This window comes from Viridibacillus sp. FSL R5-0888 (assembly GCF_038009105.1).
In the GTDB taxonomy this organism is placed as follows: Bacteria; Bacillota; Bacilli; order Bacillales_A; family Planococcaceae; genus Viridibacillus; species Viridibacillus arenosi.
Genome location: NZ_JBBPAU010000001.1, coordinates 2710562 through 2768232, shown reverse-complemented (window position 1 = coordinate 2768232; position 57671 = coordinate 2710562). Strand labels below are relative to the sequence as shown.

Annotated in this window: 53 protein-coding genes and 4 tRNA genes (1 of these 57 cut by a window edge); 46 read left to right on the top strand and 11 right to left on the bottom strand. The window is 35.6% G+C overall.

The annotated features are described in order from the left end of the window. Window positions 1–47: 47 nt before the first annotated feature. From MKY02_RS13830 to MKY02_RS13815, 4 genes are all read left to right on the top strand, one after another. Window positions 48–122, top strand: a tRNA-Gly gene (locus MKY02_RS13830). Between the two features lie 6 nt (window positions 123–128). Next, window positions 129–221 (top strand) — tRNA-Ser (locus tag MKY02_RS13825). Between the two features lie 32 nt (window positions 222–253). Next, window positions 254–330, top strand: a tRNA-Met gene (locus MKY02_RS13820). 3 nt (window positions 331–333) lie between these two features. After that, window positions 334–406, top strand: a tRNA-Phe gene (locus MKY02_RS13815). 128 nt (window positions 407–534) lie between these two features. On the opposite strand, the gene MKY02_RS13810 is transcribed toward MKY02_RS13815, so the two are convergent. Next, window positions 535–750, bottom strand: coding sequence for a hypothetical protein (locus tag MKY02_RS13810; RefSeq protein WP_143691076.1), 216 nt, complete (start codon window positions 748–750; stop codon window positions 535–537). Here MKY02_RS13810 and MKY02_RS13805 point away from each other — a divergent pair. From MKY02_RS13805 to MKY02_RS13785, 5 genes are all read left to right on the top strand, one after another. Next, the gene (locus MKY02_RS13805) at window positions 686–835 is read left to right on the top strand and encodes a hypothetical protein (protein WP_162148722.1); all 150 of its coding nucleotides are present in this window, start codon (window positions 686–688) and stop codon (window positions 833–835) included. The two genes, MKY02_RS13810 and MKY02_RS13805, sit on opposite strands and share 65 nt — an antisense overlap. Window positions 836–1096: 261 nt before the next feature. Then, window positions 1097–3199 (top strand): DUF2339 domain-containing protein, encoded by a 2103-nt coding sequence (locus MKY02_RS13800; RefSeq protein WP_340711394.1) that lies wholly within the window; start codon window positions 1097–1099, stop codon window positions 3197–3199. 372 nt (window positions 3200–3571) lie between these two features. Beyond that, window positions 3572–5281, top strand: a complete 1710-nt coding sequence (locus tag MKY02_RS13795; RefSeq protein WP_076035085.1) for a methyl-accepting chemotaxis protein — start codon at window positions 3572–3574, stop codon at window positions 5279–5281. A 299-nt stretch (window positions 5282–5580) separates the two neighbouring features. Next, window positions 5581–6375 (top strand): MerR family transcriptional regulator, encoded by a 795-nt coding sequence (locus MKY02_RS13790; RefSeq protein ID WP_038189654.1) that lies wholly within the window; start codon window positions 5581–5583, stop codon window positions 6373–6375. 109 nt (window positions 6376–6484) lie between these two features. Then, window positions 6485–7318 (top strand): CPBP family intramembrane glutamic endopeptidase, encoded by an 834-nt coding sequence (locus MKY02_RS13785; RefSeq protein ID WP_038189651.1) that lies wholly within the window; start codon window positions 6485–6487, stop codon window positions 7316–7318. 185 nt (window positions 7319–7503) lie between these two features. Here the strand turns inward: MKY02_RS13785 and MKY02_RS13780 are convergent, their stop codons facing one another. After that, window positions 7504–8739 carry a YhgE/Pip domain-containing protein gene (locus tag MKY02_RS13780; protein WP_340711393.1) on the bottom strand — a complete coding sequence of 412 codons (1236 nt, stop codon included), beginning with the start codon at window positions 8737–8739 and terminating at the stop codon, window positions 7504–7506. A 213-nt stretch (window positions 8740–8952) separates the two neighbouring features. On the opposite strand from MKY02_RS13780, the gene MKY02_RS13775 reads away from it, so the two are divergent. The 11 genes from MKY02_RS13775 (at window position 8953) to MKY02_RS13725 (ending at window position 20919) form a co-directional block, all read left to right on the top strand. Beyond that, the gene (locus tag MKY02_RS13775; RefSeq protein WP_038189645.1) at window positions 8953–9603 is read left to right on the top strand and encodes a TetR/AcrR family transcriptional regulator; all 651 of its coding nucleotides are present in this window, start codon (window positions 8953–8955) and stop codon (window positions 9601–9603) included. A 300-nt stretch (window positions 9604–9903) separates the two neighbouring features. Next, window positions 9904–11139, top strand: a complete 1236-nt coding sequence (locus MKY02_RS13770; RefSeq protein ID WP_076035087.1) for a M20 family metallopeptidase — start codon at window positions 9904–9906, stop codon at window positions 11137–11139. Next, window positions 11132–12238 (top strand): tartrate dehydrogenase, encoded by a 1107-nt coding sequence (locus MKY02_RS13765; protein WP_340711392.1) that lies wholly within the window; start codon window positions 11132–11134, stop codon window positions 12236–12238. The genes MKY02_RS13770 and MKY02_RS13765 overlap by 8 nt, the downstream gene beginning before the upstream one ends. Then, window positions 12229–12975, top strand: coding sequence for an SDR family NAD(P)-dependent oxidoreductase (locus MKY02_RS13760; protein WP_076035089.1), 747 nt, complete (start codon window positions 12229–12231; stop codon window positions 12973–12975). Before MKY02_RS13765 ends, MKY02_RS13760 begins: the two co-directional genes overlap by 10 nt. Window positions 12976–12996: 21 nt before the next feature. Further along, complete coding sequence (locus tag MKY02_RS13755) at window positions 12997–14442, top strand: aldehyde dehydrogenase family protein (protein WP_340711391.1); 1446 nt, start codon at window positions 12997–12999, stop codon at window positions 14440–14442. A 21-nt stretch (window positions 14443–14463) separates the two neighbouring features. Further along, window positions 14464–15495: an ABC transporter ATP-binding protein gene (locus tag MKY02_RS13750; RefSeq protein WP_051448824.1), complete on the top strand. Its 1032-nt coding sequence runs from the start codon at window positions 14464–14466 to the stop codon at window positions 15493–15495. Continuing rightward, a complete protein-coding gene (locus MKY02_RS13745; protein WP_038189620.1) occupies window positions 15492–16529 on the top strand; it encodes an ABC transporter ATP-binding protein in 1038 nt (345 codons plus the stop codon). The genes MKY02_RS13750 and MKY02_RS13745 overlap by 4 nt, the downstream gene beginning before the upstream one ends. Window positions 16530–16565: 36 nt before the next feature. Then, the gene (locus MKY02_RS13740; protein ID WP_038189618.1) at window positions 16566–17555 is read left to right on the top strand and encodes a P1 family peptidase; all 990 of its coding nucleotides are present in this window, start codon (window positions 16566–16568) and stop codon (window positions 17553–17555) included. A 33-nt stretch (window positions 17556–17588) separates the two neighbouring features. Continuing rightward, window positions 17589–19127, top strand: coding sequence for an ABC transporter substrate-binding protein (locus tag MKY02_RS13735; RefSeq protein ID WP_340711389.1), 1539 nt, complete (start codon window positions 17589–17591; stop codon window positions 19125–19127). A gap of 15 nt (window positions 19128–19142) precedes the next feature. Then, complete coding sequence (locus tag MKY02_RS13730; protein ID WP_038189613.1) at window positions 19143–20084, top strand: ABC transporter permease; 942 nt, start codon at window positions 19143–19145, stop codon at window positions 20082–20084. A 10-nt stretch (window positions 20085–20094) separates the two neighbouring features. After that, window positions 20095–20919 carry an ABC transporter permease gene (locus tag MKY02_RS13725; RefSeq protein WP_076035092.1) on the top strand — a complete coding sequence of 275 codons (825 nt, stop codon included), beginning with the start codon at window positions 20095–20097 and terminating at the stop codon, window positions 20917–20919. 29 nt (window positions 20920–20948) lie between these two features. Here the strand turns inward: MKY02_RS13725 and MKY02_RS13720 are convergent, their stop codons facing one another. After that, on the bottom strand, window positions 20949–22604 hold the full coding sequence (locus MKY02_RS13720; RefSeq protein WP_038189599.1) for a PucR family transcriptional regulator: 1656 nt from the start codon (window positions 22602–22604) through the stop codon (window positions 20949–20951). 147 nt (window positions 22605–22751) lie between these two features. Between MKY02_RS13720 and MKY02_RS13715 the strand changes: the two genes are divergently transcribed. The 3 genes from MKY02_RS13715 (at window position 22752) to MKY02_RS13705 (ending at window position 25794) form a co-directional block, all read left to right on the top strand. Further along, window positions 22752–24218 (top strand): CoA-acylating methylmalonate-semialdehyde dehydrogenase, encoded by a 1467-nt coding sequence (locus tag MKY02_RS13715; protein ID WP_340711387.1) that lies wholly within the window; start codon window positions 22752–22754, stop codon window positions 24216–24218. A 20-nt stretch (window positions 24219–24238) separates the two neighbouring features. Then, window positions 24239–25597, top strand: a complete 1359-nt coding sequence (locus MKY02_RS13710) for an aspartate aminotransferase family protein (protein ID WP_340711386.1) — start codon at window positions 24239–24241, stop codon at window positions 25595–25597. 71 nt (window positions 25598–25668) lie between these two features. Beyond that, entirely contained in the window at window positions 25669–25794 is a 126-nt protein-coding gene (locus tag MKY02_RS13705; protein ID WP_340711384.1) for a hypothetical protein, read from the top strand. A 430-nt stretch (window positions 25795–26224) separates the two neighbouring features. On the opposite strand, the gene MKY02_RS13700 is transcribed toward MKY02_RS13705, so the two are convergent. After that, window positions 26225–27259 (bottom strand): PTS transporter subunit IIC, encoded by a 1035-nt coding sequence (locus MKY02_RS13700; protein WP_340711383.1) that lies wholly within the window; start codon window positions 27257–27259, stop codon window positions 26225–26227. Window positions 27260–27465: 206 nt separating this feature from the next. Between MKY02_RS13700 and MKY02_RS13695 the strand changes: the two genes are divergently transcribed. Then, window positions 27466–27906 (top strand): hypothetical protein, encoded by a 441-nt coding sequence (locus MKY02_RS13695; protein WP_076035097.1) that lies wholly within the window; start codon window positions 27466–27468, stop codon window positions 27904–27906. Window positions 27907–27963: 57 nt separating this feature from the next. Here the strand turns inward: MKY02_RS13695 and MKY02_RS13690 are convergent, their stop codons facing one another. Continuing rightward, window positions 27964–28869 (bottom strand): EamA family transporter, encoded by a 906-nt coding sequence (locus MKY02_RS13690; RefSeq protein WP_076065830.1) that lies wholly within the window; start codon window positions 28867–28869, stop codon window positions 27964–27966. A gap of 230 nt (window positions 28870–29099) precedes the next feature. Here MKY02_RS13690 and MKY02_RS13685 point away from each other — a divergent pair, with 230 nt between their 5' ends. Continuing rightward, the gene (locus tag MKY02_RS13685; RefSeq protein WP_143691075.1) at window positions 29100–29462 is read left to right on the top strand and encodes a hypothetical protein; all 363 of its coding nucleotides are present in this window, start codon (window positions 29100–29102) and stop codon (window positions 29460–29462) included. Between the two features lie 148 nt (window positions 29463–29610). Here the strand turns inward: MKY02_RS13685 and MKY02_RS13680 are convergent, their stop codons facing one another. Further along, window positions 29611–30057, bottom strand: a complete 447-nt coding sequence (locus MKY02_RS13680) for a MarR family winged helix-turn-helix transcriptional regulator (protein ID WP_340711694.1) — start codon at window positions 30055–30057, stop codon at window positions 29611–29613. A 190-nt stretch (window positions 30058–30247) separates the two neighbouring features. Between MKY02_RS13680 and MKY02_RS13675 the strand changes: the two genes are divergently transcribed. Both MKY02_RS13675 and uvrA read left to right on the top strand, forming a co-directional pair. After that, window positions 30248–31771 carry an MDR family MFS transporter gene (locus MKY02_RS13675; protein ID WP_076065831.1) on the top strand — a complete coding sequence of 508 codons (1524 nt, stop codon included), beginning with the start codon at window positions 30248–30250 and terminating at the stop codon, window positions 31769–31771. A gap of 100 nt (window positions 31772–31871) precedes the next feature. Continuing rightward, window positions 31872–34376 (top strand): excinuclease ABC subunit UvrA, encoded by a 2505-nt coding sequence (gene uvrA, locus MKY02_RS13670; RefSeq protein ID WP_340711381.1) that lies wholly within the window; start codon window positions 31872–31874, stop codon window positions 34374–34376. Between the two features lie 84 nt (window positions 34377–34460). On the opposite strand, the gene MKY02_RS13665 is transcribed toward uvrA, so the two are convergent. Both MKY02_RS13665 and MKY02_RS13660 read right to left on the bottom strand, forming a co-directional pair. After that, window positions 34461–34907, bottom strand: coding sequence for a DinB family protein (locus MKY02_RS13665; protein ID WP_076035102.1), 447 nt, complete (start codon window positions 34905–34907; stop codon window positions 34461–34463). Window positions 34908–35010: 103 nt separating this feature from the next. Continuing rightward, window positions 35011–35526 carry a nucleoside 2-deoxyribosyltransferase gene (locus MKY02_RS13660; RefSeq protein WP_076035103.1) on the bottom strand — a complete coding sequence of 172 codons (516 nt, stop codon included), beginning with the start codon at window positions 35524–35526 and terminating at the stop codon, window positions 35011–35013. A gap of 447 nt (window positions 35527–35973) precedes the next feature. On the opposite strand from MKY02_RS13660, the gene MKY02_RS13655 reads away from it, so the two are divergent. The 3 genes from MKY02_RS13655 to MKY02_RS13645 all read left to right on the top strand — a co-directional run bounded on the left by MKY02_RS13655 (window position 35974) and on the right by MKY02_RS13645 (window position 37376). Then, window positions 35974–36129, top strand: coding sequence for a hypothetical protein (locus MKY02_RS13655; RefSeq protein ID WP_340711380.1), 156 nt, complete (start codon window positions 35974–35976; stop codon window positions 36127–36129). Between the two features lie 328 nt (window positions 36130–36457). After that, window positions 36458–36892 carry a hypothetical protein gene (locus MKY02_RS13650; protein ID WP_038189549.1) on the top strand — a complete coding sequence of 145 codons (435 nt, stop codon included), beginning with the start codon at window positions 36458–36460 and terminating at the stop codon, window positions 36890–36892. 112 nt (window positions 36893–37004) lie between these two features. Beyond that, window positions 37005–37376, top strand: a complete 372-nt coding sequence (locus MKY02_RS13645) for an FtsX-like permease family protein (RefSeq protein WP_340711379.1) — start codon at window positions 37005–37007, stop codon at window positions 37374–37376. Window positions 37377–37565: 189 nt separating this feature from the next. Here the strand turns inward: MKY02_RS13645 and MKY02_RS13640 are convergent, their stop codons facing one another. Both MKY02_RS13640 and MKY02_RS13635 read right to left on the bottom strand, forming a co-directional pair. After that, the gene (locus tag MKY02_RS13640) at window positions 37566–38072 is read right to left on the bottom strand and encodes a DUF3916 domain-containing protein (RefSeq protein ID WP_340711378.1); all 507 of its coding nucleotides are present in this window, start codon (window positions 38070–38072) and stop codon (window positions 37566–37568) included. Between the two features lie 58 nt (window positions 38073–38130). Continuing rightward, complete coding sequence (locus tag MKY02_RS13635; RefSeq protein ID WP_340711377.1) at window positions 38131–39162, bottom strand: C40 family peptidase; 1032 nt, start codon at window positions 39160–39162, stop codon at window positions 38131–38133. A 172-nt stretch (window positions 39163–39334) separates the two neighbouring features. Here MKY02_RS13635 and recQ point away from each other — a divergent pair, with 172 nt between their 5' ends. The 12 genes from recQ to MKY02_RS13575 all read left to right on the top strand — a co-directional run bounded on the left by recQ (window position 39335) and on the right by MKY02_RS13575 (window position 52899). Beyond that, window positions 39335–41104 carry a DNA helicase RecQ gene (recQ, locus tag MKY02_RS13630; RefSeq protein ID WP_038189539.1) on the top strand — a complete coding sequence of 590 codons (1770 nt, stop codon included), beginning with the start codon at window positions 39335–39337 and terminating at the stop codon, window positions 41102–41104. 239 nt (window positions 41105–41343) lie between these two features. Then, window positions 41344–41529 carry a hypothetical protein gene (locus MKY02_RS13625; protein WP_083669704.1) on the top strand — a complete coding sequence of 62 codons (186 nt, stop codon included), beginning with the start codon at window positions 41344–41346 and terminating at the stop codon, window positions 41527–41529. A gap of 688 nt (window positions 41530–42217) precedes the next feature. Next, entirely contained in the window at window positions 42218–43804 is a 1587-nt protein-coding gene (locus tag MKY02_RS13620) for a glutathione ABC transporter substrate-binding protein (protein ID WP_340711375.1), read from the top strand. A gap of 121 nt (window positions 43805–43925) precedes the next feature. Beyond that, a complete protein-coding gene (gene nikB, locus MKY02_RS13615; RefSeq protein WP_038189530.1) occupies window positions 43926–44849 on the top strand; it encodes a nickel ABC transporter permease in 924 nt (307 codons plus the stop codon). A 54-nt stretch (window positions 44850–44903) separates the two neighbouring features. Continuing rightward, window positions 44904–45758 carry an ABC transporter permease subunit gene (locus tag MKY02_RS13610; RefSeq protein ID WP_076065862.1) on the top strand — a complete coding sequence of 285 codons (855 nt, stop codon included), beginning with the start codon at window positions 44904–44906 and terminating at the stop codon, window positions 45756–45758. Window positions 45759–45771: 13 nt separating this feature from the next. Then, on the top strand, window positions 45772–46752 hold the full coding sequence (locus tag MKY02_RS13605) for an ABC transporter ATP-binding protein (protein ID WP_340711374.1): 981 nt from the start codon (window positions 45772–45774) through the stop codon (window positions 46750–46752). A gap of 5 nt (window positions 46753–46757) precedes the next feature. Beyond that, on the top strand, window positions 46758–47729 hold the full coding sequence (locus tag MKY02_RS13600; RefSeq protein WP_076065836.1) for an ABC transporter ATP-binding protein: 972 nt from the start codon (window positions 46758–46760) through the stop codon (window positions 47727–47729). A gap of 18 nt (window positions 47730–47747) precedes the next feature. Further along, window positions 47748–48626 (top strand): sugar phosphate isomerase/epimerase family protein, encoded by an 879-nt coding sequence (locus MKY02_RS13595; RefSeq protein WP_340711372.1) that lies wholly within the window; start codon window positions 47748–47750, stop codon window positions 48624–48626. A 31-nt stretch (window positions 48627–48657) separates the two neighbouring features. Next, the gene (locus tag MKY02_RS13590) at window positions 48658–49716 is read left to right on the top strand and encodes a Gfo/Idh/MocA family protein (RefSeq protein ID WP_076065838.1); all 1059 of its coding nucleotides are present in this window, start codon (window positions 48658–48660) and stop codon (window positions 49714–49716) included. Between the two features lies 1 nt (window position 49717). Continuing rightward, a complete protein-coding gene (locus tag MKY02_RS13585) occupies window positions 49718–50611 on the top strand; it encodes a sugar phosphate isomerase/epimerase family protein (protein ID WP_038189505.1) in 894 nt (297 codons plus the stop codon). Between the two features lie 84 nt (window positions 50612–50695). Beyond that, a complete protein-coding gene (locus tag MKY02_RS13580; protein WP_076065840.1) occupies window positions 50696–51847 on the top strand; it encodes an ROK family transcriptional regulator in 1152 nt (383 codons plus the stop codon). 35 nt (window positions 51848–51882) lie between these two features. Then, window positions 51883–52899, top strand: coding sequence for an asparaginase (locus tag MKY02_RS13575; protein ID WP_340711370.1), 1017 nt, complete (start codon window positions 51883–51885; stop codon window positions 52897–52899). Between the two features lie 351 nt (window positions 52900–53250). On the opposite strand, the gene MKY02_RS13570 is transcribed toward MKY02_RS13575, so the two are convergent. After that, complete coding sequence (locus tag MKY02_RS13570; RefSeq protein ID WP_038189486.1) at window positions 53251–53661, bottom strand: GNAT family N-acetyltransferase; 411 nt, start codon at window positions 53659–53661, stop codon at window positions 53251–53253. A gap of 395 nt (window positions 53662–54056) precedes the next feature. Here MKY02_RS13570 and MKY02_RS13565 point away from each other — a divergent pair, with 395 nt between their 5' ends. The 4 genes from MKY02_RS13565 to MKY02_RS13550 form a co-directional block, all read left to right on the top strand. Continuing rightward, window positions 54057–54254 (top strand): DUF6501 family protein, encoded by a 198-nt coding sequence (locus MKY02_RS13565; RefSeq protein WP_038189483.1) that lies wholly within the window; start codon window positions 54057–54059, stop codon window positions 54252–54254. Between the two features lie 87 nt (window positions 54255–54341). After that, on the top strand, window positions 54342–55205 hold the full coding sequence (locus MKY02_RS13560; protein WP_038189480.1) for an ATP-binding protein: 864 nt from the start codon (window positions 54342–54344) through the stop codon (window positions 55203–55205). Between the two features lie 10 nt (window positions 55206–55215). Continuing rightward, window positions 55216–57114 carry a vWA domain-containing protein gene (locus MKY02_RS13555; RefSeq protein WP_076065841.1) on the top strand — a complete coding sequence of 633 codons (1899 nt, stop codon included), beginning with the start codon at window positions 55216–55218 and terminating at the stop codon, window positions 57112–57114. Window positions 57115–57346: 232 nt separating this feature from the next. Next, window positions 57347–57671: the start of an IclR family transcriptional regulator gene (locus tag MKY02_RS13550; protein ID WP_038189474.1), read on the top strand. The gene runs 425 nt beyond the window's last position; the window shows 325 of its 750 coding nt (coding positions 1–325); it begins with the start codon at window positions 57347–57349; its stop codon lies off the right edge, out of view.

The window sequence follows — 57671 nt, the reverse complement described above, 5'->3', positions numbered from 1 at the left end:
GTATTATGTGTTAAATTAATTTATGTACTAAAGAGCACATAACAAATGCGGAAGTAGTTCAGTGGTAGAACACCACCTTGCCAAGGTGGGGGTCGCGAGTTCGAACCTCGTCTTCCGCTCCAAAGTACGGAGGAATACCCAAGTCTGGCTGAAGGGATCGGTCTTGAAAACCGACAGGCGGGTCATACCGCGCGGGGGTTCGAATCCCTCTTCCTCCTCCATTTTATCTAAATAGGGCTTTCAATATTATTATCGCGGGGTGGAGCAGTTCGGTAGCTCGTCGGGCTCATAACCCGAAGGTCACAGGTTCAAATCCTGTCCCCGCAACCAATCGGGTCAGTAGCTCAGTTGGTAGAGCATTAGATTGAAGCTCTAAGTGTCGGCGGTTCGATTCCGTCCTGACCCATACATAATTAAGAGTTATCCTAATAGTCTAATTGACTTGTAGGATAACTCTTTTTTGTTGTCTGATTTTGAATGTGATGTAGAGCTGTACGACAAACACTTAGGAAGTATAACTGCTATTTACTTTCTTCATCCATCTAAGAAAATGCGAATAAATTGATCGCTCTCTTGAACAAGGTCGTAATCTGCTCCGAAGAGCAGCCAGTCGTATAATGTACCACGCATGCATCTACTAATTAGTAGGGATGTTCTTCTAACTTGGATATTATTCGGAAGCTTTATGATTGTTGGGTTACTATTATCACTAATTCTAGCAATTTTCGCACCTGATACGAGGAAGGTCACAAAATATGAGGATCATGTAGAAGATCATGTAGATAGTGATGAAAGAATAATTTTAACTTCTACAAAGCCATTAGAAATTGACTGAAAGAATATCTAAGAGTTAATGTGAATAACTAGATATAGCATCTAATCGAATAAAAATACTATATTACATTTTGAAAAGCTTCCGATATATCGTCGGAATCTTTTTCATATGTTAAGAAGAGGTTTTATTAAGGTTTATTAATAAAAACTATATCATCTCTTTTTAAAAAGTGTAATTTTACATCTTTTTTAACAAAAGTTATTGTTTTGTGTAAAGGTAATGTGTATAATGACGTGTATATTAAGTAGGAGGTGAGTGTGGGTGCATTCAAATGATTTAGAGAAAAGACTAATTGAGTTAGAGCAGGAAGTTTCCATATTAAAGAGGGATATGGCTCAGCTACAAAATCAAATCAATCCACGAACCAAAAGAGTAGAAAAAGCTGAAATCATACATACAGAAATAAAACCTGCTATTAAGAAAGAGCCGCTTAAACAGGAGCCTGTGCAGAAAGTGAAAGTAAATAAAACACCACTTCAAGAACCTAAAAAAGAAATGTCTATAGAAGAGATGCTAGTTTGGTCATTGCCAAAAGTTTTTATGATTATGATAGTATTTGGCGTTTTATGGGGATTAAAGTTAATCAGTGATTATGGCATTCTAGCTAATGGTTTTAAAATTGCATTAGCCTACGTATTCTCACTTGTTTTAGTTGGGTTAGCATACTTTATGGAGTATAAAAAGAAACGTCAAAAAGCACTGTATATTACGCTTTATGGTGGTGCATTTATCATCGGTATTTTGACGACGGCTGCTGGAGCCATTTTGTATGATGTTTTGTCATTACTGATTGCTCTGCTCGTTGCAATGTTATATATTGCATACGGAATTGTTATTAGTTATATGAAAAAGAGTGAAGTACTGACTGTTTTTGTAGCATTCACATCGCTACTTCTGCCATATTTACTTGAGTATATGGCATTTGGTGAGACTATTATATTAGGCTTTATTGTTTTATTATTTGCTTGTTTACAAATTGTTATTTGGAAGCATCAACAAATAATTGCACTGTATGCAGGGTTACTCTTTTCGCAAATGGCAGTATTAATTGTTGGTTTTATGAATAATTATCAAGAGATTGCATTTGGTTGTACATTTTTAATTGTATTAGGAATCTTCATATTCAGTTGGATTCGGTTTTATGAAGTTGAACAAAAAATATCAACATTATATGAGAGTCTATTGTTTGGTATTAGTATGATTAGTTTATTTTTCATTAATCTACTAGCAGTTAATTATAATAGCTTTTTCTTACTAGTTTACATGATTGGTTTCATCGGACTTGGAAGTTATGCTTATTTGAAAAAGCAGAGAAGACTTTTGGATGTTTTCATTACTGTGGCATTAGTTGCTGCGATGAATTTCGTTGTTCAGTTAGAATTGGCAACTAATTTGAAAGAGTTCTTATTACCATTTACCGCATTTGTAAGTTTGCTTTTAGCTTTGCGTTTACGTGCCAGCTTAATGAAAATAACAAATTCGCTCATATTCACTCTTACTGTTTTGTTTGTCTTTTTAGATAGTTCAGTCGATCCATTTTGGCGCTTCGAAAATATCAATCAATTACTCATAATTGTATATATGCTAGTCTTATTTATAATTGCAAATCGTCCAAAAGGTAAATTAGGGCGTTTTGAAAAAGCAATGGAAGAGTTTGCAATATTAGAGATTGTACCGATTTTAATTAGCTTTTATGTATTCTCCTATTTTGCTAAGGTAGATTATGGCTATTTTCATATAGAAGGTGAGTTACCATACTTCTTATTAATTGTCTTAGCTGTTACAACTATTGCAATGCTATTTATAAAAGAGAAATTTATCGGAAGGTTTTTACCAGTAGTATTCCTATTTAGCTTCTGCTATTCAATGATTTATGTATTCCCCTTAGATGAATTGTCTGACCAGGTAGTTGTCAAAAATATTGTCTTGAGAATAGTTTATGTAGTTATATTTAGTTACTTACTATATTCAATTTATAACGGGAAAAATTACTTTGGAAAATGGCAAGAAATATTAAGAAAATCCGTGGGACCAATTATTTCTATTGGACTTCTTGTAGATATGATTGCAGTTATTACATTGCTATCACAAATTCATACAGTTTATTATTTCGGTGAAAGATTCCTATATACAGGGCATACGATTATTATTCTTATTACTGCATGTATTGCCCTATGGATTAGTTCGGAAGGACAGCAAAAATTCATCCGGTATACTGGATACAGTCTATTAGTTTTTGGAATAGCAAAATTAATCTTCTTTGACCTTTCATATTTGGATTTACTCATTCGAGCAATTCTCTTTATTAGTATTGGTGGATTTGGCTTGTGGTTGTCGAATAAGTTATTACAAAAAGAAGAATGATAGTGGTAGGTATGTTTCTTTCATTAAGTAACATATTTTTACTAAAAATCAGGCTAACTCATGATGTGCAATCTTGAGTTAGTTTTTTTGGTTTGTATAACTTTGTATTCATATATGAAGCACGTTGATAGGTTTAATGGTATGTAAATTTCTGAATACATTAATTTTTTTGTGAATAAAGTTATGGTAAATTAATACTATATTTTTTGGTTTTATAATGTATAATTCTATATAGTGGTTATTTAACAATAATCGATTAAATACCACTAAATTCTTTTTATTATGGTTCTGAAAATTGAGGTTTTTAATAAATGGATATATAAAAGTATTCATCTTTTATAGAATTACTAAAACCAAACAAAGGAAGTGCAAATGAAGTTGGGGAAAAAATTAGGTTTTAAAAACTTCAAAACAGTAAGAGCAAAAATATCATTTGGCTTTATAATCGTAGTACTTATAATGACAGGATATAATGTTTATAGTTATGTTATGCAGCAAAACTCAACTAAATCAACGAAGGAGATTGTTGAGATTGAGTTAGAAATATTAGCAGCAGATGATGAGTTGGCATCATCATTTGCAAATCGAACGGCAGCAGCTAGAGGATATATTATTTCCGGTGATAAAAAATATAAGGAAAAATTTGATGAATATACAGATATCGCTGAAGAAAATGCGGCGATTGTTGCAGGATTAACTTCTTCGATAAAATTAGATGAAATAGTTGAAAAAGCAAGAGTGTGGCGTACATATATAATAGAAGATGTATTTGAAGAATATGATCGTGGAAATAAGCAACTAGCTGCAGATAACCTGAAGTCGGTGGATGAACAAGCCAGTGAAATACAGGAAGGTTATGAAGAGTTAGCGAACACTCGAGAAGAGGCTATTAAGAAAATAGGTAAAGAGATGATTGAGAATGGAGAAAATAATCAATTAATAAGTATTATTTCAACTATACTACTTACTATCATTTCAGTGATTGTAGCTTATATAACTGCTCGAATAATCGTAAAACCAATCAAACTCGTGGCAAAACGCATGACGGAGATTTCGCAAGGTGATATAAGTCAGCCAGACCTTCCAAAAACGTCTGAAGACGAGATTGGACAATTAATTGAAGCGACCAATTCAATGAGTAAAAATGTTCATGAAATATTGAGTAATATTCAAGATGTGTCCAATCAAGTTGCTTCAAATAGTGAAGAACTTGCACAATCTGCATTAGAAGTAAAAACGGGTAGTACACAAATAGCATTAACTATGCAAGAAATTGCTGAAGGAACTGAATCCCAAGCAAGTAACGCAAGTGATTTAGCAACAGTGATGGAGTCATTTACTCAAAAAGTAAAGGAAGCAAATTATGAAGGTGAGAAAATGAACAATCATACTTCGAATGTTCAAAGTCTTACACATGAAGGCAGTAAACTAATGATAGATTCTACTGAACAAATGCGTAAAATTGATGGAATTGTTCAAGAATCAGTGCAAAAAGTAGAAAATTTAGCAGTGCAATCTTTAGAAATTTCAAAATTGGTATCTGTAATTACAAGTATTGCAGATCAAACAAATTTACTTGCTTTAAACGCAGCAATTGAAGCAGCACGTGCTGGTGAACAAGGAAAAGGTTTTGCTGTCGTAGCTGATGAAGTACGAAAGTTAGCTGAACAAGTAACGCTCTCAGTAACTGATATAGCTGGTATTGTTCAAAAGATACAACAAGAAACAAAAAATGTAACAACATCACTCCAAAGTGGTTATGAAGAAGTGATTCAAGGAACAGAACAAATCGCCTCTACAGGAGAGACATTCAACAATATTTCAAATGCTATTAGTGATATGATTGATAATATTAATGTCATTTCAAATAATTTAAGTGGTATTTCTCAAACAACTTTACAAATTAATCACTCAATTGATGATATTGCTGCTGTCTCTCAGGAGTCTGCAGCAGGAGTAGAGGAAACTACTGCAACTGTTCAACAAACAACAAGTTCGATGGAAGAAATTTCGAATAGCTCAGATCATCTAGCTGAACTTGCAGAAGAACTTAATTTACAAGTACAGAAATTTAAATTGTAATTTGCATAAAAAACCAGGTTCTCTATCGAGAATCTGGTTTTTTTATGGATATTAAAGAAATGAGCTTAGTTGTTTGGATATTTAAGTCTTTAACTTCAGAGGTTTTGTGAGAAAATTAATAAGAAGTACTAAGGAAATTTATATTAGAGACGAATTTTTGTTTGTCTTCTGATTTTGTAAGTTATTTACTTATTAATACTTAACTTTGTTATTATAATAAAACCAATATTATTATTTGTCGACGTACTGATAATATGAAATATTATATAGAATATGTAGCAATGATAAAGGAGAATATAATGTACACAATTGGACAAGTCGCTCAATTTTTAGGTGTATCTAGAGATACCTTGAAATTTTATGAAGAAAAGGAATTAGTAAAACCTAAGCAAAATATTGTGAATGGGTATAGAAAATATAATCATTTTGATATATATGATATAACAACAGTAAATTTCTATAGAGAAATTGATATTGAAATTAAAAAAATCCAGGAATTAAGAAAAAGTAAGAGTATAGAGGGAATAAAATCATTATTAGAAGAGAAAGAACAAGATGTTTTAGAGGAAATAGAATACAAAAAGCTTCTTTTAAAAAAGATTCAGATAGTAAAGGAAGATTGCGAAAAAATTAAACAGTTTTTAGGGGAATATACAGTACAAGAAATGAAGCCTTTAGAAATAAAAGGAGAAATAAAACATTTTACTGCGTATGATGAATATGAAACTCTAAAAAAGAACACAGACAGCTTAAAAAAAGCAGTTACTCTAACCTCTTTAAGAAGAGTTATAAATTTCAATGATGAAGGTATGATTGAAGATGGATTTTTAATTGTAAGAGAAGTAGAAGACTATGATAAAGAAATAAAAGGTGAAATTCTATCTCATCCAAAATGTATTTATACAGTTATTGAAGATGGAAGATGGTCAACTGGTGGAAAAAGTATTGATCATAGCGTTGAAGCAAATTTAAGAAAAGTAGCAATAGAAAAAGGGTGCGAACTTTTAGGGATAGTTTATATAAATCTATTACTTACCACTTATGAAGATGAACTTGAACGTACATTTTTAGAAATTTATGCACCTATAAAATAATTCGGGTATGTATTGACCTGTGAGTAACCCCCAGGTTTAAGCTGAAGGTATCGGTAAATATGAGCGCTATTATATTTACGAAATACTTAGTTTGAAGCGGGGATTATGTATGAAAAGGGAAAAGAAACTAAAAAAACCAGTAGCAAGTTTTATTCTACTAACCAATATCATTTTTTTGCCACTTTTTTTTCTTGTAGGAGCCATAAGCATGTTAGGATACCCTGCATGGGTCTTTGATGTAATGTTCTGTATATCATCTTGGTCCTCGACATTTGCTTTTGCCATCCTATTTAAAAAAATCTATCCTCGGCAAAGTTTTATACAATTTGTAAAAGATAAATTTAAGAATAAACTTAAATTTTCTGTGATTCTTACTGTGATTTTGATTCAAATCTTCATATTTTTGATGATTTTGTTTCTCGTATCTAATAATAGTGAGGTAGACTCTATTTTTACTATTTCTTCTTGGGGCATGTTGATCTATTTCTTTTTTAAAAACCTTATTGCAGGGCCACTAGGTGAAGAAATAGGGTGGAGAGGCTTCGCTCAAATTGAGCTCCAAAAGATGCATTCACCATTAAAAGCATCGATAATCATAGGGTTTTGGTGGGGTATGTGGCATCTACCCATATGGTTTACTACAGGGTTTGTGGGCATTGATTTAATCAAATATATTTTATTCTTTATGATTTCAATCATATCCATTAAGATCGTCATGACAGCATTTTATAACTTAAATCAGAATTTAATCATCCCAATCATCATCCACCAATTTTTTAATTTTTTTATTGGCATTATAAACGGAAACTTATTCGATTTAATCATGTATAACGCAATTTTTTATTTAGTAGTAGCACTTTTAATCATCGTTATTAATCCAAAGAAAGTATTGTATGGAAGGGAATATACAAACGTTATTAATCGAAAGCATTTCATGATTTAGTGATAGTTTGTCCAGCTATACACTTAATAACGAGAGCATTGTTGATTAAGGTTTAATGAAATTTCAAACTTTATTATATAGAAATGTATCTATTACATTAAATAAGAGCATGTTTTGAACATTTGACGTTCATAACATGCTCTTTTATTTGCTTAGAGGTTTCTCAAGGAGTTTTTAAACATAAATTACTCTGCTGTTGTTACTTCGGATTGATTACGATTATCTTTATTGAATTTTACTTGACTAATGATATAGCAAAGTACAACACTAACAACAAAAAAGATTGATAAGGTGATTAGCGCAGAAGACATACCTGATGCCATTCTACCATCGTAATAAATCAGTGAACGCATACCGTCTACTAAATAATGCGTTGGTAAAATGTTACTAAAGAATTGGTGAACAGACGGTAAAATATTGATTGGAATTGGTCCGCCACTTGCAAATATTCCCATCATATTAATAGGGAAGGCGATCAATAAACTCCATCTACCGAAGTATAGATTGAATACTTGGAAGAACATGAACATCGTCATAGAACCGAAAATAAGAAATCCTAATATCGACAATAAATTTGCTGTATGCCCAACATTATAAACTGCAAAAGTACAAACTACTAATAAAATTGACATGAGTGCAGTCATACAAATACCAAATATTATTTCTGTATTTAAGACTGCATGTTTTTTTATTTTCATGCCATGTGTTTTTAAGGCTGTATACATTGAATCTACATAACCATTTACCATTTGAGACCCCATCATACCTGTAATCATGCATAATAATGCCAATATAAAAGGTGTCATCCCATTATCATTTTTGACGACAGAAATATTTTTTTCATTAATTTGAATAGGATTTGCTAAAACGAGTGCATTTTCTGGTGAAAGGGTAGATTTTGAGCTATTCAATGATCCTGAAATTTGCTCGGTTACACTTTTGGAAATACTTGTTGCGACTGCTTGTAAAGAAGATTGTGCTATCCCAGAAGCAAATTGTCCTCCAGCTTTGTTTACAATTAATTCAAGTTCTGCTTGTTTTGTATGCTTTTTATTTTGTAATAATTGACCTTGTAACTGAAGCATTGATTTTGTGTAATTCTTTGGAATGATTAATGCAGCGTATGCTTTATTGTCTTCAAGAATAGCTAAGCCTGCTTCTTTATTCGATGCAGTCTTCCATTTAATAGCAGTACTGTCCTTGGAACTAGCAATATTTGTACTGATTAGTTTGCCCATATCAATTTTCAGCCCGTCCACTTTTCCACCTTCGTCTTCATTAATAATAACGATAGGGAAATTTTGAACATTTGGTGTTGCTTTAGAGAAAATTGGAATGTAGATGACTGCCATAATAATCATCAGTGCAGATACCATCCAGACAGGCGTCCACATACTTTTAGTCTTTAAAAATCTTTTCATACATAATACTCCTCGATTTCATGTTAAAATAATTTTGTTATTGATACTATTAATATCATAATGATAGTATTGCTATCAATGTGATAAATACAATATCATGAATAGCTATAATATTACAATGAAAAAGTATAGAATGACGATTTTGACTTTCATCATCCTATTTGATAGAATCACTAGCGTCTAGAAGAACGGTAAAAAGGAGAATGTACTACTATGGATCCTAAATCTCGATTAGAAAAAGAACGATTAGAAGGGAAACAAAAACGAATTATTGAAATGGTAGAAGCAGCTGATCGAGTATTTGCAAGAAAGGGTCTTGAAAAGACTACAATGCAAGACATCGCAGATGAAGCAAGTATTGGCATAGCTACTTTGTTTCGATATTTTCCCAAAAAAGATAGGATTATTGTTGCAGTAGCCGCAAAATCACTTGAATCTAATTTAGTTGTTTTTCAAGAAGTTTTAGATAAACCTGGTACTTGTTACGAAAAGATAGAGCATTTATTTGATACATTTATAGCTTTTAACGAACAGAAGGAAAGTCGGATTAAATTTATAGAAAGTTTTGAAACATACGTAGCCCAATCAACTGAACCTTTTGAAGGAATGGAGGTCTATAATGCTGCTTCCAAGCAACTTGTAGATATCTATTATAAAATAATCGAAACTGGTAAAACAGATGGCTCTATTCGAACAGATATACCGATTACGGATACGCTATCAACATTGTCAAATGTGTTCGGTATTTTCGCGAAAAAATTATCACTTCATAGAAGCATACTTATGCTCGAATCAAATGTACCATCTGAGACGCAATTACTTATTCTAAAAAATATTTTCCTTAGCTATATTAAGAACGATTAAGCAATCACTTATACTTCAAACCTACATTGGATTCCTTCATTTTGAAGGTTTCTTTTTTTATGTTCAGAATGTTTCTTCCCTCAAAAAACCACTTAAATCCCTTTATAATTGAATTTCCTGATTATAGACAAGTAAAGATAAGACATCTTGTCTATTCTTGTATAAGAAGTACACACATATTGTCCAATTAATAGAAAACGTTTTCAAAATATAATTAATATCAGAATATTCATAACTATTATTTAGTTTATATTCGCTTTCCTTATGAACATTTGAAAACAATTAAGAAGGGGAGATTACATGAATTTAAAAGTAGAAAATGAGACGTATTTACGAGACCGAGAAGCTGTTATTCAATTAACGCGGGAGCTAGTACAAATTCCAAGTGTATATAGAGAAGGTATTGCAGATGCAAATGAAACAAAAGTGGCGTTATATGTTGCCGAATATTTAAAGAATATTGGTATTCAAACACATATTGAAGAAGTAGTACCTGGTAGACCAAATGTTATTGGCATCATCGATTCAGGTAAACCTGGTAAAACACTTCTTTTTGAAGGGCATACGGATGTTGTAACAGAAGGAAATGTTGATGCTTGGACGTACGGTCCTTTCAGTGCTGAAATTGTTGATGGACGGATGTACGGAAGAGGAACGAATGATACAAAAGGTAACTTGGCGTGTATGATTACCGCTGTTCAATCGATTCTAAAAGATAAAGAAGAGTTTTGTGGAAAGATCATTTTGTGCATACCTGTTGATGAAGAAGGGATGATGCTTGGCATTAAACACTTCATCAAACAAGGTTGGGCAGATGGAGTAGACGGGGCTATTATTTGTGAACCTGAAGAAAATAATGTCTGTATCGCTCAACGAGGGGCAATGCGTATTAGAGTAGACGTATACGGCAAGATGGCACACGGAGCAATATCATGGAGTGGTATTAATCCAAATTGGCGAATGGCGAGATTAATAGTAGAACTTGAAAAGCTTGAGAAGGAAGAGCAGGAAAGGTTAGGGGAGGACCCTTACTTAAAATGGCCATCTATTACGCCAACAATTTTGCAAGCACCTGTAAAAGGGGATGCTCAGATTAATGTTATTCCTGATCATTGTATGATGACACTCGATATTCGTACCGTTCCAAAACAGGATCATGATGAATTATTAAATAAAATCAATGCAATCATCGCAAGATTAAAAAATGATGACTCTGATTTTAATGTAGAATTGACGATTTTAGATAACCGACCATCTACATTTACTGACACAAATCATCCAGTTGTTCAAGCGGTTTATGATGCTGTCAAAGAAGTGACAGGAGAAGAACCAATTTATAATGGGGTGCCTGGAGCGACAGATGGTACGTTTTTACACATGCATGGTGTACCGATTGTCACAATTGGGGCAGGAGATAGAGAAATTCCACACCAAATCAATGAGTATGTAGATATTGAGGAATTAGCGGTTACAACGGCTATTTTTAGAGATGCAGCATTACGCTTTTTAAAGGATGGGAGTAATGTAAATGACTGAATTTAAAATTGCGGTAATTCCTGGAGATGGAATTGGTGTTGAAGTAATGGAGGAAGCATTAAAGGTGTTGTCTGTCCTCGAAGAACATGAACAGAATTTTGTGTTGCATAAGGAAAATTTCGAGTGGAATTCGGATTATTATTTGGAACATGGAAGAATGATGCCGGAGGATGGGCTTGTAACACTACAAAGCTATGACGCTATTTTATTTGGTGCTATTGGTGATGCTAGAGTACCAGATGACATAACAATATGGGAATTAATAATGCCAATTCGTAAGCAATTCCAGCAATATGTAAACTTTAGACCTGTGAAATCATTACCTGGCATAACATCACCACTTAGCAATGGGGATGATATCGATTTTGTCATTTTCCGTGAAAATGCAGAAGGTGAATATTCAAATAGTGGCGGTCGTATGTTTGAGTCTCAACAATCAGAGATGGCCATTCAAAATACTATTATGACTACAGCGGGTATTGAAAGAATCGTTAAAGCTGCATGTGAATATGCAGAGAAAAATGGTAAGAAGAAAGTTACGAGTGCTACGAAGTCTAACGCAATCATCCATTCTATGAAACTTTGGGATGAACATGTTAAGAGAATAGTAAAAAACGAGTATCAAAACCTTATATTAGAATCGATTTATATTGATGCTCTAGTTGCATATTTCGTACAACGACCACAATCATTCGAAGTTGTAGTCGCTTCCAATTTATTTGGTGATATTTTATCAGATCTTGGTTCAGGAATTGTCGGGGGGTTAGGCCTTTCTCCTTCAGCAAACATTAATCCAGAAAAACAGTTTCCTTCTATGTTTGAACCTGTTCACGGCTCTGCACCGGATATTGCAGGGAAGGGAATCGCTAATCCAATAGCGCAGATTTGGTCAGCAGCTTTAATGCTTGACCATCTAGGGAGAGAAGATCTTTCAACAAAAATAATAAATGCGATTGAACTGGTACTCCTTGAAGGGAAGATAAAAACAGCAGATATTGGTGGGAATGCTACAACGGCACAAATGGGTTCAGCCATCTCAGCGAAAATAATAGAACAGTATGCTCTTAAAGAGAATGAGGAGTCGAAAATATGGACTTAAACAATAAAGTTATAGTTGTGACAGGTGCTGGTGGAGGAATGGGGAAAGCAATTGTTTCTCAACTGCTCGAACTAGGAGCGTATGTTATTGGGGTTGATTTATCAACTGAATCATTACAATCAATTCAACATCCTAATCTTCACACACATGCAGCGAGTGTCTTAGATGAAGAACAGATTGCTGAAATTTTCTTTCAAGTTCACAAGGACTTCGGAAAAATTGATGGCTTGGTAAATGCGATTGGTATTGCTCAAGCAGCAACGCCTATTGAAGATGTGACATTGAGTCAATGGCATAAACTCATGGATATTAATGCGACTAGTCTTTTCATTTCATGTAAGGAAGCAGTCAAATATATGAAACCGAATCGCCAAGGATCAATTGTCATAATTGCATCGATTTCAGCTGTAAGACCACGACCAGGTTTACAGTCATATATTGCTTCAAAAGGCGCAGCAGAAAGTTTTTCAAGAGCAATGGCTATCGAATTGGCGCCTTATTCCATTAGAGTAAATACCATTAATCCAGGGCCAGCGGATACCAATATGCTAGGTCAATTTGCTGCCAAAGATGCTGATATCAGCACCGTCAAAGAGGAAGTATTTAGAAAAAGTGTTCCTCTTGGTGAATTAATCGAGCCTGAAGATATCGCGAATGCAGTTACTTACTTATTATCCGATCGAGCGAAAATTGTAACAGGGGCAACATTGAATGTGGATGGCGGAAGAGGCCTGTAATGAAGAGAGGTTGTGAAGAAGATGAAACGGATTTCAATGCTAATCAATGGAAAATGGGTTGGTGACGACTCTAATGAGTGGTTACCAGTCTTCAATCCATCAAATGGAGAACTGATTGCTGAGATAGTTAAAGGTAAAAAAGAACATGTGGATGAAGCAGTGCACGCAGCCCAAGTGGCGTTTGAAAGCGATGAATGGAAAAAGGTAAAGCCTTATGAACGAGGGCAACTGTTAGTTAGGCTTGCAGCGCATATTAGAAATAATGCTGAGCAATGGAGTAAGTGGGAGTGTGAAGATGTAGGGAAACCAATTTCACAAGCCAAAGCTGATGTAGAAGCGGCCGCTAGATACTTTGAATTTTACGGTGGAGCAGCAGATAAAGTAATGGGAGATACGATACCGATTGAAGAGGGGATATTAAATGCGACTGTCTTAGAGCCAGTTGGCGTTACAGCACATATTGTCCCTTGGAATTATCCTCTTCAAATCACTGCGAGAAGTGTTGCTGCAGCAATTGCTACAGGGAATGCTGTTATTGTAAAAAGTGCAGAAGATACGCCTCTTACTACACATGCAATTGCAGAATGGTTTGCAGAAAGTGAATTACCTAAAGGAATATTTCAACATGTTACAGGTCTAGGTGCTGATGTCGGTGGGCCGTTAGCGGGACATCCAGGAATTCACCATATTACCTTTACGGGCTCCGTTAACACAGGTATTTCTGTAATGAAAGCCGCTGCAGAAAACGTCGTACCCGTGACGCTTGAGCTTGGTGGTAAATCTCCAAACATCGTATTTGCTGATGCAAATGAAGAGTTAGCTCTTGAAGGAATAGTTAGAGCCATTATTCAAAATGCTGGGCAAACATGTTCTGCGGGGTCTCGATTACTTATTGAAGAAAAATATAAAGAACATTTTTTACGGAAATTAACAGCTAAGTTTAATGAATTGACGATTGGTCCAGGTATTGATGACAGAGAAATTGGACCAATTTTAAATAAAAAGCAATTCGATCAAATTATTAACAAGATACAGGATGCAAAGCCAGCAGGGAATATAATCGCTGGTGGAGAATCAGTTACTATTAGTGGTTCTGAAGGTGGCTATTATATTCAACCAACTATTATAGACGGGCTGGACAATAATCATCCACTAGCAAAGGAAGAGATTTTTGGACCGGTATTAACAGTTTTCAATTTTGAAACAATTGAAGAAGCAATAGCATTGGCGAATAGCACGGATTATGGACTGGTCGCTGGTATTTGGACTCGAAATATAGACGTCGCTCATTATGTTGCATCCAAGGTGAAATCTGGCCAAGTATTTATCAATAATTATGGTGCTGCAGGAGGAGTACAGATGCCTTTTGGTGGGTATAAAAAAAGTGGGATTGGAAGAGAGAAAGGTTTCATCGCATTAAGAAACTACACCCAAGTGAAAAACATAGCAGTGAAGTTTTCGATTTGAACTTGAAATTGAGGTGAACTTATGGAAAGTCCACAACTACACATTGAACCTTCAAAAAGTACAAATGATCAACTATTAGAAGTCAAAGGGTTAAAAACTTATTTCCATATAGGAAAAGGTAAAATAGCTAAAGCAGTAGATGATGTAAGTTTTGCCATAAAAAAAGGTGAAACCGTAGCGTTAGTTGGAGAGTCTGGCAGCGGCAAGAGTATCACGTCATTGTCCATAATGAGACTTATTCCTAGTCCACCAGGTGAGATTGTAGAAGGTTCTATATCCCTTGAAGGAAGAGATTTACTTTCGCTGTCAGAAGATGACATGACGAAAGTTCGAGGAAATGAGATAGGTATGATTTTCCAAGAACCAATGACCTCTTTAGATCCAGTTTTTACGATTGGAAATCAAATCGTCGAATCGTTAATGAAACATCAAAAATTAAAGAAAAAAGAAGCTTACGAAAAAGCTGTCGATTTATTGAAAATCGTTGGATTTGCTAGAGCAGAAAAAATTATTAAAGAATATCCACATCAATTATCAGGTGGAATGAGACAACGGGTTATGATTGCCATTGCAATGTCCAATAACCCGAAACTACTCATTGCAGATGAACCGACAACTGCACTAGATGTAACGGTTCAAGCTCAAATTCTTAATTTAATGATTGATATGAAAGAACAATTTGGATCTTCTATATTACTCATCACGCACGATATGGGTGTTGTAGCCGAAACTGCAGACAGGGTGCTTGTCATGTATGGAGGGCAAATTGTTGAAGAGGCACCTGTTAGAGATCTCTTCTTGAAAACGAAGCATCCCTATACAACAGCATTATTAAGGACAATTCCAAATATTGATGTGGACTTAAAAAGGTTAGAATCAATACCTGGGAATGTACCGCCTGCACATTTATTTCCAAAAGGATGTCGTTTTGCAGCACGATGCACGCATGCAATGGCAAAATGCCTAGAAGAAATACCTCGACTTTTAGAAATCGAAAATAACCATAAAGTTAGATGCCACCTCTATGCTAGTGAAGGGGGAGCTGTAGAATGAGCGAGAGAGAAAAAATACTTGAGATAAAGCATTTAAAAACCTATTTTCCGATTAAAGGTACTCTTTTTAAAGGGAAAGCAGGACTTGTAAAAGCAGTCGATGATATTAGTTTTGATGTATTCAAAGGTGAAACTTTAGGGATTGTAGGAGAGTCAGGTTCTGGTAAATCCACTTTAGGAAGAACCATCCTACGTTTAACTGAACCTACTGATGGTGAAATCATTTTTGAAGGAAATCATCTAGAACATTTAGGGAATCGTCAACTACAAAACCATCGTCAACATATGCAAATGGTTTTTCAAGACCCGTTCGCTTCTTTGAATCCAAGAATGCGTGTGGAACAACTTGTAGGAGAGCCTATAGCTGTTCAGAAGATCTTATCAAAAGCTGAAAGAACTAAAAAAGTAGAGAGTTTAATTGAAAAAGTAGGCTTACCAAAAGAAGCGCTCGCAAAATTTCCTCATGAATTTTCTGGAGGACAAAGACAGCGCATTGGTATTGCTAGAGCATTGTCGATGAATCCGAAATTTATTATTGCCGATGAGCCTGTATCAGCACTCGATGTATCTGTGCAATCGCAAGTGTTGAACTTAATGTTGGATCTACAAGAAGAATTCAATTTGACTTATTTATTTATTTCTCATGACTTAAGTGTTGTGAAACACATTAGCGATCGTGTAGGTGTTATGTATTTAGGAAGAATTGTTGAAATCGGACCTAAGCATGATATTTATAATAATCCGCTACATCCATATACTCAGGCATTATTATCTGCAATTCCTGTAGTGAATTTCGAAAAGAAAAGGGAGAAAATTGAGCTAAGCGGAGAACCTCCAAGTCCATCTGACCCTCCAACGGGCTGTGCGTTTCATACGAGATGTCCGAAGGCGTTTGATCGTTGTAAAGTTGAACGTCCTGAACTTATTCATATAGAAATCGGACAGCAAGTTGCCTGCCATCTATATTCACAAGAAGATAATAAAAAGTTTTCGAATGCAGAAAGTAAAGTTCTCGAATTAACCAAACTAAATTGATTGAATATTTCGAAAACAGTTCAAGGAGGCGTGTTCATGAGCTTTGGCAATATAACAGATGTACCAGGTATTAAGGTTGGTAACGTAGAAAATATAGAAGCATTAACAGGGTGCACGATTATCCTTGCAGAAGGTGGGGCTGTTTGTGGGGTAGACGTAAGAGGATCAGCCCCAGGTACTCGAGAAACAGATTTACTTGATCCAATTAATAGAATTGAAGAAGTTCATGGTATTTGCTTATCGGGTGGAAGTGCATACGGTTTAGATGCAGCTTCAGGTGTTATGCAATATCTTGAAGAACAAGGCGTTGGACTTGATGTCGGTGTCGCAAAAGTACCAATTGTTCCGGGTGCAGTGCTTTTTGATCTACAAATTGGTAGCCCAAATATTCGCCCCGATAAAAAAATGGGCTACGAGGCGGCCACGCAAGCCAAGAAGGGAATTTTCTCTTTTGGAAATGTAGGAGCTGGTTGTGGTGCTACAGTGGGGAAGATTACAGGACCGGAACATTGCATGAAAGGTGGTCTAGGTAGTACTTCAATAGAATTAGAAAATGGTTTCGTTGTAGGTGCACTAGTTGCTGTTAATGCGGTTGGAGATGTCAGGGATCCACTGACGAGAGAAATACTAGCAGGTCCAATCGATGCTAATACAGGGCTTATTATTGATAGCCTTAAGTTTATAGAAGAAAATTTATCAGGTAATGCCCTACCCGGATCTAATACAACAATTGGATTAGTAGCAGTCAATGCAAAATTAACAAAAGCAGAAGCAAAAAAGGTTGCTCAAATTACTCAAAATGCCTTAGCTAGAACCATTTTCCCAGTACATACTATGTTGGATGGGGATACGGTTTTCGTGCTAGCTACTGGAGGAGAGTCTTATCCAGTAGATTTCGTAGGTAATATGGCAGCAAAAGCAATGGAAGAAGCTATAATCGTTGCTATTAAAGCTGCAAATGAGGTTAAAGGTGTACCAAGCTATCAAAGCTACAACAGCAAAAAGAATTTGGAAATGCCGACATAAAATATCTTTATTCAAAGAGGGGGCTATTTGAACATGAAGAGTACAAAGAGGCTAATGATTGTCGCAATGATTGTTGTCTGTATGTTTTTAATCAGTGCTTGTTCGGGAGGAAAAGAAAGCGGAGAGGGTAGTTCAGGTAACGGGAAAACACAAGAAATCAAAGTAAGGGTAAATGATGATCCTGACTTTCTTGACCCGCATTTAGCTACAGCTTCCATTTCATTTCAAATGATTCTAAATATGTTCGAAGGGTTATTTGCTCCAGAAACGGACGGGTCATTAAAACCAGCAATTGCTGAAAGCTATGAATTATCAAAAGATGGTTTGACTTATACATTCAAAATCCGACAAAATGTAAAATTCCATAACGGTAGCGTCTTAAAAGTAGATGATATCCTCTATACATTTGAGCACCTAATGGGGACAAAAAATGGCAAGCCTCTTTCAGGTAACTTTGGCAATGTAGAATCTGTAAATGCTCCTGATGAGTCTACAGTTGTTATTAAGCTTAAAGAGCCAAATTCTAATTTCCTTTATTCTCTAACGGCTTTACAATCTGCAATCGTACCTAAAGATAATGATGGCGAACAAAATGAAAATCCAATTGGAACTGGCCCATTCAAATTTGTTAAGTATACACCGGGATCGAATTTAGTTTTAGAAAAAAATTCGGATTACTGGCAAGAGAACATACCTTATCTAGATAAGGTAACATTCGCATTCCAATCAGATGATAACTCTGCAGTAATGAGTTTGATAGCTAAAGAAGTAGATTTAACAGGAGTTCGTGGACACCGATTATCTGAGGTTGAAAATGATTTTAACATCAGTCACCAAAATAACAACTCAGCCTTAGTCATTACGTTTAATGAAGAAAAAAAGCCATTTAATGATGTAAAAGTTCGTCAAGCTATCAATATCGCTATTAACAAACAGGATGTTATTGATTCTGTCTATTCTGGATACGCTACTCGTCTTGGTTCTAATATGAGTCCAGCAATGGGAGATTACTATCTTGACGGATTACAAGATGTCTATGCACGTGACATTAACAAAGCTAAAAAGTTATTGTCTGAAGCAGGTTATCCAAAAGGTTTTAAAACAAAAATCACAGTATCTTCACATAATGACATGTACTCAAATATCGCTCAAATTGCTGCTGAAAACTTAAAAGAAATTGGCATCGATGTTGAGATTGAAGTCGTAGAGTGGGGAATTTGGCTAGAGCGTGTGTATTTTGGAAGAGATTATGAAATGACAACAATTGATTTAACGGGTAAACCGTCAGCATATGAAATCTTAAATGATTATATTTCTACAAATGACAAAGAAAACTTCTTCCGATTCAACAATAAAGAGTTTGATAAAGTCATGGCAGATGTATTAAAAGAAACGGATCAGAAAAAACAAATTGAGATGTATAAACGTGCTCAAGAAATTTTAAGTGAACAATCTACTGCAGTATATATTGCTGACTATCAAGTGCTATGGGCTGCAAATAAAAAAATTGAAGGACTAAAAAGTTATCCATTCTGGTTCCACGACATGTCAGAAGTGAAGTTTACTGAATAGAGGGGAAGAATAGACATGGCCTATATCATCCGAAGAATTATATTATTTGTTGTGACAATGGCAATGGTATCTTTTATCACTTTTGCAGTTTTTCAAATTTTACCGGGTGATCCGATTCGTACAATGTTAGGAACAGAGGCAGATGAAGTGCAAGTAGAGACACTAAGAAAAGAACTCGGCTTGGACCAACCGCTTTATGTTCAATACTTTGAGTGGGCAAAAGGTTTAGTTACAGGTGATTTAGGAGAATCGATACGATTTTCTATGCCAGTAAAAGAATTGCTCATGGATCGCTTACCGGTCACGATTTCATTAGCTGCGATTACACTGCTTATTGTAATAATTGTGGCTATCCCTTTAGGAATTTTTGTTGCAAAAAGACAAAATAAAATGAGTGATGTTGTATTTTCTTCCATCACTCAGGTAGGGATGGCTATCCCTTCTTTCTGGTTGGGAATGTTATTAATCTTATACCTAGGAATGAATTTTAGTTTCTTCTCAATTAGTGGGTATGTACCTTGGACAGAAAGTATAGCAGGGGCGTTAGGTGCAATATTATTACCTGCGCTGACAATTGCTATTCCTCAAATCGCTGTAAAATTCCGCTATGTTAGGAATGCGATATTGGAACAGCTAAGGTTGGATTATGTTCGAACAATACGTAGTAAGGGAATTACAGAAAAGTTTGTAATGTATAAACATGTTTTAAGAAATTCGATGATTCCAATATTAACGATATTCGGATTAATAACAGCTGAAGTTGTTGCAGGAACAATTATTGTAGAACAGGTTTTTGCTCTTCCAGGAATTGGCCAATTATTAATCACTTCGATTGGATATCGTGATTTTCCGTTAGTACAAGGTATCGTAATGTACATCACATTTGTAGTAGTATTTATCAATTTCTTCGTAGATATTTTATATTCTGTCTTAGACCCAAGAATAAGGTTAAATTAAGGAGGGCCATATGAAAACATTAATGGGTAATGCTAAAAATATTAATTTAATAATTGGCCTCTTCATTTTGATATCTTTTCTTCTATTAATGATCGTGAGTTTTTTCTATACGCCACATGATGTAACTGCTATGAATGTCGCTAATAAGTTAAAGGGACCAAATAGTGAGAATTGGTTTGGAACCGATGAATTCGGCAGAGATATCTTCAGTCGCATTATGAAAGGCACTCAAACAGCCTTTTTTGTAGGCACATTAACGGTAACGATTGGTGTTGTCTTTGGAACACTTATTGGTGGGATAGCTGGATATGTTGGTGGCTGGGTAGATGAGGTTTTCATGAGAATCATGGATGCTTTAATGGCTTTTCCAGGGATTATTCTGGCATTAATGCTAGTAGCTGTGTTTGGTTCAGGGATTGTTAATACATCGATTGCACTTGGATTAATCGCCATTCCTAGTATTGCCCGAATTGCTCGTAGTGGTTTTGTACAACACAAAGAATACGAGTATGTTTTATCAGCAAAGTTAATCGGGGTAAAACCATTCAAAATTATGTTCCGTCATATACTACCTAATGTTTCGTCACCTTTGATAGTAGCGGCATCTGTTAGCTTTGGAGTAGCAATGTTGGCTGAAGCTGCACTAAGTTATTTAGGACTAGGGGTTAAACCGCCAGATCCTAGTTGGGGCCGGATGTTAAAAGACTCTCAAGCTTTTCTGAAAAGTGCACCATGGTACACATATGCACCTGGTATTGCCATTACATTCATGGTATTAGGGTTTTATATGTTAAGTAATGCAATCCGAGATATTTTAGATCCAAGGTCAAACTAATCCAGCGAAAATAAAAAAACCGGTTTTCTCTATACGAGAAAAACCGGTTTTCCTTCGTTATTATTTTGTTTAAGCAGTAACTGATAGGCTTTAATAGCAACTTCAAGTGCAAGACGGTTGGATGGCTCCATAAAATTCGAACCAAGAAGTGTTTCTAGTTTTTCTAATCTATTATATAACGTTTGCCTTACGATAAAGAGACGATCTGCTGTTTCATTCTTAACCCCATTACATTCTAAATAAATGCAAAGTGTTGTAAATAAATCACTTTCATACTTTTTATCATAGCTTAAAATAACGTCTAAATAATCGTGAACGTAGTTTTCAAGTTGTTTACTCTCAATTAACAATAGTAGCAGTCTATTGATACCAAGATCATTATAGAAATAAGTGTTGACAATGTCAGATTTTTTCAATGTAATGGCTTTCTTTGCCTCTACATAACCTTCTTTTACTTGAGCTATATCCTTATATACTCTACTCACGCCAAATTTACATTCATTCCCGCAAAATGTACTAGTATCTTTCATATCCTTGATACTTTGTATGATTTGATCAAATCTATCAGTTTTCTCTTTCAAATGATCTGCTGCTATAAACGATGCAATGACTACTATTTCAGTCCTTTTAGAAGAAACAGCTGGAAAAAATCCATGCCTTTTGAAAATGGAGCGAACTAACATTGAGCGTTGCAACTTTAACTCTTCCCAGTCTTCTTCAACAATGTTGATCTCCTCGGAATTTAACTGCATTACAAATATTCTAAAGTACATATTTCGACTTGCAGCAGGTAAATAAGTTTGGACGTCATCCTGTTCATAGTCTCTGCCTTTTATAAGGTTTTGTACAAGTTCATCTTCCATGTTTTGTTTGCGTTCTTGAATAGTTCTATTACGTAACAGAATTTGTGCAATGGCAAGGGCTGCTCGATCTAAAATAAGAAAGAAGAACTCATTTGATAAGGGTTGTTGTACTTGTAAGCAGAGATGCCCCCAAACTTGTCCCAATCCTTTTACAGGCATAAGGGCAAATGTTTGAGTAGAAAGAGTGAAATTTCTTTGTACTGTCATATCAGATGGTGAACTTTCTATAAAAGAACGAATAGAAGTTTCTAACTCTTTTATTTCAGAAGGGTAATAATATGATTTTGAATTATCCGTTATAAACAAAACACCTTGTCGGAAGTAATGATTCAATTCTTGAAGAATTTTCAGGATTCCGTTAGGGCTTAATGAGAGATCGATAAATTTTGTGGACAGTGTATCAAGTTGGGAAAGCCATTGGTGATGTTGGTTAATTATTAACGTATGTAAATCTTGAGTAATGTCGACAAAACGTACAACCTCTTCAAAGATAATCAGAGGGAAATCATGTTCATCTGCTAATTTTATAAGCTCAATAGGAATTTCTTTAAAATAAGGACCGATTTCAATACACATACCAGCTGCATTTTTTTCTATTAAATTTTCCAAGTAACTGATTTGAGTAGTAAGGTCGAGTTGAAGACCAACACCAGTTGTTAAAATTAGTTCGCCCCCATTTATCAGTGTTTCGAATTCTTTTATTTCTAAAATATGCGACCATTTCACTTGATTACTTAAACCTTTTGAACCTGCTATTACTTTTGCTGATTTGAACGATTTTCTTTCTAATATGTCTTGTATGGTTAAAACAAATTCAATCATTCCAATAGCCCCCCAATAAGTTAAAAAAAGTCTAACATGAGTGTACTTTATGTAAAGTGTAACTATTCTAAATAATCTGTAAAATAAATTATGAGGTTAATTGTTAATAACGTCAACTTTAAAGAAAAGTAGAATAGGAGGACGTATATGAATAAGGTAATCACTGAAAAGAAAACGCTTTCAAATTTTATTAATGGACAATGGGTAAAATCGTCCACAGAAAACTACATTGAAGTGCCAAATCCTGCAACTGGAGAAATATTAGCCGAAGTTCCAATTTCAACTCAACAAGATTTGGAAAAAGCAGTAGAGGCTGCAAAACAAGCTTTTACTTCATGGAAGAAAGTTGCTGTTCCTCAGCGTGCTAGAATCTTATTTAAATATCAGCAATTATTAATAGAGAACTGGGATGAACTAGCGAAAATTATAACTGTTGAAAATGGTAAAAACTATACCGAAGCATATGGTGAAGTACAACGAGGGATTGAGTGCGTAGAATTTGCAGCAGGAGCTCCTACACTAATGATGGGCCATCAGTTACCTGATATCGCAACAAGTATTGAATCTGGTATGTATCGCTATCCTCTAGGAATAGTAGGGGGGATTACGCCGTTTAATTTCCCGATGATGGTACCATGCTGGATGTTCCCTTTAGCAATTGCGAGTGGTAATACGTTCATCTTGAAACCTTCTGAGAGAACACCACTTCTAGCAAATTATCTAGCAGAATTGTTACATGAAGCAGGACTACCAGCAGGCGTATTTAATCTTGTCCACGGTGCTCATGATATCGTGAATGGCATTCTTAGTCATCCAGATATTCCAGCCGTATCATTTGTTGGATCCCAACCTGTGGCAGAATATGTCTATAAAACTGGTACGTCAAATGGTAAGCGAGTTCAAGCACTAGCTGGAGCCAAAAATCATACAATTGTTTTGCCAGATGCAGATATGGACTTAACAGTAACGAATATAATTAATGCAGCATTTGGATCAGCAGGGGAAAGATGTATGGCTTGTGCAGTTGTTGTAGCAGTTGGCGACATTGCAGACGAACTAGTAACAAGATTAGTAGAGGAATCAAATAAATTAACAATAGGGGACGGCTTGAAAGAGGGTATTTTCCTCGGTCCGGTCATTCGAGATTCCCATAAGGATCGAACAATCCAATATATTGAATCTGGCATTGAAGAAGGTGCAACGCTATTACGAGATGGTCGCAATGATCAACCTTCTGATGGTGGTTATTTTGTTGGTCCAACTATTTTCGATCATGTAACACAAGAGATGAAAATCTGGAAGGAAGAAATATTCGCTCCTGTTTTATCAATTGTCCGAGTAGATACATTAGATGATGCAATCTCATTTGCAAACAAATCTGACTTCGCAAATGGAGCATGTATTTTCACTGATAGTGCAAAAGCTATTCGTCAGTTTAGAGAAGAAATCGATGCAGGAATGTTAGGTGTCAACCTTGGTGTTCCAGCTCCGATGGCATTTTTCCCATTCTCAGGTTACAAAAAATCATTTTATGGAGACCTACATGCGAATGGTCGTGATGGAATTGAGTTTTACACACGTAAAAAGATGCTAACAGCTCGTCATGAATTCTAAAATAGAAGGGAAGCGAAAGCATGGAAACTGTAAAACAGCCAACACAATCTTTAGTTGAAAAAGATCTTCAAAATGTCTGGCATCATATCTCAGCTTACAATGAAAAAAGTCAGCCTATGATCGTCGATAGAGGTGAAGGAGCTTGGATCATCGACCACAATGGCAATAAATATCTCGATGGAATGTCCGGGTTATGGGCTGTAAATGTAGGGTATGGTCGTGAAGAATTGGCACAAGTGGCTTACGATCAAATGAAAAAATTAGCCTATGTGCCGATGACGCAAAGCCATGAACCAGCAATCGAGCTAGCAGCCAAGTTAAATGACATGCTTGGTGGAGACTATATGTTCTTTTACTCGAACAGTGGCTCTGATGCAAATGAGGTAGCATTTAAAATTGCTCGTCAATATCACCAGCAAAACGGTGAAGGAGCTCGCTTTAAATTTATCTCGCGTTATAGAGCTTATCATGGCAGTTCAATGGGGGCATTGTCAGCTACAGGGCAAGCGATTAGAAAATATAAATATGAACCACTTTCACACGGTTTTTTACATGTGGCACCACCAGATAATTATCGCCGACCGAAGGGACAATCGATTAAAGAATACAATCTCCAACGCGCCCAAGAACTTGAAGAAAAAATTATTTGGGAGCAAAAAGAGACAATTGCAGGAATTATTATGGAGCCGCTTATTACAGGTGGTGGTATTTTAATCCCTCATCCTGTATATCTTGAGAAGGTTCAAGAAATTTGTAACAAACACGGGGTACTCCTAATTATTGACGAAGTAATCTGTGGGTTTGGAAGAACCGGTAAAGCGTTTGGGCATCAGCATTTTAATTTAAAACCGGATATTATTACAATGGCAAAAGGACTGACTAGCGCCTATTTACCACTCTCAGTGACAGCTGTTCGAAAAGAAATTTATGAAAAGTTCAACACGGGAGAAGAAAATAGCCATCTACGTCACCTCAATACATTCGGAGGAAATCCGGCGGCATGTGCAGTGGCGTTAAAAAATATCGAAATCATGGAGAGAGAAAACTTATTCGAGCGCTCGGCAGAACTAGGTGATAGACTTCAAAAAGAGCTGAAAGAATTAAGTAATCATCCTTATGTAGGCGATATTCGCGGCCTTGGATTTCTACTAGGCATTGAAATGGTTGAAGATAAAATAACGATGGAACCAGCATCTAACGAACGTGTATTGAAAATTGTCTCTGATTGTAAGGCAAATGGCTTAATCATTGGTAAGAACGGGGATACTGTAGCTGGTTATAACAACATCCTTACGATTAGCCCACCACTATCTTGCTCAGATGAGGATCTCGAATTTATGATAGCCGTTCTTAAAAAAGTTTTTAAAGAGAATGAATAGAATATAACCATTAAAAGCCACTCCGCTGATTTGGGGTGGTTTTTTTGTGGTTTTATGGGGGAGGAGTAGCTTTGGAGATTGGTGCTGCTGGGAGGGGAATTGGCGCTACTGGGGGAGGATTATCGCTACTGGGGGAGGATTATCGCTACTGGGGGAGGATTATCGCTACTGGGAGAGGAATTGTCGCTACTCAGTGAGATTAGCGCTACTTGAGGAAGGATTATCGCTACTGGGGGAAGGATTAGCGCTACTGGGGGAAGGATTATCGCTACTCGGGGATGAATTAGCGCTACTGGGGGAAGGATTATCGCTACTCAGGGATGAATTATCGCTACTGGGGGAAGGATTATCGCTACTGGGGGAAGGATTATCGCTACTGGGAGAGGGATTATCGCTACTGGGAGAGGGATTATCACTACTCGGGGAAGGATAGGCGCTACTCAGGAAACGATTAGCGCTACTCAGGAAACGATTATCACTACTCAAAGCAAGATTACCCATACTCACCACCCTCAACAACCTGAAATCACATATAACAAATACCAACATCCTATTTATTCACAAAACAACTAATCCTATCAATCTAACAAAATGCCATGTGAAAAATATTCTTCACATGGCATCAATTTATTCAATATGGATTTTATAATCATCAGATTTAATCATTTTAAGATTCGTTGAGAAGATGCGTAGCAAGATAATATTTAAAACGGTTGGTATGAGGAAGAACATTGCAATCATGACTGTAATATTCGAAGTAGTCCAGCCATCTGGTGTTAAGTTGATATAGTTTAATGGTCCAATAAGTCCAGATAGACCAAACCCGGCGCTCATAGACGTTCCTTGAACATTAAATACACCAGCAAGTGCACCTAAAATCGCAGCTGTAATAAGCATTGGAAAAGCTATTTTAGGTTTCATAAAGAAATTACGCATTTGAATTTTGGGTGAACCAAGTACGTGGGCTAGTGCTGTGCCCAATGAGTTTGATTTATAGCTAGCGATACATAGACCAATACCTGCCGAAACAATACCTAAATTGGCCGCGCCAGCACCAATACCAGAAAGCATAATGACCGTTGCTACTCCTACAGTCGAGAGAGGAGATAAAATGAGTACGCAGAAAATAACAGCGATAATTGCACCCATTAGAATAGGTTGAAGATCTGTTACTTGTTGAATCCCTACTCCAATAATGCCTGTACCTGATTTTACATAAGGCAAAATCATATAACCAAATAATCCAGGGAAGAAAATAGTTAAAGTTGGCAATAGAAGGATTGTGTAATCTTTTAATTTTGCACCAATATATTTAACAAAAAGTACAGCTAAGCCGGCAGTAACACCTGTGTTTAACACGACACCAATTCCTTGTAATGTCATAACACTTTCATTTATTTGCACAACTCCACTACCGACAACTGCTGCTAATCCAATACTAGCTGTCTGAATAGGTGTTAATTTAAATGTCATACCAACAGTAACACCAATCATTATTGGTAACATACTCATCACTAAAACGGATATATCTAATATTTGTTGTAAAGCTGGAAAATGTGGAATGAGTAGTTTTAATAGTTCACCGAGAAGAGCGTTTGGTATTAAAGATACGACAATCCCAATACTCATTCCTGTTAACAGCTTATTAATGAATTCTTTCAAGAAAATCTTCCTCCAGTAAAATCATGATATCAATATAGTTTATCGCTTTAAAGTGACGAAGTAAATAGAAAATTCTATATTGTTACTTAAATTACTTTGGAAATATAGTTAAATGAAGTTTAGTAAGACGTAATATTTTTAGTGGAATTGGGAAACATAATACAACTACGGAAAAACTTTTCATACCTTTAAAAGGGGATAGTGTGATGAAGAAACTTTTAATGTTGAGTTGTATTATGTTTGTTCTAACAGGTTGTATGAAATCAAATAATGTAATTGAATTAGGGAATGTAACAGAGGAAGGCGATGTAGTTGTAAAAAAATCGATTGAAACTGAACCGAAGTACAATGAATTAATGGAGATTTTCAATAATGGTACAAATTTAAAATTAAGCGATGATGAAGTGAATCGGTTACCATATCAATATATTCAATTTAAGGATAGAACGCAGAATCTAATTGTAGTGAATTATAATATGTGGTTAGATGAGGAAAATGAGCGCATTTTATATTCTGATTATATAGCGAGAGTACCGCTTTATTATGTAATCGAAGATGAAGAGTACAACAAGTTATTAGATGTATTTGAAAAAGATAAGATGCAAACCTTCGCCGACCAATATGATAATTTTGATCAAACTAATTAAAAAAGTACATCACTTTTAAGAAGTGATGTACTTTTTTTGTCAGTTAATTAAATGATTTTAAGCATCCGCAATTCCTAATAAAACAATCCCTAGCATTACAACAGTTATAACGATATATTGTTTTGGCGATAGTTTCTCTTTTAAGAAAATACGTGAAAGAATGATAGAGAAAATGCTATAAGATGCGATCATTGGAGCAGCAATAATCGCATATGATGACATGGCAAATACATAAAAGAATTGACCGATTGTTTCTAAAATTGCAGCACAAGCTTTGTCACGTTCTTTGAAAATAGAGAAAGTCTCTTTTTTTATTACTTTTAAATAAATATAAGTGATAACTGCACAGATGAAAAATGTATATTCATAAGCAAGTAATGCAGCATCTTCAGTCATTAATTTGAGTTCATCTAAATAGATTGCATCAGCAAATGTACCAGCACCATCGATCAACGCATAGGCAATAGGGAACACAATCGCCATAAATCCAAGCTGATATTTTTTGTCGATTTCGGTATTGTTTAATCGTAATGTTGCATTTTCGATTTGTTTTTCAACTACTGCAATACCAATAACGCCAAGTGAAATAATGATTATTCCAATAATATGTAATGTATCAACTGGCTGAGGGAAGAAAATGAAGACAAGAACAGCTGTAATAGCACCAGATGAATTTTGTACGGGAGAGGCGATTGATAATTCTAAGTAACGTAACCCAATATAACCGATTGTCATAGATAAAATATAAAGAGAAGAAACGGGTAAATATTTTAGCATGTCGGAAGGACGGAAAATTAAACCTTCATACAGCATATAGCCAGTTGCATGGATACCCATCACAAGACCGACCATGACGACAATTTTTAAATGACTGTATTTATCCTTGCTGTCTGAACCTTTTTTATAAAATAAATCTGCACCACCCCATGCTAGGGCGGTTAGTAAAGCGAAGAAAAACCACATAAGAGTGCTCCTTTAAACGGGATTTAATAATTTCCTATACAAATATATATGGATGATTATTGTGAAAAATACCGGTTTATCTATATTGATAAAACTTATACATATTACAAAATATGTTAAAATTATTTAACCCTTTCATAAAGGGAAATATACTACTCTTACAGTCAAAATAGAATCTGGTTAGTGAAGTTTAATAGTAATGCAGAATAAACGGAGAGTGTGGTTACATGATGACTCCAATAAAATATTGTATCTTTTTGATGAGCATTTTTGTTGTATTAGTAGGCTGTTCAACAGGGTCACATAACCCGACTGCAAAAGAGCTATTGAAAGAGCATCCAGATATAGATATTTTGCAATATCAAGATATTATTTATTCGAAAACAGAAATGATTGAGTTTGAAGCTGGTAAGGGCGATCTTTTAGGTGAAATCAACAAGCGCAAAACTACGGGTTCTTTGTTTAAAGATTTCTATGCAAGTAAATTAGCTAAAGGAACTAAGATATTTGCGGTAGGGGATGACGATACTTTCATGCTGATTGCAGAAGTGGATGGCGAATTAATTTATTATAAAGCGTTATTGGAAGGGTAAAGTAGATTGGCATTAACAAAAGGTTTGTGAACTGGACTTAATGAATCAAGCATGTATCTTTGGGTTCCTTTCCATTGGGATTAACAAAAAAGAAAAAAGGACCGTATTCCTAAGCCAATCGACTATTAGGAAACTGTCCTTTTCTTTTTTAACGTGTTGTTTTAGAAGATTTGCTACGTGTAGTGGAGCTGAGATGTTGAATCTGCTCTTCTAATACTGTGCTAGCGTTTCCTATAAATTGTGAAATGAGAGCAAGTTCTTCCGGTGTATAGGTGGAAGCTAGATTGAGCATTGCTTTATGAAGCGGTTCGTACGTATTACGGATTTCTTCTTTGGATTCATACTCTGGAACAATAATGACTCTGCGACGGTCATTGGGATCATTTTGTCTCCGAACATAACCGATTTTTTCAAGTCGATCTACTAAGGAAGTTATGCTACCCGTAGCGAGCCCAGTTTTTTTTGAGAGCTCTCCTGCCGTAATAGGACCTGTTTCACGTAGGATATCTAAAGAAATAAAATCATTATTGTATAACCCTAATGAGGCAGCTACATTTTGCTGATGTAATATTGTTCGTGTTCCTAGACCTCGCATTAGCGAAGTGAAATGTTCTTGAGGATCTAGAGTTTGATCATCTTGATGACTTGACAAAGGATAAACCTCCTTTTAAAATAAGAAAATATCTTGATGGTCGAGATATTAGTTTGTCGAGATATTTGATGGGTGTGATATTATACAAGTTCATTCTATCGAAATCATTAATAATTTGCAAAGGGGTTTATAAATGGAAGCTTCAAAAAGTAACATAAAGCTAGTTGTAACGGGCTTATTACTAGCGATTTTTATGTCGGCAATTGACAATACAATTGTTGCGACAGCTATGGGAACCATCGTTTCTCAATTAGGTGGGATGGACAAATTTGTTTGGGTTACATCCGCTTATATGGTTACAACAATGGCAGGTATGCCGATTTTCGGGAAATTATCCGATATGTATGGCAGAAAGAGATTTTTTATTTTTGGATTAACGGTATTCGTAATTGGTTCTGCACTTTGTGGCTTTGCTCAAACGATTGAGCAACTTAGTATTTACAGAGCTATTCAGGGAATTGGTGCCGGTGCTTTAATGCCAATCGCATTTACTATTGTATTTGACATATTCCCACCTCATAAACGAGGGAAAATGACGGGTCTTTTGGGCGCGGTATTTGGTATTGCTAGTGTTGTTGGCCCGCTTTTAGGTGCCTATATTACAGATAATATTGGTTGGGAATGGGTATTTTATATTAACTTGCCAATCGGTATAATTTCATTCTTATTAATTATGAAGAATTATAAGGAATCTCCAGTACATACGAAGCAAAAGATTGATTGGTGGGGAGCGGCAACGCTTGTGCTTGCGGTCATCAGCCTTATGTTTGCACTAGAACTGGGTGGTAAACAGTATGATTGGAACTCAGCACCGATTATTTCATTGTTTGTTAGTTTTGCTATTTTCTTTATTGTGTTCTTTTTCGTGGAGCTAAAAGCAGAAGAACCAATACTTCCGTTCTTCTTATTTAAGCGTCGTTTATTTGCTTCTTCGCAAATGTTGGCATTCTTATATGGTGGTACCTTTATTATTTTGACGGTATATATTCCTATTTATGTTCAGGCTGTATATGGCGCTTCAGCAACAAATGCTGGCCTTATCCTCATGCCTATGATGTTGGGTTCTGTTGCAGGAAGCGCATTTGGTGGTATTTTCTTAACGAAAATAAGCTACCGTAACTTAATGATTATTTCCGTTATTTCATATTTCGGAGGTATGTTCTTACTTAGTACACTCACACCAGATACTGCTCGAGTTCTTCTGACGCTGTATATGATTCTAGTAGGATTCGGAATGGGCTTCTCATTCTCATTATTACCAACTGCTTCTCAGCATAATCTAGATGCTCGTTATCGTGGAACTGCGAATTCAACTAATTCATTCCTTCGCACGCTAGGAATGACGATGGGAATTACGATTTTTGGTACGATCCAAAATAATGTATTTACAAATAAACTTGCTGAAGGATTCAAAAGTTTGGGTGAAAGCGCCAATTCTGCAATGTTTAATGTTGCTGATATAAGACAGATTTTTGAACCAAGTGTACGTGAGAAAATACCTGCTGAGATTCTTGACGTCATTGTTAATGCAATGTCTAACTCAGTTACACACGTCTTTCTACTTGCACTCATTCCAATTGTCATTGCAGTGGTTTTCGTCTTCATGATGGGGAATTCAAGAGTAATTGTTACAGATAAAGATGAACCAGAAATTTAATCAATGTATAGTACGTATACATTTCAGTTAGAAGTAATCGAAATGTATTAGATTGTCTCGGCATTTACCGAGTGGATGTACTATAGTGAGGAGGATATTCATGAAAGATACCATTTTTATTAAAGGTGCTTGGGAAAACAATCTAAAGAATGTGTCACTTTCGATTCCAAAATTCAAACTAGTTGTTCTAACAGGACCTTCTGGATCAGGAAAGTCAACATTAGCTATGGATACTCTTCAAAGGGAATGTCAGAGACAGTATTTAGACTCAATGGGAATGATGTCTGACGCAATCAGCAAGCCAAAAGTCGAGTCCATTCGAGGACTGTCTCCGTCCATCAGTGTTGGACAGCATGTTACGAATCGTAATCCACGCTCGACGGTTGGTACCGTGACGGACATTTATATGTATATTCGTTTTATTTTTGCCCGATTGGGAGAGCAAGTTTGCTCTTCTTGTAATGGCAGTATTCCTCCTTCTTTTGAACCAACAGGAGTTTTGACAGCGGAAGACCAGGAGATAGAAGCACAATCAATCAGCTGTCCGCATTGTGGAGAAGTGCAAGAGAAGCTTGGCATGTTGCACTTTTCTTTTAACAAGCCGGAGGGTGCATGCGAAACTTGTAGTGGACTAGGTCATGTGGCAAGTATAAACGAGGCGATGGTTTTCAATCCGGAGCTTAGCTTGCGTGATGGGGGTGTTGCTTCACTAAAAGGTGTTCATCGTGACATTCAAATGCGTATTTTAGTAGCGGCAGGGAAGCATTATGGCTTTGATTTCGACCCAGATCTCCCTTTGAAAAATTACAGTGATATTCAGCGCGATTTGTTATTCTACGGAGTCGAGAGTGAGGAATTTAAACGTCATTATCCGAATGTTAAGCCTGCTGCAGGGACGAAATTTGAAGGAGTAATCCCAGGTTTATGGAGACGTTATAAAGAGAAAGATGGCGACTCAGGTTCTAAAGAAAAAGAAGGCAGCTTCTTTCATGAACAACTTTGCCCGGATTGTCACGGAGCTCGTCTAAAAAAAGAAGTTCTTTTAGTGCAAGTAGCAAATGCAACTATCTCAGATATTTCTGAGTGGTCGCTCGAAGATGTATTCGAATGGACGAAAAGTTTGCAAACGGAATTACCACAGGATGGTCTACAATTGGTCGAGCCCATTTTTCAAGATATGCTCACAAGACTTCAACGGCTTATTGATGTAGGACTCGGCTATCTTTCATTAAACCGTCAGACAGTATCACTTTCTGGAGGCGAAACACAACGACTTCGACTTGCAACGCTGCTTGGTTCAGCTTTAACTGGAGTACTATATATTCTGGATGAACCTACAACGGGTCTTCATGCGAAGGATACAGTCGGCCTTATCCGAGTACTTCAGGAATTGCGTGATTTAGGTAATACAGTACTTGTTATAGAACATGATGTAGAGATGATGCGTGCAGCGGATCATATCATTGATATCGGTCCAGGAGCAGGAGTAAATGGTGGTACTGTTGTAGGTGAAGGGGCTCTAGAAGACTTAATGTCTAGTGAGCTGTCGGTTACTGGAACCTATTTGAGAGAAGAGAGTTTCCCACCTCCAACTCGCGTTCGTAGGAAAGGGAACGGACAGAATATCGTTATCCAACAAGCACAGCTTCGAAATGTCGATATCCCGACTGTTTCCATTCCGCTTGGTTGTCTAGTGTCTGTCACAGGCGTTTCGGGTTCTGGAAAATCAACTCTTGTATTTGATATTCTTGCACAAGGAAGTCCTAAAGCACATGAACAAACAGGATGCAAGGAAATAACTGGATTAGAACATGTCGGCGATATAGTTATTTTTGACCAATCGCCAATGGGAAGAGTACATCGCTCTAATGTCGCAACTTATACTGATATGTTTACGCACTTACGTAAGTTATTTGCAGGATTACCAGAAGCAAAGGAAAGAAAGTTAACATCTAAGCATTTTTCATTTAACTCCCCTGGTGGGCGTTGTGAAACATGTCAGGGGTTAGGCGTGCTGTCTGTTGACATGAACTTCCTACCCGATTTAGAAGTGAAGTGTACTGACTGCAAAGGGAAAAGGTTTACTGATGAGGTATTGCAAGTTAAATATGAAGGTTACTCCATTTCTGATTTGTTAAATATGTCTGTTGAGGAAAGCTTGCCGATTCTCAAATCGGAGAAAAAGATTTCGGTCATGATAGAGATGCTATGTGAAGTTGGACTTGGCTATCTACAATGGGGTCAATCGGTTAAAACTTTATCTGGGGGAGAAGGGCAACGGATAAGGTTGGCAAAAGAATTAAGTAAGCCGTCTAAAAATCATACGTTGTACCTGTTGGATGAGCCGACGACAGGCCTCCATTCAACTGATATTAAACAGCTTCATTCTCTATTAAATAGACTTGTCGATGCAGGAAATACTGTTATCGTTGTAGAGCATAGTCTGGAACTGATACGTGAATCTGACTGGGTTATCGATATCGGTCCAGAAGGTGGATTAGCAGGCGGTAAACTTATAGCTGAGGGCACACCTGAGCAAGTAGCCGAAGTTCCAATTTCTCATACAGGGATGTTTTTGAAACGAATTTTGACTGAAGGACTGTAATTAGAAAATTACTAGTTATCTTTTAACATAAAAGGTGCTTTAAAAGCCAGATAGTTGGCTTTTGAAGCACCTATTTTTTATGTTTTACTTGAAAATCTGTTTCTTAAGATGATGTTCCATATGATCGTAATAATCTTGAATGAGCCACTCTAATGTTTTAAGTTCGTTATTTCCAATGTCACATAAGTAAGAGCGTTTTTCATCAGGAATATTATTGATAATGGCGATGATTTGTTTATTTAAAACGTAAAATAAAGTCAAAATTTCCTCGATAGGAGTATCTTGATAATTTTGCTTAGCTACCCATTCATTTTGATTGTAAGTGGGAAGTACATATGGCTGTTTTTCATATTGAATTTTAATGAATCGTTCAATGTTCATAATAGCTGAATCACAAAGGTGTCCTAATATTTCTTTTTTTGACCATTTAGTTGGAGATGGTTTTTTAGACACATCTATTTCAGACATACGTTTAATTTCTTTAGGAACGTAATAAATCCAATAACTGATACCATCTATCACATTTTTCACCTCTATCATCCTCCAAAATAAATCTTTCTATGTATATTCAATTGAGTGAAGGATATTCCTGCAATAGATTGATTTTTTATTAATGTGATAGGATTCATTCCAGTTACTTGTTAACTGATTGAACTTCTTTTAGAGCTATGTTTCTTTCTCGCATTCCTTCAATCAAATCTTCTATAGAAGCAGCAATCATACCGTTTTGTTTGATTAAACCAATGACAAACAGATTACGGTAGGCAAACTGGTTTTCAGTTCCATCTGCGATTAAAGCATCGATTTTCTTTGTATTATCTCTACCTTGTTGGCGTGTATCCGAGTATAGTGCGAAAATAGGGCGGTCTAGCATCGAAAATGCACCAATTTCAGCAGCAACACCAGAGTCAATTTCAACACCATCAATGACAGCAATTAAGAAATCACTGGCTTTTAGAGCCTCAATATCAGCACCTGCTATCGCTAAACTATTAGCATAAGATGACTTATCATTAATCGCCATATTTTCTTGAGGGACATATAAATCCAAACCTGGTACTGCCTCGCGTACTGCTTTTGCGACCATTTCATTTACTAAGCGGTCGCCTAATCCAAATAATCCATTTGCTAAATAACCTTTTGTAGTCAAAGTAATTCCTCCCAAAAATCATTTCATTCTTATATAGTATAACCATTCGAAGATGAGATACATATTGTTTATATGAATATACGTACTGCAATTAGTATTCTATTGGTAAGTTGTAAGTAATTCTATCAAAAATGGAGTGCCTTCAAATCTATGAAATAAATGGAATAGCAGGAGAGCTGTAAGGACTTTCTATTTTTTTGCGGAAGATCTATTACGATGTTAATTTATCACTAGAGTACCGCATATATCTTGATGTTTACAAAAAATAAAGTATAAATGTAAAATAATAGATAAAAATAGTATTTAAGCAGAAAATTCGTAGGAGTAATTTAGTTATCTAGACAGAGAAGATCATGTGTATCCTTGATGAAACTCAAAATGGTTGTAAGTTGACTGTGTCCAGAAGTTAAATATATGAAAGATTTTGAAGAACAGGAGTAGAGCATAATGAATTATTTGAAAAATAATGAAACGAGAAAAAGTACGTGTAAAAGAAATATATGTACATTTCTTGCTGCAGTTTTTGTTGCGGTGTTTATCATTAATCCTCTTACTGGTGCAGATAGGTTAGTTGCAAAATTTTTAACGATGATTTTCGGTTAACAATTGATTATATATTTTTAGTGATTAAAAGAGAGTGGTTTATAACACTCTTTTTTTGTTCTAATTTTTTAGCTACTTTTATGTGTCGATCACTTTTTAATAGCATTTGTATGTTTACTTATTGAAATAAACATTTGAGACAATCAAAAACTTATTAAATCCAGTTATAGGAATTGTATTAAAATGGATAGCAAATTTGTATATTGTGAAGAGAATAAGACAAAAGCATAAGTAAATATAAGGCTATTCAGTGAACCCTATTACGAAAAAAAGCTACCTATATTACAATTATGTAAACGCTTAGTATTTGGAAAAGGGAGACAGTAAAATGCCTACTCAACTCGAAACAATTCTTGCAGGTAATAATATAACCGAAATTCAACATCAATTACGGATTTATCTAATGAATCATCCACTAGATAATGACGGAGAACTGGCAAAAGCAATTACCAAAATCAACGAACAACAGTTAGGTGTTTGGATGGTTCATGATGGCAAAGTGTTTATAGAGGATGAAATTAAATGGAATCAAAGCTATTTAGCAGAACAGCAAATTGAATTACATAATAATTTTTCGCAAGAACGCTTTTTACATATGATGGCAGTAGCGGGTTTTTTAGCGAGTGATCCGTCTAATGAGGCGCCACCAGAACCTTTTAAATTGTACGGGGCATCTATGGGAACGATAATGACAGTGGGTGTTATTATCTTCTGTATCATTGCTATTACAATGGTCGTTTTCATACGAAATCAATATATTTAATGAAATTTCGTAAGGATTAATTGAGAGCCATATTTCTTCCGAATATTCCCATGACACTTAAAGGCAATATTAATACTGCGACCGCTTCTTTATACACAGACTCTAACAACGTTTGTTTATAACTGTTACATTTATCATTATTTTCAGTATCTGTCGTATTAACGTTAGGAAAGAAAGTAGCACATACGGAATTTATAAATCGATTGGAATGACATCTAACAAAATTAGGTGGTCAATCACTTTGGGAATTGTCATTCTTTCGGCATTTGGAGTACTATTCGGAGTGTTTGTAGGCGTAAAGCTATTACCACTTGTTTTGGAGAATATATTATCCCAGTATGGATTAATCAAACTACCACTTGTTGTGAACTGGGGTATGAGTACAGTAGTAGCGTGTTTAAGTATAGTGGCTGCTGGTCTTGGCTGTTGGTTATCGACAAGAGTTATTTCAAAAACATCGCCTCGAATATTAATCGTAGAATAGTTAAATAGGTGATTTAGTAGCAATTAAAAAAAGATATTCAGTCAGGGGATTGTAATTTTGATAAGAGCATGTTTAGAACGATCTACGTTCACGGCATGCTCTTGTATTTGTTTAGATTTTTTCTAGTGAAAGCATATAAAATTACTTACTACCGTTATAATCCGAGAATGCTTTGAGAGTTATGTTTTCTTATCTCACGTCACCAATAAACCAAATTTCACCCTCATGATAAGAATCCTCATCGGAAATCTGTTCATTAAATCCTGTAATTTGTAAATTAGAAGGAACGGACAAACCCATTTCTCTTTTTAAATCACGTTCGTCGGATAGAAGTGTCCATTTTTGGTGTTCATTATTCCTATCGAAGAATCCTTTATAATGTTCCTCGCCTTTAAATACTATTATTTGAGAATTAAATAATCGTGGCCAATCGATAGCAGCAACAACCCGTAAAGTTTCATCGTATTTAGGTTTAATACTGATTAAATGCTCAACTTGATTAATCATAGTCTGCATGCAAAGTCTTTTAATGCCAATGGGAGTTTTATTTGAGTCGATGAATGCCTCATCAACAGGTAAATGCAGATGCCAATAACCACGATAATAATCTGTTGGAAATTCGATTGTTTCTTCTTCAATTTGTTTAATCATACTATTTGTTTTTCGCTTTAATCCTCTAGCTTTCTTTTCTCGCATTGCAACTCTCCTAAATAGTGTGTATTTTACTATTTTAGTATAGCAGAAGAGTTTGATTTTATTTTAAATATCGACGTGCATACACTAGTTCATTTTGAAAAGGCTGAGTTTGTAATGATTGAATTTCTAAACTTCGATTATAGTTAGGTGAATGGATTATTTGTCCTTTACCAATATACATGGCAACGTGATGGATTTTACCTTTGCCATTATTATTGGCAAAAAATAATAAATCACCTGGTTTTAAATTCTTTAAAGAAACGGGCTTGCCATGTACTGCTTGAACTGACGAATCACGCGGGATTAATATACCATGTTGTTTGTAAATACTATAAACAAATCCAGAACAATCAAAACCATAAGCTGAAATGCCACCCCATAAATAAGGAAGACCGAGAAATTCTTTACCTGTTTTAATGATGTCCTTTGCAGTAGGGTTTGGGATGCTAGAATAATTACGATATTTATAAGCTGTTGATTTTTTTATATAACGGTTTTTACCCGTAGGTGTTTGGATTACATACCATCTTTTTGTTTCATCTATGATTGGTAGAATTGTATTGAAGCTAATTTGCAAAGATTTCTTTCTGTTTTTAGTCGAAGTATATAGATTTGCTACTTTTTCTTTTACGATAACAATATTGCAATTAGAAGTGTCCTTTTTTGATGTGATAATGTGCGAAGCAGGAACCCATCCTCTATAACCTTGCATACTTTTTGGAGAAAACTGATCAATAACAGCAATTTTCAGCCAACCCTTTTGTTTTTCTATTAATTTCACCTCTTGGCCATATAATGCTTGGGTATCAATACGTCCTAATGTATCGAGTTTTTGGTAATAAGATAAGCTTTGGTTCCATAAGCTTACATTAGCGTTTTTCTGTAAAATAAGCTTATCCATAGGACGTACTTGAACAGGTGATGTCCATAATGTAGTAACGGGAACGTTAACAATGTATTTTGTTTTATTTACTGCATGAATACAAGTCTTACTTTTGTCTAGTGTAACTGCATTAGCTTCTTTTAATTGAGGCGATATAAAGCTATAGAAGAAGATAAAACAAATAAATGCAAATAGGTATTTTTTCAAATTAGGACTCCTTTGTAATTAGTGAACGCACCTTTTTTTTGCATTATATCATTAAAATGTAAATTTAATAATCTATTAATCTTACTTATTGGAGAATAGCTAATTAAAAGCCTTTCAATCTATTAAATGTTACAATGGAAGGACATATATACGTATTGAAGGGGGTAGGTGAATGTTTGAAGAAGCACAACATCTGCTAGGAAAATATTTTGGTTATGACGATTTTCGCGAGGGACAAGCACAGATAGTTTCGAATGTTTTAGAACAGAAATCGAGCTTGTGTGTAATGCCAACAGGTGGAGGGAAATCAATTTGTTATCAAATTCCAGCTCTGTTACTAGAGGGTACAACTATTGTTGTTTCACCACTTATTTCTCTAATGCAAGACCAAGTGGATACTCTGCTTGAAGTCGGTATTTCAGCGGCGTTTATTAATAGTACATTATCTGCAAGTGAATTACGTGAAACAATGGAAAACTTACATGAAGGAAGATATCAGCTTTTATATATCGCTCCTGAACGACTAGAATCGCCTCAGTTTTTGTCTGAGCTAAAGAATATACGAGTGCCATTAATCGCTGTAGATGAAGCGCATTGTATTTCACAATGGGGACATGATTTCCGTCCGAGCTATCGTGCTATTAATCGATTGTTGACTGTTTTTGAAGAGAAACCCGTTGTCTTAGCACTAACAGCAACTGCGACACCAGAAGTAAGGGAAGACATTTGTCGCATTTTACAAATAACGGATGCAAATACTGTCATTACTGGATTTGCCCGTAGTAATCTTTCTTTTTCAGTTGTTTTAGGACAAGACAAAGACCGTTACATTAAAGACTTTGTAAAACAAAATATTAATGAAGTCGGTATTATATACGCAGCAACAAGGAAAGCAGTGGATCATGTATATGATGTGTTGATGAAAGCTGGTATTTCCGTCGCAAAATATCATGCAGGTTTACCAGAGGCTTTCCGTCAACAGGAACAAACGCGTTTCCTAAAAGACGAAGCACAAGTAATGGTTGCAACAAATGCCTTTGGTATGGGTATCGATAAATCCAACGTCAGATATGTTATTCATTATCAATTGCCGAAGAATATGGAAAGTTATTATCAGGAAGCAGGGAGGGCAGGTCGTGATGGGTTACAGAGTGAATGTGTTGTTTTATATGCCTCTCAAGATGTGCAAACACAACGCTTTTTAATCGACCAATCACAGGACCGTGAACGTATTCCTGGAGAACTTGCTAAATTACAAGGAATGGCTGATTATTGCCATACTGAGCAATGCTTACAGCAGTATATTGTGAAATATTTCGGTGAAGAAAATGCGGAAGTTTGTGGAAAGTGTGCAAATTGCAAAGACGATCGAGAGATTTTTGATGTTACTGAAGATGTTCAAAAGGTACTAAGTTGTGTAATCCGTATGGGTCAGAAATTCGGTAAAACAATGATTGCTCAAGTATTAATCGGATCACAAAATCAAAAAGTCATCAGCTTTGGTTTAAATAGGCTTTCAACATATGGCATTATGAAAAATATGACAGTTAAAGAAGTATCCAATTTCATAGAGTTCATGATTGCTGAGGATTTATTATCTGTGAAACAGGGAAACATGCCGACTATTTTCGTTTCAGAAAAAGGTAAAGATGTACTGCTTGGTAAAGTGAAAGTGCAACGTAAAGGTGTTGTTGTCACAAGACAAATTGCTGAAAACGATCCATTATTTGAAGAACTACGTAAAATTCGAAAACAATTGGCAGATGAAGCAAATGTACCTCCATTTGTTATTTTCTCCGATAAATCATTGCAAGATATGTGTGCAAAACGACCAAAAACTGCAAACGAGTTTTTAGAAGTAAACGGCGTAGGAGCAAACAAGCTAGAGAAATATGGTACTGCTTTTATGGATGTAATTATTAATTTTGAAGTAAATGTATAATGATGTAGAAAAAGAAGTGTCCTGGAAAAGGGCTCTTCTTTTTTGTGTTTTAATGCAAGCTCTCCAATTATAAAGGAATTATTTGCTGTCAATTAATAGACAAATTATGTGTTAAAATTGAATTAACATAGTAGAAGTAAGATGTCTGACCTTATAAAATAAATAAAGATAATACATCAATAGCCCATACACATCTTTGGCTTGGGTGGTGCATTTAATATAATAAAAGGAGTTTTTTCATGATGGATCAGAAAATTATATTTTACGTTGAAAAACTTCAAGAGGAAGTAATGTATGCTGTTGCTTCTGGAGCAGATTCAAATTTATACGATTTTGCATGTGAAATGCTAGAAAGTGAACCTGAAGAAAACAAAAAGGCAATTTGCCAAGCTTATGAAGTAGTAAAACATGCTCTAATTGGTTAAAATACTGCCTATTGCAAAGGCATTTTATATAGATTTAAACAGATTCTTCTAGAATGGAAGGATCTGTTTTTTTTTATTGTATTGTTAATCAATCAATAGAGAAAAATAAGTATAATATGCAATTCTATTCAATAAATACATCTAAATTAGTGTAAAATCGGATAATATAACCTAGAAAATCATGTTATTTAAGTCATATAAGAATATTTTTTTGATAAATCGATAGATATTTACTATAATGATAGAGAAAACATTGTTTATAAATCCTTGTCTTTATCGGATTAGTTTTTAAGTAGAAAAAGAGGAGGGTTACTTTAATGGGAATTACAATTTTTGCAATCATATCTTTAGTAGTTATCAATACTGTTATCTCTATTATTATGAGTAATACAATCGCAGATTAATTCAATTAATCATTGAAGCGGGCTCTTCTTTAAAAGAAGAGCCCGCTTTTTTTGTTTTTTTCACCAATGGAGTAATTAATATAAAAATCTATATAAATATGCTGAAAATAACTGAATTATATAATAATTATTTTCATGGTGTTAAAATCATTTTTCCTTGCATAGGCTTTGTTATGAAATTATTTTATAAAATTTCTCACATAGTCAAGACTAATCATTTCGAAATCGTTCATCTTTTTAATAGAAATAGTCTTTGAATTAGTGAGAACAAGGGGGATGGGCTTATGCTGCAAAGGAAAGGTTGGAAAGTTCTGTTGTTAGTCGTTTTTTGCGCCATTTTTATGGTTGCATGTTCTAATGACAAGAAAGAAACAAATAGTAGTGAAGGCAAAGGGGAGAAAGAGCCAACTACTGAAAAGAAAGAAGAACTGGTTGTCGCAGTAAATGAAAACTTCATTACAATGGATCCTCATAATACAGGGGATACAAATTCTAACTCAGTACAATCTGCTATGTTAGAAGGCTTGCTAGGTTTTGATGATGAAGGTCAAATCATAAATGTTCTAGCTGAAGACTATTCAGTAAGTGAAGACGCACTTGTTTATACTTTTAAATTACATCAAGGTATTAAATTCCATGATGGAGAAGATTTTAATGCTGAAGCAGTTAAAGTGAATTTTGAACGGATAATGAAAGACAAGAGTTTACGATTAAATTCACGTGGTTTTAGCTTAATTAAAAAAATTGAAACACCAAGTGAATACGAAATAATAATTACTTTAAAGGAAACATATAGCCCAATGCTCACTCGTTTTGGAGTAGCTAAAATTATTAGCCCTAAATTAGTGAAGGAAAATCTGGCAGATATTCCAAAAAAACCTGTAGGTACTGGCGCTTTTAAATTTGTTGAGTGGGTTCAAGGTGATCATTTATCAATAGAAAGATTTGATGATTATTGGGGAAAAGGTGAACGAGTTAAGAAAATCATCTTTAAACCAGTACCTGAAAATGGATCACGTGTAGCGATGTTAAAAACGGGAGAGGCGGGAGTTATTTATCCTGTACCATCTCAAAATATTAAGGAAGTTGAAGGGAATAAAGATATCCAAGTAAACAAAATTCCTTCAACGATCGCACGATATGTATCAATAAATACTTATAAAAAGCCTTTTAATGATGTAAGAGTACGACAAGCATTTAACTATGCAGTGGATAAAGATGCATTTATAAAAGTCGTAAATTTTGGATTAGGTCTTCCGTTAGATTCAATTATTCCATCTAAAACTATCTACTATAAACAACAAGAAGCATATAAACAAAACATTAATAAAGCAAAAGAATTATTAAAAGAAGCTGGCAATGCTGATGGCTTTGAAGCCGAGATTTGGGGTAACACAAACTCTGACACGATGAAAGGTATGCAATTCATCCAACAACAGTTAAAACAAATTGGCGTAAAAGTAGAAATTAAGTCAATGGAAGAAGGAACTCTTTCAGATGAAATCTATGGAGCGCAAACGCCTGACGATTCAAAACTACAAATGTGGTATGTGAGTTGGTCTTCATATGCTTCAGATATTACAAATGCAACAAAACCATTATTCCATAGCTCTTCTTTCCCACCGAACGGTGCAAATACAGCCTATTATAACAATAAAGACGTGGATAAATGGATGGATGAAGCCAACTCTATTTCAGATAAGGCAAAACAAGAAGAATTATACGCTAAAATCCAAGAAACCGTTTATAAAGATGCACCATGGATCTTCCTAGGAGTCGATGAAATTGTGTATGGTGTTCGATCTGATGTAGAGGGCGTTGTCGTAGATCCACCTGGAGGATTAAATGTAAAAGATGCTAATTTTAAATAATTACTGTAGATAGTAGGTAAGAGGCTGAAACAAATTTCAGCTTCTTGCTTTATCAAAAATGGCTAGATTAATAACTTATAGAATTTTCACGGCATTCACCTTTTAAATGGAGGGAGAACAAATGCTTCGATATATCATAAAACGAGTGTTAGAAATATTACCAATAATTATTGTAGTTTCGATACTGTCTTTCTTGTTTATTCACTTTATTCCTGGTGACCCTGCACGGTTAGTTGCAGGTAAGGATGCGACATTAGAAGATGTCCAAAATGTGCGAGAAGAGTTAGGTTTAAATGATCCTATATGGAAACAATACATTTCTTATATGGGAAATTTGTTGCAAGGTAATTTAGGTACATCATTAAAGACGGGTTTACCAGTCTCCGATATGTTTACATCGCGCTTCATGCCATCCATTTATTTAACATTTTTTGCGATGATTTGGGCGACTATTATTGGTTTATTGATAGGAACGTTATCAGCTGTATTTAAAAACAAATGGCCTGATTATTTAGGAATGGTAACAGCAGTATCTGGTATTTCATTGCCGGGGTTTTGGCTAGGGTTACTGTTGATTCAATTGTTTTCTGTACAACTAGGTATTCTCCCAACTGGTGGATCAGAAGGCTTCAAAAGTTATATTCTGCCTTCATTGACGTTAGGTGCAGGTATTATGTCGATGATTGCTAGATTTACAAGATCATCTTTGTTAGAAACATTGCAGACAGACTATATACGAACTGGCCGTGCTAAAGGATTGAAGGAATCAGTTGTCATTATACAACATGCATTAAGAAATTCTTTAATACCTGTTGTAACGATTGCAGGCTTACAATTTGGATTTCTTTTAGGTGGATCAGTTGTTGTTGAGACTGTCTTTAGTTTCCCTGGAATGGGCCGTTTACTCATCGATTCAATTGCATTTCGGGATTATCCTGTGATTCAGTCAGCACTTCTCTTGTTTGCGATTGAATTTATTATCGTCAATTTAGTAGTAGATATATTATACAGCGTTCTAAATCCAAAAATTCAAGTTCAGTCCTAAAGGAGGGTATTTATGAATAGCGTTTCAATAGACAAAAATGAAAAAACAGTGATTATGCAACCAAAATACTCTCCAGTCAAAGAATTTTGGAAAAACTTTAGAAAGCAAAAAGTAGCATTTATCGCTAGTGTTTTTGTTTTATTACTAATTGTTGTAGCAATCTTAGCACCTTATATCGTACCTTTCGATCCATATAAACCAAATTATGATGCCTTGTTAGAACCTCCTAGTAAATCACATCTAGCAGGAACTGATGAATATGGCAGAGATATATTAAGTCGACTAATCATGGGAACGAGAATCTCATTGAGCGTTAGCTTCGCATCGGTTTTTTTAGGGATGATTTTAGGAACCATTTTAGGCTTAATGAGTGGCTATTTCGGTGGTTGGTTGGATCGCATAATAATGCGTTCAAGTGATGTCTTGTTTTCTTTTCCAGACTTGCTTTTAGCAATTGCTATTGTGGCAATTCTAGGACCAGGTTTAAATAATGTGATTATCGCAGTAACAGTTTTTGGTATACCTTCATTTGCTAGACTCGTCCGTGGGGCCACTTTAGAGGCCAAAGAGAACACCTATGTAGAAGCAGCAAAATCAATGGGGGCACCACATCGTCGTATTATGTATAAACATATTTTTCCGGAAACTGTAAGTAGCCTTATCATTTTCGTGACAATGCGAATAGGTACAGCGATTTTAGCAGCTTCAAGTTTAAGTTTTTTAGGCTTAGGTGCTAGTCCTGAAACACCTGAGTGGGGAGTAATGTTAAGTACAGGAAGAGATTATTTAGGCACAGCTTCACATGTAGTAATTGTACCTGGGATTGCCATCTTTTTAACTGTTCTTGCTTTTAATTTAATAGGTGATGGATTACGAGATGTATTAGATCCGAAAACGAAGAACGATTAAGGGGAATCAGGATATGACTAAAAAACTACTTCAGGTTGAAGAATTACAAACTGAATTTACGAGGGATAAGCAGAAGACGAGAATATTGCATGGAGTTAACTTTCACATCAATGAAGGTGAAGTGTTAGGTCTTGTTGGTGAATCTGGCTGTGGAAAAAGTTTAACATCGTTATCCATTATGCGTTTGTTTCAAGGGACTACAGGTGAAATCACTAATGGAAATATTTATTTCAATGACTCGAATTTAGTCAATCTATCAGACTATGAAATGCGTAAATTGCGTGGCAAGCAAATGGCGATGATTTTCCAAGATCCGATGACTTCATTAAATCCAGTAATGAAAATAGGAAAGCAGCTCACGGAACCAATTCGCGTGCACTTAAAGTTAAATAAAAGTGAAGCTAGAGAACATGCGATTGCAATGCTCACTAAAGTAGGGATTGCAAGGCCAGATGAAATTGTAGATGAATATCCTCATCAACTTTCTGGAGGAATGAGACAACGTGTGATGATTGCTATGGCGATGTCATGTAATCCTAATCTACTTATTGCAGACGAGCCTACGACTGCTCTCGATGTAACAATTCAAGCACAAATATTGGAACTTATGAAAAAGCTTCAAAAAGATGAAAAAATGTCAATCCTTTTAATCACACATGATTTAGGTGTAGTGGCTGAGATGTGTGACAGAGTAGTTGTCATGTATGCAGGTAAAGTTGTAGAAGAGGCATCTGTTTACGAATTATTCGAAAATCCGAAGCATCCATATAGTAAAGGTTTAATTGCATCTGTTCCAAAATTAGGCGAGAAAAAAGATAAATTAGATTCTATAAAAGGAAACGTACCAAATCCATCTAATATGCCAAAAGGTTGTAAGTTTGCTCCTAGATGCAATATGGCGATGCCAATTTGTCATGAACAAGAACCTGCTTGTCTAGCAATAGAGAATGATAGGTTATGCAGTTGTTGGCTATATGAACTAGAAACGAGGTGAGGCGAATGTCAAATACAATACTAAAAGTTGAGAAACTCAAAAAATCCTTTGAGTTGTCAAATGGATTTTTTGAGAAGAAAAAAACGATACAAGCAGTAAGTGATGTGTCATTTGAAATACAAAAAGGCGAGACATTTAGCCTTGTTGGCGAAAGTGGATGTGGTAAATCGACAACAGGTCGTCTCATCTCTAGATTATTAGAACCTACTGAAGGATCTATTTGGATTGATGGAATGGAAGTTTCAAATAAAAAAGAATCGCAATTAAAGCAGATGAGGCAATCGGTTCAAATGATTTTCCAAGACCCTTATGCCTCATTGAATCCACGCATGAAAGTGAAAGAAATTATAGCTGAACCGCTGATTATTCATACTAATCTATCGACTAGTGAGCGTCAGAAAAAGGTGTTAGAAATACTAGAAGTTGTAGGGTTAAGTGAGTATCACGCTGAAAGATATGCTCATGAGTTTAGTGGTGGACAAAGACAAAGAATTGGTATTGCCCGTGCTTTAATTATGAAGCCACAGCTCATTATTGCCGACGAACCTGTTTCTGCCTTGGACGTATCTATCCAATCTCAAATATTAAATCTATTAAAAGATTTACAAAGAGAGTATGGCATTTCTTATTTATTTATCTCACATGACTTAAGTGTTGTTGAACATATAAGTGACAATATAGGTGTCATGTATTTAGGTGCAATCGTAGAATCAGGGCCTAAAGACACCGTTTTTGCAAATCCTCAACATCCGTACACGAAAGCATTATTATCTTCTGTACCAGTTGCAAACCCTAGATTAAGAAAAGAGAAAATCATTCTAAAAGGGGATATACCAAGTCCGAAAAACCCTCCATCAGGGTGTACATTCCATACAAGATGTCCTTTTGCCATGGATGTTTGTAAGAAAGAGAAGCCAAAAAGACAACAGCTTCAAGAAGAAAATCATTTTGCATCTTGCCATTTGTTAGACCAATAAATTGAAGAGGTGATCGATATGAAAGTTGGATTAAGTACTTACAGCTTAGTAAAGAAAATGCGAACAGGAAACATGGATGTATTAGATGTCATTCAATGGGTTGCAGATAATGGTGGAGAGCACGTCGAACTTGTTCCTTATGAATTTACAGTTGTAGATAATCCGGAACTTGCTGATCAAATTAAAGAGAAGGCGCAACAACTTGGACTTGAATTATCAGCGTATTCTTTACCTGCAAATTTTGTTCAAGAGACGGATGAGGAATTTTATGCAGAGGTAGAACGATTAAAGAGACATGTTGATATTGTGAATCGAATGGGCATTAAAATCATGCGACATGATGTTACAGCCTTTACGTTACCAAAAGAGGATATGACAATACATTATTTTAATGAACACTTCGATAAACTTGTAAAAGGAAGCCAACTCCTCGCAGATTATGCAGCACAATTTGGTATTACAACAACGATTGAAAATCATGGTTTTAATGTTCAAACGAGTGATCGCGTGCAACAAGTTATTCATGCTGTAAATAGACCGAATTTTAAAACAACATTAGATGTAGGGAATTTCCTATGTATAGATGAAGAACCATTAGTAGGGGTAAAGAAAAATATCCCGTACGCTGCTACAGTGCATTTTAAAGATTTTTATACTAGACCTTATTTTGAAAATCCAGGAGCAGGCGAATGGTTTAGAACAGTAAACGATAATTACATCCGTGGTGCAATTGTAGGACATGGCGACATTAATATTCGTGAAATCATGAACATTGTTAAGTCTTCAGGATATGACGGTTATCTTACCATTGAATTTGAAGGCATGGAAGATTGCGAAGTTGGCTCGAAAATTGGGATGGATAATGTTAAACGATTATGGCATGAGGCAAATTGCTAAAAGATAAACCTTATCAAAAGGAGCTGGAATTATGTCGAAAATAAATGTTTGTGTAATAGGAACAGGTACAATTTCTGATCATCATTTTAAAGCGTATGCAAATAATCCAGATGTCACGATATATGGTGTTTATGATTATGTGTATGAAAGAGCGCAAAAAAAGGCTGAACAATATGATGCAAAAAAGGTATTTAAAAGTTTAGAAGAGTTATTTTCAGATACGAATGTTGACGCGGTCAGCATCTGTACTTGGAATAAAACGCATGCTGAAATTGCGATAGAAGCATTAAAGCATGATTTACACATCTTAGTCGAGAAGCCTTTATGTATGACAGTAGAAGAAGCCTATGCGATTCAAGAAGAAGCCGATAAGCATAACAAAGTATTTCAGGTAGGATTTGTGAGACGATTTGGTACGAACACAAAAGTATTAAAGTCCTTTATTGATGCTGGAAAGCTAGGCGATATCTATTATGCTAAGGCGACTTATACGAGACGCCTAGGAAACCCTGGTGGTTGGTTTGTAGATATCAATAAGTCCGGAGGGGGCCCTTTAATTGACATCGGGGTGCACATCATCGATATTTGCTGGTATTTGATGGGCAGACCAAAAGTAAAATCAATCTCTGGCAATACGTACAACCATTTAGGTAATCGAAAAAATGTAAAGAATCTAAGTTTTTATAAAACAGCGGATTATGATCAAACAGAAAATACTGTGGAAGATTTAGCAAATGCATTGATTACATTTGAAAATGGTGCCTCTTTATTAGTCGATGTGTCGTATACTTTACATGCAAAAGACGATGAATTAGGCGTAAAACTATTTGGAACAAAAGGAGGGGCAGAATTAGAACCAGAACTAGTTATTATCAGCGAAGAAAACGATACGATTTTGAATATGCAACCTCAAATTGATCACTTAACTTTTGATTTCCAAAATGCTTTTCAAAATGAAATCAATTCATTTATTGAAAGCTGTGTAACAGGCGTAGTTTCACAAGCACCTGTTGAAGATGGAGTTGAGATTATGAAAATTCTAGAAGGCATTTATAAAGCGGCAGAAACAAAAAGTGAGGTGCGCTACTAATATGACATCAACCTTACAACTATCCAATAAAATTGGTGTTATAGTGGATAGCTTTGGATTACCCCTCTATGAAGGTTTAAAAAAAGCAAAAGAAATTGGAGCGGACGGTGTTCAAATCTATGCCGTTTCGGGCGAAATGGCACCAGAGAATATGTCTACATCAGCTCGAAAAGAATTAAGAAATTATTTAACATCAATAGATTTAGACATATCCGCTTTATGCGGTGATTTAGGGGGGCACGGTTTTCAAAACAAACAAGACAATGCGCTCAAAGTCGAACAATCAAAAAGAATACTAGATATGGCAGTTGAACTTGGTACTAATATTGTGACAACACATATAGGTATCATCCCAGAAGATCCAAATAGTGAAATTTACTACGCATTACAGCAAGCATGTGAGGAGCTAGGACAATACGCGAAAAGTCTAGATGCTTACTTTGCAATTGAAACAGGACCTGAAAAAGCTGTGACTTTAAAGCAGTTTTTAGATAGTCTAAGTACCAATGGTGTATCAGTAAATTTTGACCCAGCCAATATGGTTATGGTAACAGGAGATGATCCGGTTACAGGGGTGGAAATTCTACAAGACTATATTGTTCATACCCATGTGAAGGATGGCGTGCAGTTAAAAAAGACGGACCCAAGAGATGTCTATGGTTTTGTAGGATACGGAGATGGGGTAGATCATCGTAAAATTGCTGAAATGGTAGCTGCTGGAGAATTTTTCAGGGAACTTCCATTAGGCAAGGGAGATGTTAATTTTGACCTCTATTTTAAAGCACTTCAAGCAGTTAACTATACAGGCTATTTAACTATTGAGAGAGAAGTAAAGGATGCTCCTGAAGCAGATATCTCTCAAGCTGTAGAATTTGTCCGCAAATATAAGCTATAAAGTGATTTTTCTAGTAATTTCCATTACTATGAACATAAGGAATGTTTCTCACGAATTTTACTTTTGAACAGGGAAGTGTGTCTTATGGAAAAGCAAGATCAATTATTGATGAAAAAACAAAATAGATTATTAGTTTTAGAATTAATAAGAGCTATGTCACCTATCTCTCGCATACAACTTTCCAAAGTAACGAAGATGAGTCCAACTTCGATTACTCGAATTGTTCAAGAGCTACAAGAAGAAGGTTTTGTTCGGGAATCACTTATAGAATCAACAAGTATCGGAAGAAAGCCAACATTGTTAGAGTTATGTCCAGATGTCTTATATACAGTAGGTGTGGAACTAGATCGTCGAATAGTTAGAGTGGGCTTAGTCGATTTTCTAGGAGAGCTTGTAGACTTTAAAGTTTTCCAGAGAAAATCACAAGAGAGTTATAAAGAAACGTTAAATAATATCCAAGAAAAAACTGTACAAATCATTAATGAAAACCATATTGAGATGAAAAAAGTGATTGGTTTAGGGGTAGGATTACCAGGTTCTATTGATTATGAAAAAGGTATCGTTAAAATTTCCGAGCAACTGCAGTGGGAAAATATCCCACTGGCAGACGATTTAAAGGAATTAACGACTCATAATATCATTATTGATAACGAGCTTAAGATGAAAATAATAGCTGAAAATACAATAGGGCAATCAATAGACTCTGATAATTGTATTTTACTAGGCATTGGATCAGGCATAGGTGCAGCCATATTACTTCATGGTGAAGTACACCGTGGCACTTCAAATAATGCTGGAGAAATTGGTCATACAGTGATCGATCCTAATGGCGTAATATGCCATTGTGGAAAAGTAGGTTGCTTATCAACGTATATTTCTGAAAGTGCCATTATTGCTGATGCCAATAAAGTAAAACCAATCAATTCTATAGAAGAAGTGTATGATGCCTATCGTTCAAAGGAGACATGGGCATGTAATATAATGGACCGTGTAACTACGTATATAGCGCTTGCTGTTAGTAATATGGCTTGTTTGTATGAACCAGAGTATATCATTTTAAGTGGGCATTTAATTGATGAGCTACCGGGGATAGGCAAATTTATAGAAGAAAAATGTGACCGTTATATATGGCAGTCCATTCGTCAAAATCTTAAAATTGTATACTCAAAGCTTGGTAGTGAAGGAGTTGTAAGGGGAGCTGCTATACAAGCTCAAAAGGTCTTACTCGATTTATAAGTTTAAGAATATCTTTGTAAGGTGGATGATTGCTAATGACTTATGATATTTTGATAAAAGAATATCGAGCAAATATGCTTGAAAATACTCATACAGGTATAATTTGCGGCGTAAATGACCAGCAGCAAACTGCGTTTCATATCGGTGATACGGAGCAATATGTTTTCTTACGTTCGGCAGCTAAACCGATACAAGCAATTCCTGTATTTATGACGAATATTATCGAAAAGTATCAATTGACTGAACAAGAAAGTGCTTTGTTTATGGCATCTCATCGAGGAGAATCTTATCAAGTAGATGTATTAGAGAGTATGCTGTCAAAACTACCTGTAAAAGAAGAGGAGCTTTATTGTGCTCCTTCTTATCCATTAAATAAAAGTCCACAACAGCAAGTCATTAGAGAAGGTAAAGAAAAGCGTAAATTGTATCACAATTGTGCGGGCAAACATATGGGCTTTATCACGGTTTGTCGAGAATTAGGTTACTCTGTTGATGAGTATTGGAAGCCAGATCATCCTCTACAACAGCAAATTCTACATATACTTGCCAAACTATCAAATATGGCAGTTGATCAAATTAAAACTGGTATTGATGGTTGTGGAGTTCCGGTATTTGCAATTCCTCTTAAAAATATGGCCATTTGTTTTCTCAAATTAGGTTGTCCAGATTTGATTGACGATATCGAAATAAGAAAAGCGGTAGTTAAACTAACTGCAGCTATGAACCGACATTATAATATGATTGCATCAGAAAACTTCATATGTAGTACGCTATTGAAAAGTTCAAATATTGTAGCAAAAGGAGGAGCACAGGGAGTTTATTGCTTTGCTTTAAAAGAGGAAAGAATCAGTATTGCGCTAAAGGTGATGAATGGTTCAGAAGATGTGTGGCCTAATATAATTGCTTCAATTTTAGAGCAGATAAATTATAAAGATAAGAACATGATCCAGTACTTAAAAGAATTACGACCTCCTTACATTAAGAATGATGCTGGAGAACTCGTTGGCCATATCGAAGAAGCATTTGTAGTTAACCATTTCAAGTTTATATAACTGTTAAATAAAAAAGCGATAGGAGACAGCATCTCATATCGCTTTTAATCATGTTATTTTCGTGTTTTCCATTCTGCAACGATAAAGAAGATAATGAAGAAGGCAAATGCGATGACGAAAAACCATCCCGGTAAGCTACCAAAGGACATGAGGACACCTCCAAGTGCGAAAAGTACAATTATATAGTATAAGCATACCATAAATCGGCTGAATATCACTTCACAGCAGTCCATCCAAGATTTTATGCAATTTTAAATTTTATCATTGATTAAATACGAAAAGGTAGAGTTATAGAATCAACTCTACCTTTTTTTGTAACATTATTATTACTAAATACTAGACAAGTACCAACTAATTCAACTTAGCAAACGATACTAAATCGCCTTTATCACAAGATTGAAACCCTTGTTTTTCATAAAAATGTCTTACATCAGGAGCTTCTTCAGTTAATAGTACTTTTTGACGAACACTTTCATATCTATTTAGTACATCTTGTATTAATTGAGAAGCAATTCCTTTGTTTTGATACTCTTTTAACACAAGTATGTCCTGAATATAAATTATCGTTAAACCATCACCAACTATACGAATTAACCCCACTAAGTTGTGATCATCCCAAGCAGATACGACCTCTAAAGATTGAAGTAATGCTTGTTGAAGCAATGCTATATCTTTTGTATAAGCAGTCCAACCAACATCGTTATATAAATTTTTTAATTGTTCATTACCGATAGTTTTACTATTTTTAAATGTTAATTCCATTTATTATCCTCCTCAAAATTTTATTTTGAAGAGTTACTTCTTAATTTATCCACTGTCTTATACCTCCTTTCAAAATTATTTACTTTCAGTATTTGGTTAATCAATATATATCTTTTTAAGGAATATTTTCCATATCAATTATATCAGATTTTTTAAATAATTGTTAAAAACGATGAATTTTTGTATATAAATTTTTTAGTAAATATGAAAAGCTTTCACTAATAAAAGCAGTTAAGATTGACTTGCGTTTATAAATCACTTTATTATTCAGTTACAATTTCTCAAAAAAATATGCGCTTTTCTCGCACATTCCAGTGAAAATCGTTTAAAATAGGAGAATGTAATCTATTTACGTATTTATTAAGGATTTTCTAATAAGAGAGGTTGTTTATACCATGTTACATTTAAAATGGAAAGACGCACCAACGATTAAAACAGTTACTTGTAAACAAACAGATGCAAAGAAATACCTTGTATCAAATGTACTAACAGTTGGAAAAGAATATGAAGTGAAAAATGAAACAGAAGAATTCATTTTTGTTATCGATAATTCAGGAAATATTGGTGGCTTCTACAAAGAATACTTCGAATAAGTAGTAGTATTAAACAAAAACGGCTTCCGCAAAAATATGCGAAAGCCGTTTTTTATCATATGTAAGCTCAACAAGGAGGAACTAGACATGCATGATTTAGTTGAAAAGATTAAGAATGAGCGTCTTGCTCGTGTTTATAGCGAAGAACAGGCATTACTTATTGGAAATGGTGGCTACATTTCACCAGACCCGACGTTGTGGCAAGATGTATTGATCAGTGTTGCTTTGCAAAAACCAGTGCTATTAAAAGGGCCAGCGGGTTCAGGTAAAACGAAGTTAGCTGAATCGGTGTCTGCTTATTTTGGACAGCCTATGCATAGTATCAACTGCTCGGTTGATTTAGATGCTGAAAGCTTACTTGGCTTTAAGACAATCGTGCAAAAGGATGGAGAAACAGTAATTGAGTTTGTGGAAGGACCTGTTGTTAAGGCGATGAAGGAAGGGCACTTACTGTATATTGATGAAATCAATATGGCAAAGGCGGAGACATTACCGATTTTACACAGTGTTCTTGATTATCGACGTATGTTAACAAATCCGTTTACGGGAGAAGTAATTGAAGCTCATCCACATTTTAATGTAATATCGGCTATTAACGAAGGCTATATCGGAACAGCACCGATGAATGAGGCACTGAAGAACCGTTTTATTTCCTACAGCATTCCATACTTAGCTGGTGAGCAGCTTAAGAATTTATGGGAAAGTGCTTTCCCAAATGCACCACAAGGTTTGAAAAACGTCATGTACAATTTAGCTGAGGATTTGAAGGGGCAGGTGCAAAATGGCTTGCTAAGTGAAGAAGCCGCATCTATCCGTAGTTTAATGGACGCTACTGAGTTAGCTCAATATATTGAACCACTGCGCGCAATTCGCTATGCAGTTGCTGAGAAATTGGACGATGTTGGAGAACGTGAGCTCGTAATGGAATTAGCTAAAACGTGGGTGAAGTGAGGTTGATTGCATGTCACAGATGAATCGCTTTATTCAATTTAATAATGAACAGATTAATGCACGCCAGATGCTTCATTATGAGCAATTAACGCGAGCGTTATCTCATGCACCATACTTATCTTTAACAGAAAGACAAGTGCTAGAGTTACGTCCTAAGGAGCAGGCACTGTCAATTAGTGTTTTTTGGCGTCATCGTGATCGGGCAATCATGCATGCTGGGCGATTATCGGATATCTATTTGCTAGCGGCTGGCTTTTGGCGCTATTTTTCAGTGCAGCCCTTTTTAGAATTACTTGAGGATTTACAAGGGGAACCTAATGCCCAATTATTTGAGCAACTTGTATTAATGGCAGAAGAATTCCGTTTAATGGATGCGGTCGAGAAGGAACGCCCAGGTACTGGTGAGGCATTTAACGTAAGACGTAGAGTGTATTTGGAGTTTCATAAGCAGCAACTTCAAGTTAATTTACAAAAGGGCTTTTTAGCAGATGCTACTTTGAATTATTTATTCGTCATGGCACATGAAGGCTCTATGCAATTAGATACATCTAGTATGCCTGACTTTTTTGAACTATTACAATTCACTTGGCAGTCTCTTTATGATACTCGTTCAACTGAAGATAGCATTGAGGTTGTTTATCGCGTAATGGCTATGATTGCAGAACATATGGAAAAAGACTTAATGCACACTTACTATGCAGTTATGGATTCTATAGCAGAAGCAGCAAAGTTCAATGAACATAAAGGTGTTACAGAACAAGAACAAGGTAACAAAGAAGAGGCAAAAGAAACGATTGAAGAGCTATTCCGCACTTGGCATCGCGAGTCACAGTCTGACGATGGCGTCCATATGCGTTATGAACTAGAGCATGGTAATGAAGGAAAGGCAATGTCAACAGAAGCGGAAGAAGGACGAGAAGGAGCAGAGATTTCCGAAGTCGGTATTGGTGGAGCACAAGATCAAAAGGATTCTGTACAACAAGATGATAATGACGATGTAAAAAAATTGCCTCCTGAGAAAAAGCGAGCAGGCAAATATTTTGGTGAAGAACATCGAAATGTCGTCTATGAAGAGAGAAGAATTGAAACGGTCCGAGAAACTGGTTCAATGGATGATTTAGTCACTTGGCGTACTACGCAAGAACCTTATGTGAAGGCATTAATGGCTGAATTCAGAAAGCGTATGGCTCAAAAGGAAATTGCCAGACGTGACCATTTAACAAAAGGTCGACTTTCCTCCAAACTAACAACCTTTTTAATCGATGAAAGACCAAAACCATTTTATAAGAAAAATTCACCAGCGAAGCCTCTAGATGCAGTGTTTGGTTTATTAGTTGATGGCTCGGCTTCTATGATTGATAAAATGGACGAAACAAAGCAAGCAGTTCTGCTTTTTCATGATGTTTTGCGCAAAATGGGCATCACACATGAAATCGTCTCTTTTTATGAAGATGCCTACGAAGCAACGGAAGAAATACAACCGAATACATTTGAATGGGTGCATAAATTAGAGGACGGTGCAAAGGATAGTGGCTCTGCCATTATGGCGTTGGAAGCGCATGAAGATAATCGCGATGGATTTGCAATTCGCTGGATGACGAAACGATTAGCAGCTCGTGATGAAAAGCATCGATTTCTACTTGTTTTCTCCGATGGGGAACCCTCAGCATTTGGCTATGCTCAAAATGGGATTGTTGATACAGCAGAAGCAGTAATGGATGCAGAGAAGAAGGGCATTCATGTCATGCATTTATTCTTGAATACTGATATGCCAAGTGAGGAGCAGTTGCAGTTATTCAGAATGATTTATGGACCTCAATCTGTTGCAGCAGATAGTGTGGAGAAGTTTACGGATGTGACGTTGAGGTTGTTGAGGAAGATGATTGGACTTGTTATTCAGTCTGGATGATAAATGTTGATAGGATAATTAAAGATAAATGATTGGATGTGGCAGGAGAAAGCTATACAATTACATTTTCTCCTTCTAAGTAAACATATTAAGAGTATTGACGACAGTAAGCTTAAGGTTACAGGAAAAATTCAATTCAAACTCGTATTTTCCCTATATACGAAAATAAAGCATAATTATTTTCTATTTACTCAATCAATCTTTATGCTAAATATGTAGTGAGGTGAGTGAGTTGAAGTCAACAGAGCAGCGAACATTGCAAAATGGACTAAGGATGCTGGAGTTATTAAAACAGCATCCAAAATTGAAAGCGACTGATATTGGGGATGCACTTGGATTAAGTTCAACATCAACTTATCGGATTTTAGCAATTTTACAAGAATACAAGTTGATCTCGAAAGAAAAATCATATTTTCAATTGAATCAGGCCTTTTTTCAAACGGTCATTGTGAATCCTAAAAAGATTCCTTGGCAAGAATTAAAAACGCCATTTGAAGTTGTAAAAGAAATACAAGAAAATGTCTATCTTGCAGTGATTGAAGATGAACAACTTATTA

Bases quoted from the DNA above. Each gene is read 5' to 3' on its own strand.
- MKY02_RS13805 (WP_162148722.1), top strand. From the start codon at position 686: ATGATTGTTGGGTTACTATTATCACTAATTCTAGCAATTTTCGCACCT.
- MKY02_RS13795 (WP_076035085.1), top strand. From the start codon at position 3,572: ATGAAGTTGGGGAAAAAATTAGGTTTTAAAAACTTCAAAACAGTAAGA.
- MKY02_RS13790 (WP_038189654.1), top strand. From the start codon at position 5,581: ATGTACACAATTGGACAAGTCGCTCAATTTTTAGGTGTATCTAGAGAT.
- MKY02_RS13785 (WP_038189651.1), top strand. From the start codon at position 6,485: ATGAAAAGGGAAAAGAAACTAAAAAAACCAGTAGCAAGTTTTATTCTA.
- MKY02_RS13780 (WP_340711393.1), bottom strand. From the start codon at position 8,739: ATGAAAAGATTTTTAAAGACTAAAAGTATGTGGACGCCTGTCTGGATG.
- MKY02_RS13775 (WP_038189645.1), top strand. From the start codon at position 8,953: ATGGATCCTAAATCTCGATTAGAAAAAGAACGATTAGAAGGGAAACAA.
- MKY02_RS13770 (WP_076035087.1), top strand. From the start codon at position 9,904: ATGAATTTAAAAGTAGAAAATGAGACGTATTTACGAGACCGAGAAGCT.
- MKY02_RS13765 (WP_340711392.1), top strand. From the start codon at position 11,132: ATGACTGAATTTAAAATTGCGGTAATTCCTGGAGATGGAATTGGTGTT.
- MKY02_RS13760 (WP_076035089.1), top strand. From the start codon at position 12,229: ATGGACTTAAACAATAAAGTTATAGTTGTGACAGGTGCTGGTGGAGGA.
- MKY02_RS13755 (WP_340711391.1), top strand. From the start codon at position 12,997: ATGAAACGGATTTCAATGCTAATCAATGGAAAATGGGTTGGTGACGAC.
- MKY02_RS13750 (WP_051448824.1), top strand. From the start codon at position 14,464: ATGGAAAGTCCACAACTACACATTGAACCTTCAAAAAGTACAAATGAT.
- MKY02_RS13745 (WP_038189620.1), top strand. From the start codon at position 15,492: ATGAGCGAGAGAGAAAAAATACTTGAGATAAAGCATTTAAAAACCTAT.
- MKY02_RS13740 (WP_038189618.1), top strand. From the start codon at position 16,566: ATGAGCTTTGGCAATATAACAGATGTACCAGGTATTAAGGTTGGTAAC.
- MKY02_RS13735 (WP_340711389.1), top strand. From the start codon at position 17,589: ATGAAGAGTACAAAGAGGCTAATGATTGTCGCAATGATTGTTGTCTGT.
- MKY02_RS13730 (WP_038189613.1), top strand. From the start codon at position 19,143: ATGGCCTATATCATCCGAAGAATTATATTATTTGTTGTGACAATGGCA.
- MKY02_RS13725 (WP_076035092.1), top strand. From the start codon at position 20,095: ATGAAAACATTAATGGGTAATGCTAAAAATATTAATTTAATAATTGGC.
- MKY02_RS13720 (WP_038189599.1), bottom strand. From the start codon at position 22,604: ATGATTGAATTTGTTTTAACCATACAAGACATATTAGAAAGAAAATCG.
- MKY02_RS13715 (WP_340711387.1), top strand. From the start codon at position 22,752: ATGAATAAGGTAATCACTGAAAAGAAAACGCTTTCAAATTTTATTAAT.
- MKY02_RS13710 (WP_340711386.1), top strand. From the start codon at position 24,239: ATGGAAACTGTAAAACAGCCAACACAATCTTTAGTTGAAAAAGATCTT.
- MKY02_RS13695 (WP_076035097.1), top strand. From the start codon at position 27,466: ATGAAGAAACTTTTAATGTTGAGTTGTATTATGTTTGTTCTAACAGGT.
- MKY02_RS13690 (WP_076065830.1), bottom strand. From the start codon at position 28,869: ATGTGGTTTTTCTTCGCTTTACTAACCGCCCTAGCATGGGGTGGTGCA.
- MKY02_RS13685 (WP_143691075.1), top strand. From the start codon at position 29,100: ATGACTCCAATAAAATATTGTATCTTTTTGATGAGCATTTTTGTTGTA.
- MKY02_RS13680 (WP_340711694.1), bottom strand. From the start codon at position 30,057: ATGCGAGGTCTAGGAACACGAACAATATTACATCAGCAAAATGTAGCT.
- MKY02_RS13675 (WP_076065831.1), top strand. From the start codon at position 30,248: ATGGAAGCTTCAAAAAGTAACATAAAGCTAGTTGTAACGGGCTTATTA.
- uvrA (WP_340711381.1), top strand. From the start codon at position 31,872: ATGAAAGATACCATTTTTATTAAAGGTGCTTGGGAAAACAATCTAAAG.
- MKY02_RS13655 (WP_340711380.1), top strand. From the start codon at position 35,974: ATGAATTATTTGAAAAATAATGAAACGAGAAAAAGTACGTGTAAAAGA.
- MKY02_RS13650 (WP_038189549.1), top strand. From the start codon at position 36,458: ATGCCTACTCAACTCGAAACAATTCTTGCAGGTAATAATATAACCGAA.
- MKY02_RS13640 (WP_340711378.1), bottom strand. From the start codon at position 38,072: ATGCGAGAAAAGAAAGCTAGAGGATTAAAGCGAAAAACAAATAGTATG.
- recQ (WP_038189539.1), top strand. From the start codon at position 39,335: ATGTTTGAAGAAGCACAACATCTGCTAGGAAAATATTTTGGTTATGAC.
- MKY02_RS13625 (WP_083669704.1), top strand. From the start codon at position 41,344: ATGATGGATCAGAAAATTATATTTTACGTTGAAAAACTTCAAGAGGAA.
- MKY02_RS13620 (WP_340711375.1), top strand. From the start codon at position 42,218: ATGCTGCAAAGGAAAGGTTGGAAAGTTCTGTTGTTAGTCGTTTTTTGC.
- nikB (WP_038189530.1), top strand. From the start codon at position 43,926: ATGCTTCGATATATCATAAAACGAGTGTTAGAAATATTACCAATAATT.
- MKY02_RS13610 (WP_076065862.1), top strand. From the start codon at position 44,904: ATGCAACCAAAATACTCTCCAGTCAAAGAATTTTGGAAAAACTTTAGA.
- MKY02_RS13605 (WP_340711374.1), top strand. From the start codon at position 45,772: ATGACTAAAAAACTACTTCAGGTTGAAGAATTACAAACTGAATTTACG.
- MKY02_RS13600 (WP_076065836.1), top strand. From the start codon at position 46,758: ATGTCAAATACAATACTAAAAGTTGAGAAACTCAAAAAATCCTTTGAG.
- MKY02_RS13595 (WP_340711372.1), top strand. From the start codon at position 47,748: ATGAAAGTTGGATTAAGTACTTACAGCTTAGTAAAGAAAATGCGAACA.
- MKY02_RS13590 (WP_076065838.1), top strand. From the start codon at position 48,658: ATGTCGAAAATAAATGTTTGTGTAATAGGAACAGGTACAATTTCTGAT.
- MKY02_RS13585 (WP_038189505.1), top strand. From the start codon at position 49,718: ATGACATCAACCTTACAACTATCCAATAAAATTGGTGTTATAGTGGAT.
- MKY02_RS13580 (WP_076065840.1), top strand. From the start codon at position 50,696: ATGGAAAAGCAAGATCAATTATTGATGAAAAAACAAAATAGATTATTA.
- MKY02_RS13575 (WP_340711370.1), top strand. From the start codon at position 51,883: ATGACTTATGATATTTTGATAAAAGAATATCGAGCAAATATGCTTGAA.
- MKY02_RS13570 (WP_038189486.1), bottom strand. From the start codon at position 53,661: ATGGAATTAACATTTAAAAATAGTAAAACTATCGGTAATGAACAATTA.
- MKY02_RS13565 (WP_038189483.1), top strand. From the start codon at position 54,057: ATGTTACATTTAAAATGGAAAGACGCACCAACGATTAAAACAGTTACT.
- MKY02_RS13560 (WP_038189480.1), top strand. From the start codon at position 54,342: ATGCATGATTTAGTTGAAAAGATTAAGAATGAGCGTCTTGCTCGTGTT.
- MKY02_RS13555 (WP_076065841.1), top strand. From the start codon at position 55,216: ATGTCACAGATGAATCGCTTTATTCAATTTAATAATGAACAGATTAAT.